Origin of the sequence: Halopseudomonas sp., assembly GCF_036961105.1 — a bacterium.
GTDB lineage: Bacteria > Pseudomonadota > Gammaproteobacteria > Pseudomonadales > Pseudomonadaceae > Halopseudomonas.
Genome location: NZ_JBALWW010000026.1, coordinates 1 through 46,153 on the forward strand (window position 1 = coordinate 1; position 46,153 = coordinate 46,153).

Sequence of the window (46,153 nt, forward strand, 5' to 3'; positions counted from 1 at the left end):
TTCCAGCTTCCAGCTTCCAGCTTCCAGCTTCCAGCTTCCAGCTTCCAGCTTCCAGCTTCCAGCTTCCAGCTTCCAGCTTCCAGCTTCCAGCAATATAGGTCGCTGGGGGCTAGCGCGCTTTCTTTATTCTGCTCTATGATCTGAGCGCCCAACGCAGAAGTGCGATAAGGCAAGGAACGCCGCCAAGAAGGCGGTTTGCAGGTACATGGAGACATAAAAAGATGTTCAAAAGAGCGCTGTTCACCGCCACACTATTCAGTCTGGCATCTATTTCTGCCGTTACACAGGCTCAAGAAACCAAGCCCTATTTGTTTGCTAGTTTGGGTCAATCCGATGCAGATGTGCCCAAAAGCGACTTTGATGATTTTTGGGGGGTTGTTCCGGGTGTGAGCACTTCGCTCGACACCGAAGATACCGCCTGGAGAATTGGCGGCGGGTTGGAGCTTAATCAGTACGTCGCGTTTGAGTTTGAATACATCGACCTGGGTGAGGCTGCTTATCGGGCTACCAATGGCTTTGCCAGTGCACGCACCGATCTCGCTACGGATGGGTATGGCATGAATGCCGTGTTCAGTTTGCCGCTGGAAAGCTTCAGTCTGTTCGCCAAGGCTGGCTACCATCGGCTGGAAACTGAGGGGGAATTCAGTTCCACTTTCATGGCCGCGGAAAGTGAGACGGTAGAGGAGTGGGTCTTATCCTGGGGAATAGGCGCGGGTTATGACTTGACTGAAAACGTCACCATCGTTGCTGAATTTGAACGCTTCCAAGACGTTGCAGACTATTACGATGTCGACCTGATGTCTGCTGGGCTGCGCTATAGCTTTTGATTCTTTTGAGCATGCTGCATCGTTGAAAAGGGGGGGCTATATGCCTCCCTTTTTAGTTTAAGCGCCACATCGGGTTCATCGGGCGTTCAGTAGTCGTTCTAACGCCTCATGGATCGTCTGAGTATCTTTTGTGTTACGTCCCGGCCCTCCGGCGCAGTGCCCCCATTCGGACTCAAGCAAGGTGAAGTTGGCGTTGGATATCTGGTTAGCCTCCCACTCAGCATCCGCTTTGGTGAAGTAGAGGTCAGTACTGCCAGGCATGATCAGGCAGCGGGCCTGGATTGCGCCAAGAGCGGCGCCCATGTCTCCGTTGAATACTGGATTGCAGCTGATGTTGGCTGTTTGCCAGGTGTGCAGCATAGATAACAGGTCGTTGGCATCCTGCTGCAGGTGATCCTCTTCCCAAAAGCGCAGTAGCTCTTCAATGGATTGATGGCCGAGCTGCCGATAGGTTTCGTTGCGGAAAAACGCCTGGCTATACGCCCAGCCGGCATAGACGCGAGCAAAAGCCTTTAGGCCTGCGGCAGGAGGTGTGGTGTAGTTGCCTTCGTTCCAGACCGGGTCGCAGGTGAGCGCGGCTTTCACTCCTTCGAGAAACACTTGATTATGCGGCCAACAGCGTGCTGTGGCACAAATGCTGGCGGCCGCATGGACTTGCTGTGGATAGAGAGCTGCCCATTGTAACGCCTGCATGCCGCCCATTGACCAGCCGGCCACGAGCGCGATGGCCGCATCGGAAAAATGTGTTTGCACCAGTTGGTGCTGCAGCCGCACGTTGTCGTACAGGCTTATTTTGGGAAAGCGTGCGTTTCGCTGATCTGGATGTGCGTTGCTCGGTGAGCTCGACCGGCCATTGCCCAGAAGATTTGGTATCAGGATGCAATAGCGCTCTGGGTCGAGGGCGCTCGCCGCACCAATCAGGGGCAGATTGCCCTCATGTGTGCCACCGTAGTACGTCGGGAGCAGTACCAGGTTGTCTTTGTCTGGATTCAGTCGGCCTACCTGGACGTAGCTTAGCCGAGCGTCAAGCAGCGTTTCGCCGCTTTGCAGGCCGAAGTCGCCGGCCTGGTACGTCTTTGCAACTCGCTGAGTTTCATACATAAATTCGTGATCTGCCTGTCCGGTTTGGTTCTGCCAACGGGTATTAGTGTAAAGATGCTTCAGTGTATACATGCATGCTGGCATGTATGTTGAATGAAAGATTCGTACCAGTTACCGCAGCGGGTGCGGTCAGAATCAACGGAGTATCAGCATGAGTGAGCACGCCACAACCGAGCAACTTAAACAGCGATTGCAGGACCAGGGCGTCAAGTACGCGCTGGGCGGTTATGTAGACTTGCACGGCATCATCAAGGGCAAGTTTGTACCGCTGGAACACCTCGGCCGCATGATCAAGGGCTCGGAGCTCTACACGGGCGCTGCGCTGGATGGCGTGCCGCAGGACATCAGCGACAACGAAGTGGCGACCATGCCCGACGCGGCGACCGCCACCGTATGCCCGTGGAACCCGGAGCTGGCCTGGTTCGCCAGTGATCTGTATCTGGACGGTGCGCCTTTTGAGGCCTGCTCGCGCAATATTCTCAAGCGGCAGGTTAGCCTTGCAGCGGATCTGGGGCTGACCTTCAACCTGGGCATCGAGACCGAGTTCTTTCTGTTCAAGGACAGCGAAGACGGTTCTTTCGAGCCCATCAGCGGCCGCGATACCTTGGCCAAGCCCTGCTATGACCCGCGCGGATTGATGGACAACATGCCCATCATCGGAGAGCTGGTCGAAGCAATGAACGCTATGGGGTGGGATGTTTACTCCTTCGACCATGAAGATGCCAACGGACAGTTTGAAACCGATTTCACCTATACCGACGCGCTGGGTATGGCTGACCGGCTGGTGTTCTTCCGCCTGATGGCCAACGAGATCGCCCGCAAGCACGGCGCTTTTGCCAGCTTCATGCCCAAGCCTTCCGCCACGCGCACCGGCAGTGGTGCGCACTACAACATGTCATTGGCTGATCGGGAAACTGGAAAAAATCTTTTCGACGTGGCCAACGGCAGTGACCCGCACGGTTGTGGTGTGACCGAGATGGCTTACCACTTCATTGCCGGCATCATGAAGCACGCCAAGGCAATCAGTGCGGTCATTGCGCCAACGGTCAACAGCTACAAGCGTCTGGTGCGCAAGGGCAGCATGTCGGGCTCGACCTGGGCGCCGGTGTTCGTCTGCTATGGCAACAACAACCGCACCAACATGCTGCGTATCCCATCCCAGGGCGCGCGGGTCGAATGCCGTGCGGCGGACATCGCCTGTAACCCCTATCTTGGCGCAGCCATGATGCTGGCTGCTGGGTTGGAAGGCATTCGCGAGGGCATGGATCCGGGCGCACCGCACCGCGAGAACATGTACAACTACACCGACCAGCAGGTCCGCGATATGGATATAGAAATGCTGCCGCAAAACCTGGGTGAAGCCATCGACGCGTTCGAGGCGGATCCGCTATCCAAAGCGGTGTTCGGTGAGGCCATGTTCAGCAGCTTTGTTGCCTACAAGCGCCAGGAGTGGACCGAGTATCACACCCACGTCTCCGACTGGGAGCTCAAGCGCTATCTCAAGTTCTTCTGATCCGAGCGGGCCGCTGCTGGCGGCCCGGTTCTTGCTGTCTACCTGTAACAAGGTGATAACTAAAACCATCTGGAGTAGAACCATGAAAAAGTCCGTACCTTTTGCACGACGTTTCAAGCAGGTTGTATCCGGGGCACTGATCGCATTGGCGGCCACAACAGCGATGGTGCCGGCTGCCTCAGCGCAAGAGAAAGACAGTTTCAAACTGGCCTGGAGCATCTACGCCGGCTGGATTCCGTGGAAATACATTGACGAATCGGGCCTGATGAAAAAGTGGGCCGACAAGTACGGCATCGAAGTTGAGATCGTGCAGATCAATGATTATGTCGAATCCATCAATCAATACAGCGCCGGTCAGTTTGACGGCGTAGTCGCCACCAGCATGGACGCACTGTCGATTCCTGCCGCCGGGGGAGTGGATACCACGGCGCTGATTGTCGGCGACTATTCCAATGGCAACGATGGCATCGTGATGAAGGGCAGTAGTGATCTGAAAGACCTCAAGGGGCAGCAGGTCAATCTGGTTGAGCTTTCTGTTTCGCATTATCTGTTGGCCCGTGCGCTGGACTCGGTGGGTATGAGCGAGAGTGACGTCACTGTGGTCAATACCAGCGATGCTGATCTGGTGGCCGCTTTCAATACCCCGGATGTGAAGAACGTGGTGACCTGGAATCCGTTGCTGGATGAGATGCTCGGCATGCCGGGGGCCAACCGCGTGTTCGACTCCAGCCAGATTCCCGGTCACATCAAGGATCTGACCATCGTCAACACCCAGACCCTGAAAGACAATCCGGCACTGGGCAAAGCTCTGGTTGGCGCTTGGTTTGAACTGATGGCGGACATGGGCACCGACAGCGAAGCAGGGCAGAAGGCTCGCGCTGCTCTGGGTGAAGCCTCGGGTACTGACCAGGCAGGTTATGAAGCGCAGTTGGCAGGCATGAAAATGTTCTGGCAGCCCGCTGATGCGTTGACGTTCATTCGCAGTGCTGAGGCGGTGGAGGCGATGGACAGCGTGCGTCAGTTCTCCTTCGAGAAAGGGCTGCTGGGTGAAGGTGCCGACTCTGCCGATTTTGTCGGTATCAGCCTGCCGAACGACAAAACCCTTGGCGATACCGGTAATATCAAACTGCGTTTTGATACCGAGTACATGCAGATGGCAGCCGATGGCGCTCTCTGATCAGGCCTGACTGTTGCCGGCAGCCAGGTTGCCGGCAACACCTGTTGGAACACCCATGCGCAGAACCAAAGAAGACGCGGAAAAAACCCGCCTCAAGATTATTGAAGCCGCGCTGACGCTGTTCAGTCGCAACGGCTACTCCAATACCACATTAGCCATGATTGGCACCGAGGCCGGTTACAGTCGCGGGCCTATCTACTGGCACTTCAAGAACAAGGACGACCTGTTTCAAGCGGTACTGGCTTACTCGCAGGAGCCGCTGGAACAGTTGGTGGCGCAAGCGCGTGAAGCCGATCTACCGCCAGTGGCCACCATAGAGCGCTTTGTTGCGCGCTGGCTGGAGCTGCTGGTTGAGGATGCCTGGTTTCGGCGGTCGTTCGAAATCCTGTTGAACAAGACCGAGCTGACCGACGCGGTTGCAGCGACGCTCAAGCGTGAGCGCAAACTGACGCGCAGCATGATAGGCACCTTGCAGGAGCTGATAGTGGCGGCACAGGCCAACGACAGCGTGCCAAAGACGCAAGCGCCAGAGCAGTTGGCACTGTTGATCTACACCCAGCTGATGGGCGTGACCCAGAGCTGGCTGTTTGCACCGCGCTTGTTCAACCTTGGCAAGCAACGAGCATTCTTTACCGGACGGTTGATGATTTCATTACAGCAACCCTGATGCAAATAACCCGCCGAGTGGCGGGTTATCTATGCTGCCTAGCACGCCGTGGCGGCTTAATCCTTTATTGGCTCAATGATCGGGAAGCTGCCGGAAGGTACTTCCAGCATCTGCAGCAGCCCGAAGAAGGCTTGAGGCTCGCCCGATACCTTGATCTGGCCAGCTTTCACCGCATCCGGGAAGGTGGTGCGTTTCAGCAGGATTTGGTTCAGCGTTTCACGCGTCATTACAACGGTGGCTTGTGCTGCATCATCCTGGGTATTGGCGCGATGGGTCAGCGTTGAGTGCTCCAGATTCAGGCGGTAATTTTCCTTGGTGTCGGTTAACTGCCAGTTGATCACCAGATGTTTGCCAGCGGCTTTGTCGGCGTCCAGGCGCACTCCCATCAAATCAAAGAACATGCCGGTGTCCAGGGCCTGCAGTACGTCGGGCGAAAGTGAGCCGTCCGTGGGCTTGGTCGAGCCGTCGCGCAGCTCCATGGCACCGGTGAGATACGCGCCGCGCCAGGTGCCGGCCTCGGCCTGATAGCCCAGCTGTTCCAGGGCATCTGCGCCCAGCTCACGGGCTGCTTGATTGCCGGGTTCGGCAAAGACCACCTGACTCATTACCGAGGCTACCCAGCGGTATTCGCCGTTGGCGTAATCTTCACGCGCCTGCTCGATCACCTTGTCGGCACCACCCATGTATTCAACCGTTTTGGCTGCGTTCTGCTCGGGTGGCAGCGGGTTGAGGTTGGCCGGGTTGGCATCGTACCAGCCCATGTAGCGCTGATAGATGGCCTTGGCGTTGTGGCTCAGCGTGCCGTAGTAGCCACGGGCATACCACTGTTGATCCAGACTTTCGGGCAGTTTGAGCTGCTCGGCGATATCGCCCGGCAGGTAGCCCTTGTTGATCATGCGTACCGATTGATCATGCAAGTATTTGTACATGTCGCGTTGCACCGACAGAAACTGCTTGGTTTTGTCCTCGCCCCACACAGGCCAATGGTGCTGACCAATGAGTACGTCGGTGTCGTCACCGAAGCGCTCCAGTGCTACATCGATATAATGCGACCAGGCACTGGCGTCGCGCACCGCCGCGCCGCGGATGGTGTAGACGTTGTGCATGTGCTGGCTGGTGACTTCGCCGGTATCCAATACCTTGAACTTGGGGAAATACATCATCATTTCCGACTCGGCTTCGGTGCCGTGGGCCATCTGGAACTGCACTTCGATGCCATCGATGGTCAAGGTAGCGTTATCCGGCACGGTATCGGTGGGGGCAATCAGGGTGCGATCTCCCTTGGATAGCGCCTTGCCTAGGCCGGTGTCGACATGCCCGCGCTCGCCCGGTGGCAATGTGGCACCAAACTGGTAGGCAGCGCGGCGGCTCATCGCCGGGCCGGCGATCACGTTCTCGGATACCGCGTGCTCCATAAAGCCAGCCGGCGCGTAGACGTGCGCCTTGCCGGCCTTGACGTCTGCCTCGTCGAGCACGCCTTTCACTCCGCCCCAGTGGTCAACATGGTTGTGGGTGTACAGCACCGCAACAACAGGCTTCTCGGGACGGTTCTGGTAGTAAAGGTCGAGACCGGCCTTGGCGGTGGACGGAGACAGCAGGGGGTCGATGATGATCAGCCCGGTGTTCCCTTCAATGATGGTCATGTTGGCCAAATCCATACCGCGAATCTGATACATGCCATCGGTCACCTTGAACAGACCGTGGATGGCGTTGAGGCGCGCCTGACGCCAGAGGCTGGGGTTTACTGTGGCGGGGGCATCTTCCTTGTTGAGGAAGTCGTACTCGCTCATGTCCCAGGCAACCGAACCGTCTTCATTGGTGACCTTGCCGTCGGGCAGTTTGGCGACAAAACCGCGCTCGGCGTCGCTGAAGGCTTGCTTGTCGGCAAAGGGCAACTGCTGCAGCACCGCCTTGTTATGGGCGGCGGTTGTTTCGGTAGCGGGATTGGGGGCGGCGAAGCTGCTCAGGCTGATGCTGGCAGCCAGCGCGCTCAAACAGTGAACTAGGGTGCGTGATCGCATCGGGTGTCTCCCTGAAATTGGCTGGCGTCGATTGGACGACGCGCTTTTGTTGTAAGCGGACAATGGATGGCGCTGTATCAACTATAGGTAGAGGACGCGTGATATGGCTAATGCATTTTTATTGTTATTTTGATGCCTGTAGTGCATTGGCGCGGGCCTTGAAGTGAAATTGCAGCATTGCCGGTGTACCCTTGGCATCGTCGCGTGGCCGGCTGCGGGGGAATTTTTTATCGAAGCAGCGGCCTGGTTAAACTATAATCGCGCGCTTTTCCCACGCCCGATACCCCGGGCTTTTGCCAGCTGGAGGTCACGACCGAATTGATCAAGACGCCGTACTATCTCATCGACAAGAGCAAGTTGAAGCAGAACATGGAGAGGATCGCCTATGTGCGTGAACACTCCGGAGCCAAGGCCCTGCTGGCCCTCAAGTGTTTCGCCACCTGGTCCGTGTTCGACTTCATGAGTGAGTACATGGATGGCACCACTTCCTCTTCCCTGAACGAGGTCAAGTTGGGGCGCCTCAAGTTCGGCGGTGAAACCCACGCCTACAGCGTGGCATACGCCGACGACGAGATTGAGGAAGTCCTGCACAATTCGGACAAGATCATCTTCAACTCCATTAGCCAGCTGACGCGCTTCAGCGATGCCTCTGCGGGCACCGTGCGCGGCCTGCGGCTCAACCCCGGCGTCAGCAGTTCCGACTTTCTGATTGCGGACCCGTCGCGCCCCTTCAGCCGGCTTGGCGAGTGGGATGCGGCCAAGATCGAGGCCGTACTGCCGCTGATTTCCGGTTTCATGATCCACAACAACTGCGAGAACGGCGACTTTGCCTTGTTCGATCAAATGCTCGGTCAGATTGAAGAGCGCTTTGGTCACCTGCTGCAGCAGGTCGAGTGGGTCAGCCTGGGTGGCGGCATTCACTTTACCGGCGACGATTACCCGGTAGATAAGTTCTGCGCGCGACTCAAGGCTTTCTCCGAGAAGTATGGCGTGCAGGTATATCTGGAGCCAGGCGAAGCCGCCATCACGCTCAGCACCTCGCTGGAAGTGACGGTGCTCGATACGCTTTATAACGGCAAGCAGCTGGCGGTGGTCGACAGCTCGATCGAAGCGCACATGCTGGACCTGCTGATCTACCGTCAGGACGCCAAGATGGCACCCTGCGACGGCCCGCACCAGTACATGGTGTGCGGCAAATCCTGTCTCGCCGGCGATATCTTCGGCGAGTTCCAGTTTGATCGCGAGCTGAACGTTGGCGATCGCCTCTCCTTTATCGACGCGGCCGGTTACACCATGGTCAAGAAAAACTGGTTCAACGGCGTGAGCATGCCCGCCATTGCAATCAAGCAACTTGATGGTGAAGTGCAACTGGTCCGTGAGTTCGGTTTCCAGGATTACCTAGAAAGCCTCTCCTGAGGCCACAACCCCAGCCTTTATCCAAGGAGGCGTTGCGAGGAAGAGTGATGAAAAAGAACGTTCTGATTATTGGTGCCGGCGGCGTAGCCCAGGTGGTTGCGCACAAATGTGCGCAGCACAACGATGTGCTGGGCGATATTCATATTGCCTCACGGACCCTCGAAAAGTGCCAGGCACTGGTCGACAGCGTGCGCGAGAAGGGCAGCTTGAAAGCGGCCGGTGCGCTGCAGGCCCACGCGCTGGATGCGCTGGATGTGGAGGCCACCAAGGCGTTGATCGCCAAGACCCGGTCGCAAATGGTCATCAACGTAGGCTCCGCGTTCGTCAATATGTCGGTGCTGCAGGCGTGTATCGAAACCGGCGCTGCGTATCTGGATACCGCCATCCACGAAGATCCGGCCAAGATCTGCGAAACCCCGCCGTGGTATGCCAACTACGAGTGGAAGCGCCGTGAACTCTGCGAGCAGAACGGCATTACCGCCATTCTGGGGATCGGCTTTGACCCAGGTGTGGTCAACGCCTATGCCAGCATCGCGGTCAATGAATACTTCGACAGCGTGGACGCGATCGACATCATCGATATCAATGCCGGCAGCCACGGGAAGTACTTTGCCACCAACTTCGATCCGGAAATCAACTTCCGCGAGTTTACCGGTCAGGTCTGGTCCTGGCAGAACAGTCAGTGGACCAGCAACCAGATGTTCGAGGTCAAGCGCACCGACGATCTGCCGGTGGTCGGCATGCAGACCAGCTACATGACCGGCCACGATGAAGTGCACTCGCTGTCGCAGAATTTGAAGGTGCCGAATGTGCGCTTCTGGATGGGCTTTGGCGAGCATTACATCAACGTCTTTACCGTGTTGAAGAACCTGGGCCTGCTGTCCGAACAACCGGTCACCACCGCCGAAGGGCTGGAAGTAGTGCCGCTCAAGGTGGTGAAGGCCGTGCTGCCCGATCCTTCTTCGCTGGCCCCGGATTACAGCGGCAAGACCTGCATCGGTGATCTGGTCAAGGGCAAAAAGGACGGCAAGGACAAGGAAGTGTTCATCTACAACGTGGCCGATCATGCGGAGGCCTATGCCGAAGTGGGTAGCCAGGGCATCTCCTACACCGCCGGTGTACCGCCAGTCGCGGCAGCGATCCTGATCGCCAATGGCGTCTGGGATGTACAGAAGATGGTCAATGTGGAAGAGCTGGACGCCAAACCCTTCATCAACCTGCTGAACGACATGGGGCTGCCGACCCGCATCAAGGACGAGCAGGGCGACCGCGCACTGAGCTTCTGACAGCGGGTTCCAAGTGCGGTTAGCGGTAATAAAAAGGCCAGCTTCTCAGCTGGCCTTTTTAGTTTCGCGCTTCAGGGCGTGTCTGTTGGTTGCCCCCAGGGCGCAAGTAGTACTTTCAGCAGAGTACCGTCAGCATCCTTGGCGTAGCCCACCAGTTCACCCTCGCGTCCGGGTTCCTCTGAAAGCTCTGGCTCCTGCACTACGCGCTTGCCGGCTTCATCGATAGTCTCGATAAAGGCCTCGGGTGAGGCGCTGGCGATCTCCAGCTTCACTGGGTTGTCGGTGTAGTTGCGCGGCGTGCCGTTGGTCCAGTTCATCAGCACCAGCGCTGAACCGCCGTAGCCTTGCAGAATGTACTCGTTGTACTGGCCGGGAATGGGCAGAAACAGCGAGACCTTGAAGCCTAAGGTGTCGGCGTAGAAGGCTTTGGCGGCAGCAAGGTCACTGACGCCGATGCCGAAGGCGCCAAAGTAGGATTCTGTAGCGGCGCTGTCGCCGACGATCTCGATCAGGTTGTTATCCAGGTCGCGGCCAAAGCCGACTATCGCGTTGCCCAGCGCAGGGCCCTGGTCAACCGGCTCAACAAGTACCACGCCGCCGGCATCGCGAATGTCCTGCGCAAAGACATTGGCGTCTTTGGCGTAGAACACCAGCTTGCCCGGATTCTGCCGGTAGTTGCGGGTAACCCCATCGGTAAAGCCCATGAGGATCACTTGCGAGCCGCGGCCGTCAGCCGACTCCAGTACCACTTCGTCACGGTCGTCGCGGCTGCGACGCGCCACTTCGCGCATGCCCAGCCCGTCCTGATAGAAGGTCAGTGCCGCCTCCAGATCGCTGACGCCGATGGCAGCGCCGCTCAGGTACGCGCGGATCGATTGCCGAATTTCCAGCAGGGTGCCGTCGGCATCGCTGGCATAGCCTACCAGGGCGCTATTCAGGTCGCCCTCGGTTGAGGGCGCCGGGGGTTGGCTGACGCTCTCGCCGGCCTCGCTGATGGCATCACTCAGGCGTTGCGGTTGGGCGGCAGCCAGCTCCAGCTTCACTGGGTTGTCGGTGTAGTTGCGCGGCGTGGCGCTGGTCCAGTGCATCAGCACCAGGGCGGAGCTGCCGGGGACCGGCGAGGTGAGGATGTACTCATCGTACTGGCCGGGAATCTGCAGAAACTGGCTCTCTTCGAAGCCCAGCGTATCAACGTAGAAATCGCGCGCCGATTCCAGGTCGGAAACACCAATGCCGAATGCGCTGAAGTAGGAATCGGTAGCGTCGTCGCTGCCGGTGATTTCGATCAGGTTGTTGTCCTGGTCGCGACCAAAGCCCACCACAATGCCGCCAACACTAGCCTGTGGGGCTGGCGGTACGGTGATGCGTCCGCCAGCCAGGGCGAAACGCGCGGCAAAGGCGGCGGGGTCTTTTGCGTAGAACACCAGCTTGCCCGGGTTCTGCTGGGTGTTGCGGCCTACGCCGTCGGTGTAACTCATCAACACCACGTTGGAGCCGCGTTTGTCGGCAGACTCCAGCACCACCTCGATGCGGTCATCGCGGGTCAGACGGTCGATTTCACGCATGCCCAGGCCTTCGGTATAGACCTTGATAGCAGCCTCCAGATCAGCGACGCCGATGGCAGCCGCTCGCAGGTAGAGGGTGTTTTCGCGGGTCTCGGCGGCAGGCGGAGGTGGTGCAGGGGTATCGGATGAATCGCTACCGCCGCCGCTGCTCAAGCAGCCGGACAGCAGTAGTGCGAGTAGGCCAAGGCTGAGCCTTGCGCGACAGACAACTGATTTCATGGGGTTACCTTTTTATTGTCGTTATGGTGTTTGGGGAGATGCCATACAGCAATAATGAATGAATGTTCGTTCATTGTGCAAGGGGAATCATTTGCCGCCTGCCGCGTTGGACCTGAAGCAGGCCCGCCGCCCGTATTGGTTTCCGTTCAGGCGGATGAGGTATGATCCGGCAACGCCATTTTCGGCAAACCGGCCAGCAAAGGTAGTAGCGCCATGACGTCCCCCCTATCTGCAGTCCCCATGTCCGAGCGGTTGGCGGGTGTGGCCGATATCGAATGTGTTACCCCGGATCTGAACGGGGTGCCGCGTGGCAAGGTCATGACGGTGGAGGGTTTTCTCAGCGAACGGCGCTTGCAGCTGGCGCGCGGCGTGCTGCTGCAGTGCATCATGGGCGGCTATCCTGAAGCCGAGTTCTATGGTCACGACGATGGTGATCTGGTGCTTTCCCCCGACCCTGACCAAACACACGTGCTGCCCTGGCTGGACCAGACCCGCGCGCTGGCGATCTGCGAGGCTGTGGAGCTGGATGGACAGCTGTCGGGCCTCTCGACCCGAGCGTTGTTGCGCAAGGTGATTCACCAGTATGCCGAGCGCGGCTGGACGCCGGTGGTCGCCACCGAGCTGGAGTTCTTTCTGTTCGAGCCCAATCGCGACGATACCCAGGCGTTTCAGCCGCCGGTCGGGCTGGACGGCCGCCGCGAAGTGGGTGCTGGCGCCTTCAGCGTCAGTACCAGTAACGGTCTCAAACCCTTCTTCGACGAGATCAGCGCGGGCATGGCGGCCCTGGGCATCCCGCGTGACACCTTCATGCATGAGATGGGCGTCAGCCAGTTCGAGATCAACTTTGTGCATGGCGATCCGGTACTGATCGCCGACCAGACCTTTCTGTTCAAGCACATGCTGCACGAGGTGGCGCTCAAGCACGGTCTGATCGCCGTGTGCATGGCCAAGCCCCTGGCGCGCGTACCCGGCTGCTCGATGCACATTCACCAGAGCGTTGTGGATCAGGGCAGCGGGCAGAATATATTCACCGACGCGGCGACGCAGGCGCCCACCGCTGCCTTCGAGCATTTCATTGGCGGTCTGCAGCACTGCATGGCCGAGTTGACGCTGCTGATGGCACCCCATGTGAACTCCTATCAGCGTTTCTGCCACGCCTACGCCTCGCCCAACAACCTCTGCTGGTCGCACGATAACCGCGCCGCCGGGCTGCGTATTCCGGCCAGCGAGCCGGTCGCGCGCCGGGTGGAAAACCGCCTGCCGGGCGCCGATGCCAACCCCTATCTGGCCGTGGCGGCCTCGCTGGCGGCGGGATTGTACGGTATCGACAATCGCTGTGAGCCCGGCGCGCCGGTGCAGGGCCAGTTCAGCGCGCCGGATGAACTGGTGCTGCCGGGGACCCTGCACGACGCTATCCAGCGGTTGGACCGCAGCGCCATTGCCCGTGAATTGTTTGGCGCCGAGTTCATCGACGGTTACCTGGCCAGCAAGCGTATGGAGCTGGAGAGTTTCATGGACGAGATCACACCCTGGGAGCGGCGCTATCTGGGCAGTCAGGTATAAGCTGTAGCGGCGCGCCTGCGACTGGCTTTGTCGCAGGTCTGTGCCAGAATGCCCATCTTGTTTAACGCCCACGGAGCCTAAATGCAGCACGCCGACACCCTCTCGCCCGGCTTGATGATCATTCATGGCAACCGCCTGGAGACCCTGCGTCAGCTGGTGGTGGACTGGATGCGCACGCATCCGCTCGCGCCGCTGGAGAACGAGGTGATACTGGTGCAGAGCAACGGTATCGCGCAGTGGCTGCAAATGGCCCTGGCGGCAGACCCTGAGCAGGGCGGTAGCGGCATCGCCGCCGCATTGGATGTGCAGCTGCCGGCGCGCTTTCTGTGGGACAGCTACCGCGGTGTGCTAGGGCGAGAAACTGTGCCGGAGCAGTCGCCACTCGACAAGCAACCACTGCTTTGGCGGCTCATGCGCCTGTTGCCGGAGCTGCTGGGGCAGCCAGCTTTCGCGCCGCTGCAGCGCTTTCTTGCCGACGATAGCGACTGCCGCAAGCGCTACCAATTGGCCGAGCGCCTGGCCGATCTGTTCGACCAGTATCAGGTGTACCGCGCGGACTGGTTGAATGACTGGGCCGCTGGGCAGGATCGCATCGGCCTGGCACGGGAAGGCTATCGCCCACTGGCAGAGGAAGAGCTGTGGCAACCGGCGCTCTGGCGTGCGGTATTGGTCGATGTGGGTATCGAGCACTTGAGCGACAGCCGCGCCGGCATTCACCCGCGCTTTGTCGAGCACCTGCTGAACGCCGAGCAGCGCCCGGCGGCGCTGCCGCGTCGAGTCATCGTATTCGGTATTTCCTCTCTGCCGGCACAGACGCTGGAGGCGCTGGCAGTGATCGGACGATTCAGTCAGGTACTGTTGGGCGTACTCAACCCCTGCCAGTTTCACTGGGGCGATATCGTCGCCGATCAGGATCTGCTGCGGCACCAGTATCGCCGCCAGCAGCGCAAACCCGGTACGCCGGTTGCGCTGGATGACAGCAGCCTGCACCAGCACGCCCATCCGTTACTCGCGGCCTGGGGCAAGCAAGGGCGTGACTACATCAACCTGCTGGATCAGCACGACGAGCGCGCGGCCTATGAAGCGCGCTTTGCCGACCTCAACGGCGGCCGGGTGGATCTGTTTGAAGCACCGCCGGCGAGCAGCCTGCTGGCGCAGCTGCAGAGCGATATTCTCGAGCTGCGCCCGCTGGCGGAAACCCGCGAGCAATGGCCGCCGCTGCAGGCCGCAGAGGAGCACTCGCTATGCTTTCACATTGCCCACAGCCCGCAGCGCGAGGTTGAAATTCTGCATGACCAGTTGCTGGCCGCCTTTGCCAAGGATGCCACGCTGAAACCGCGCGACATTATCGTAATGGTGCCGGACGTGAATACCTATGCACCGCACATTCAGGCGGTGTTCGGGCAGTACAGTGCGGATGATCCGCGCGCCCTTCCCTATACCCTGGCCGATCAGGGCCAGCGCGGCCAGGAGCCGCTGCTGATTGCGCTGGAGCACCTGCTGCGCCTGCCCGATAGCCGGCTACCGGTGAGCGAAGTGTTTGATCTGCTCGATGTGCCCGCGCTGCGCAACCGTTTTGCGCTGAGTGAGGCGGAGCTGCCCACGCTGCACCGCTGGATAGAGGGTGCTGGGGTGCGCTGGGGGCTGGACCAGCAGCGGCGCGAGGCGCTGGGCCTGCCCGCTGGACTGGAGGCCAACAGCTGGCGCTTCGGCCTGCGCCGCATGTTGCTCGGCTATGCCGGGGGCAGCGCTGGCGCCTGGCAGGAAATAGAACCCTTTGATGAAATTGGTGGCCTGGATGCGGCGCTGATCGGCCCGCTCAGCCAACTGCTGCAGCAACTCGATCGCCACGAACAGCAGTTGCGTGAACCCGCCGCCCCCGCGGTCTGGGGTGAGCGTCTGCGTCAATTGCTGGCAGATTTTTTCAGCGCCGATACCGAGCGCGACCAGTTGCTGTTGGCGCAGCTGCAGGAGAGTCTGGCCAACTGGTTGGAGCTCTGTGACCGGGTCGCACTCGACACCCCCTTACCACTCAATGTGGTGGCCGAAGCCTGGCTGGACGGCGCCGGCCAGTCGCAGCTCAGCCAACGTTTTCTGGCCGGTGCGGTAAATGTGTGCACGCTGATGCCCATGCGCGCCATCCCGTTCCGGCATATCTGCCTGCTAGGTATGAACGATGGCGACTACCCGCGTGCGCAGCCGCCGCTCGACTTCGATCTGATGGGCCGCGACTATCGCCCCGGCGATCGCTCGCGCCGCGAAGACGACCGCTACCTGCTGCTTGAGGCGCTATTGTCGGCCCGCGATAGCCTCTATATCAGCTGGGTAGGGCGCAGCATTCGCGACAACAGCGCGCGACCGCCCTCGGTATTGATCGGCCAATTGCGTGACCACCTGGCGGCGGGATGGCAAATGGCCGATGGCCGTGACCTGTTGGCGGCGCTGACCACCGAGCACCCATTACAACCCTTCAGTCGCAGCTATTTTGATGCCGACTCGACGTTGTTCAGCTATGCCAGCGAATGGCGCGCATTGCACGACGCCACACAGTTTGCACAGCAGAACACACCGCTCGCGGCGCAGCCACTGGAGGCCCCCATAGAGCTGGCCGCGTTGCAGCGCTTTCTGCGCCACCCGGTTGAGCACTTCTTCAGTACCCGGCTGAAGGTCTGGCTACAGGAGCAACACAGCAGCGCCGAGGATGATGAACCCTTCGCGCTCGACGGCTTGCAGCGGCACCAGCTCAGCCAATGGTTGCTGGAGCGTGTGCAGCAGGCGCCGGTGGATGCCGACTGGGACGCACTGCTGATCCAAGAAGCCGCCCGCATGCAACAGCGCGGCGCGCTGCCGCTGGCCGGCTTCGGTGATCTGCTGCGCGAGCAATTGCTCGAGCCCCTGCAAGATCAGCTTCAGCGGTATCGCCAGCAGGCCCTGCTCTGGGATCAGGTGTTGGCTCACCCGCTGGCACTGGAGGCCAGCGCGCCCGGTATCGCCGTGGTCAGTTGGCTGGCGGGCGTACGGTCATCGACCGAGCTGGGCGGCCTGATGCGCCTGCAGTTGCTGACCGGCAACGCGCTGGATGCCAAGGGCAAGGCGCCGCGCTGGCGCAAGTTGCTCAACGAGCTCAGCCTGCATTTGCTGGCCGCCGCCAGCGGCCACCAACTGACCACCTGTCTGGTCACTGCCGATGCCAATATCCAGCTGTTGCCGCTGGAGCAATCGCGCGCCGTGGCCATCTTGCGCGATTGGTTGCTGGGCTGGCAGCAGGGGCTCTGCCGGCCGTTGCCGGTAGCCGTGGAGACCGCCTTTGCCTACCTGCTTGAAACCGATGAAGACAAGGCGCTGGACAAGGCTCGCAGCTGTTATGAAGGCTCAAGCTACTCACTCGGCGAGCGCGACAAGAGCGTGGCGCTGCAGCGCAGCTATCCCGACTTTGCCAGCCTGACCGAGAGCGAGGAGTTTGCCGGTTGGGCCGAGGCGCTGTATCAACCGCTATTGAACGCCTGTGTGGATGGCTGGCTGGAATTTCGCCCAGCCGGGGAGTTGGCGCAATGAATGCAATCACCCCGCAATTGCCCCTGGCGCTGCGCTGTCCGCTACGCGGCAGCCGGCTTATTGAAGCCAGTGCCGGGACTGGCAAGACCTTTACCATTTCGGCACTTTATCTGCGCCTGGTACTGGGGCACGGCGATGAGCACAGCGCCTTTGGCCGCGAACTGCTGCCGCCAGACATTCTTGTGGTCACCTTTACCGATGCCGCCACCCAGGAGCTGCGCGACCGCATCCGGGCACGTCTGGTGGAGGCAGCGCAGGCGTTTCGTGGCGAGCTGGCTGAGCCGGACCCGATTCTGGCGCAGCTGATTGCCGATACTGACGTGGCGCAGTGGCCGAGCTGTGCGCGCAAGCTGGATATTGCCGCGCAGTGGATGGACCAGGCGGCCGTCTCGACCATTCACAGCTGGTGTCAGCGCATGCTGCGCGAGCACGCCTTCGACAGCGGCAGTCTGTTCACCCAGACCCTGGAAACCGACCAGCGGGAACTGCTGGCTGAGGTAGCGCGCGATTACTGGCGGCTGCACTGCTATTACCTGCAAGCCGATGCGTTGCACTGGGTCGATAGCTGCTGGCAGCAGCCCGATGCGTTGTTGGCCAAGGTGCGGGTATTGCTCGACCAGCCCTTGCCGGCGGCAGATCAGGGTTTGCAGGCCCTGATCGACAGCGGCCTGCAACAGGCTGCCCAGCAACTGGCAGCGCTCAAGGCGCCCTGGCTTGGCTGGGTGAATGAGCTGGAGGCGCTGCTGGAGCAGGCGCGTGAGGCCAAGGCGTTCAACGGCACGAAAATGAACCGTGGTCATCTGGCGGGCTGGCTGGACAAGTTGCGCAGCTGGGCAGCTGATGACGATCAGCTCAAACTCGATATTGGCAAAGGCTTCGAACGGCTGACGCCGGACGGGCTTACCGAGATATGGAAAGCGGGCTCGCCACCCCAGCATCCGGCGCTGGATGCCATGGTTGGGCTGCCGACCGAACTCGCGGCCATTCGCGGGCCGGAGCAGGTGGCGCTGCGGCACGCCGCCCTCTGGATCAAACAGCGCTTTGAGTCTGAGAAGCGTCGCCGCGCGCAAATGGGCTTCGATGACATGCTCACCCGTCTGGACGCCGCGCTGCAGGGCGACAACGGCGAGCGCCTGGCGCAGGTAATTCGCCAGCAGTTTCCAGTCGCGATGATCGACGAGTTTCAGGATACCGATCCGCTGCAGTACCGGATTTTTGATCGTATCTACCGCGTGCAAAGCAACGACCAGGACAGTGCGCTACTGCTGATCGGCGACCCCAAGCAGGCGATCTACGCCTTTCGCGGTGCCGACATTTTCACCTACCTGAGTGCGCGCGCCGCCACCGTCGGCCGGCATGAAAACTTGGACACCAACTTCCGCTCCAGCGAAGCCATGGTCTCGGCGGTCAACCGGGTGTTTGAGCACGCCGAAGCGCAATTCCCGCGCGCGGCCTTTCTGTTTCGCCAGGGTGCTGATAATCCGCTGCCGTTTCTACCGGTGCGGGCGCGCGGGCGCAAGGAGGTCTGGAGCATGGCCGGCCAGCCCGCAGCGGCCCTGACTGCCTGGTACCTGCCCAGCGAGGTGCCGTTGAGTGGCGAGGTCTATCGTCAGCAAATGGCCGAGCGCTGTGCCAGTGCCATGACCGAGATACTGCTGGCCGGGCAGCGCGGCGATGCGGGCTTTGCGCATCCCGATCGCGGCCTGCAGCCGGTGCGCCCGGCCGACATGGCGGTGCTGGTGCGTACCGGGCGTGAGGCACAGGCCATTCGGCAGGCACTGGCTGCCCGTGGGGTGCGCAGTGTTTACCTGTCCGATAAGGACTCGGTGCTCAATACCCAGCAGGCGCAGGATCTGCTGCGCTGGTTGTGCGCCTGCGCCGAACCTGGCAATGACCGCCTGCTGCGCGCGGCCCTGGCCAGCACCACGCTGGGCCTGAGTTGGGCCGAGCTGGAGCTGCTCAATCAGGACGAGCGGCTGTGGGAGCAGCGCGTGGATCAGTTCCGCGACTTCCGCCGCCGGTGGCAGCGCCAGGGCGTGCTGCCAATGCTGCACCGTTTGCTGCACGACTTTCAGTTGCCCGCGCGCCTGCTGTTGCAGAGCGACGGCGAGCGCAGCCTCACCAATCTGCTGCACCTGGCCGAGTTGCTGCAACGCGCCGCGCGCGAGCTGGACGGCGAGCAGGCGCTGATTCGCCACCTGCGCGAGCTGATCCAGCAGGCGGGCGAGGGCGCCGGCGAGGACCAGGTATTACGCCTGGAAAGCGACGCCGAGCTGGTCAAGGTGGTGACCATCCACAAATCCAAGGGCCTCGAATACCCGCTGGTGTTTCTGCCCTTTATCAGTCACAGCCGGCCAGCGAAAAAGGGCGAGCCGGTGCGGGTGCACGATGGCGAACGCTCACGGCTGGAGCTGGAGCCGGATGAAGCGACGCTGCGACGCGCTGACCAGGAGCGCCTGGGTGAAGATCTGCGCCTGCTCTATGTGGCGCTGACCCGCGCCCGGCATGCCTGCTGGCTGGGGCTGGCGGACCTCAAGAGCGGTCAGAGCAAGGCCTCGGTACTGCACCATAGCGCCATCGCCTACCTGCTGGCCGGTGGTGAGCCCTTGCCGGCCAGTGAGGCTTTGGTCGGCTGGCTGCAGGCCTGGCAACCCGATGGTCAGGTGCTGAGCGTTGCGCCGGCGCCAGAAATCGCTCGCCAGTGCTATCAGCCGCTGCTGGCGCAGAGCGCCGAACTCAGTGCGCGTACGCCCACTCACAAACGTTTTGCGTCCTGGTGGATTGGCTCCTACAGCGCCCTGACCATCAGCAACGAGCAACCGGCGCTGCCGGTAGACAGTCCGCTGGCCGAGCGCATGACCGATGATGAGCGCCAGTCGCGGTTTGTACCGCTGCGCAAGGGCGAGTTGCACTCTATTCATCGCTTCCCGCGCGGCCCGCAACCGGGCACCTTCATTCACGGTCTGCTGGAGTTGGCCGCGGCGGAGGGCTTTGCCGCCTTGGCCGAGCCGGCGCAGGCACTGGATTGGCTTTATCCGCGCTGTCAGCGTCGTGGCTGGGGGGATTGGGCGCCCTGTCTGAGCGAATGGCTGAGCAGCTTGCTGCGTCGCCCTGGGCTGGTGCCAGAGACCGAGCTGACCATGGCTGCGCTGCAGCGCGGGCAGTATCAGAGCGAGATGGAGTTCATGTTCAGCGCGGCCCACGTGGATGTGCAGCAGATTGATCAACTGGTCTGCGCGCATACGCTGCATGGCGTCGCGCGAGCACCTTTGCAACGGGACCGACTGAACGGCCTGTTCAAGGGATTTATCGATCTGGTGTTCGAGCATGACGGGCGTTACTACGTGTTGGATTACAAGTCCAACTGGCTGGGACAGGGGCCGGCGGATTACAGCGACGCGGCCATGACCACGGCGATGGCGGAGCACCGCTACGACCTGCAATACGTGTTTTATATTCTGGCGCTGCACCGCCAACTGCGCGCTCGCCTGCCGGATTACGACTACGACCGGCACATAGGCGGCGCGCTCTACTGGTTTGTGCGGGGGATAGAATCAAGCACTGGCGGGCTCTGGCAGGATCGCCCACCACGCCAATTGATAGAAACGCTGGACCGACTGTTCGCCGGCCAGCCGCTAACGGAGGTCAGCGCATGATCGAAGATCAGCTCGACCTGCTCGGCGAGCCCGCTGCCGAGCCGATCAAAGACACTGGCGGCGAGATTGTTACTGACATTGCCACTGATCCCTTGAGTGACAGCAGCGCGCTGCTGGAGCTGCTCGGGCAATGGCAGGCCAACGGCTGGCTGCGCGCGCTGGACATCGCACTGGCCCAGTTTCTGCTGGAGCAGGTGTCCGATACCCCGGCGGGCGTGCTGCTGGCCGCCGCGCTGGTCAGCCATCAGCTTGGCCACGGCCATGTTTGTCTGGATTTGCCGGCCACCTTGCAGGCGCCGGACTTCGCGCTGTCGCTGCCGCCGGAAGGGGAGAGTGCCGGCAGCACCCTGCTGCCATCGCAACTGCTGGCGGGTATGAGCTTTGAGCAGTGGCAGGCAGAGCTGGCGCAGAGCGGCGTGGTGGATGCCCAAGGCAGCGCACAGAGCGGAAGCCGGCCGCTGGTCTTGATTGGCCAACGGCTGTACCTGCGCCGCTATTGGCAATACGAGCGCCAGGTCGTGGCCGGCCTGCGCGAGCGCTTGCAGCCCATGTCGGTGGCGGACGATCTGCCCGCCCGCTTGCAGGCGTTGTTTGCCGATAGTCAGCAGCAACCCGATTGGCAGCGCATTGCCTGCGCGCTGGCCGCGCGCGGGCGCTTCAGCATCATTACCGGCGGCCCCGGCACGGGCAAAACCACTACGGTGGTGCGGTTGCTGGCGCTGTTGCAGGCGCCGGCGGTCGAGCAGGGCCAGCCGCTGCGTATCCGCCTGGCGGCGCCCACCGGCAAGGCGGCCGCGCGCTTGACTGAATCCATCGGTAAACAGGTTGGCCGCCTGCCGGTCGACCCGTCGGTGCGCGATGCGATCCCGACCGAGGTAGGCACCCTGCACCGGCTGCTCGGCAGTCTGCCGGATAGCCGGCACTTCCGACATCATGCAGGCAACCCGCTGGCGCTGGATGTGCTGGTGGTGGATGAAGCCTCGATGATTGATCTGGAGATGATGGCCTGCGTGCTGGCAGCGTTGCCGCCGGGTGCGCGACTGATTCTGCTGGGCGACAAGGACCAGTTGGCCTCGGTCGAGGCCGGTGCGGTGTTGGGCGATCTTTGCCGTGACGCGGATGCCGGGTATTACAGCGAGCAAACCCGCGACTGGCTGGAGCAGGTCAGTGGCCAGTCGTTGGCACAAGCTGCCTTGCAGACCGGTGATGCGCAGCGGCACGCGCTGGCCCAACAGACCGCCATGCTGCGACACTCCCACCGCTTTGGCGCTAATAGCGGCATTGGCGAGCTGGCCCGTGCTGTTAACCGCTGCGCTGCCGAGCCGGCTCGAGAACTGCTCAGCCGTGGTGTTTTCGCGGATATTCGCAGTCAGCGCCTCAGCGGCCCATCTGATCCGGCCTTCGCCGTATTGGTGCTGGGCAGTGAAGATGGGCTGCCCGGTTACGCTGCCTATCTGCAGGTGCTGGCGCAGCAGCGGCCTGATTCCGAGGTGCCCGCCGCGGACCCGCAGTGGCAGGCCTGGGCGCGCGCCGTGCTGCAAAGCTTCGAACGCTTCCAGTTGCTGTGCGCTGTACGTAGAGGTGACTGGGGCGTGGAAGGTGTGAATCAACGAGTCGCGGCGCTACTGCAGCGGCGTGGCCTGCTACGCAGCGAGCAGCTCTGGTATGAGGGTCGCCCGGTGCTGGTGACGCGCAACGATTACAGCCTGGGGTTGATGAACGGCGATATTGGCATCGCCCTGCGTATTCGTGAACCGGCGCTGGTGCCGGGCCAGGCCGAGACCGAAGCCTTGCGAGTGGCCTTTGCGCGCAACGATGGCAGTGGCAGCATGCGCTTTGTGCTGCCCAGCCGCCTACCGGAAGTGGAGACGGTATTTGCCATGACGGTGCACAAGAGCCAGGGCTCGGAGTTCGAGCACGCCGCGCTGGTGTTGCCCGAGGCGCGCAACCCGGTGCTAACCAAGGAGTTGGTCTACACCGCAATCACCCGCGCGAGCCGACATTTCACCTTGCTGGAAAGCCGCCCCGGGGTATTCGAGGCGGCGGTACAAACGCCGGTGCGGCGCATCAGTGGGTTGGATCTCAGTCCAGACGCCTGCTGATGCGGTTGATTACATGCCGTTCATGAAGTCCGGCGGTGGCGAGCGATGCTTCTCGTGCAGCTCGCGCATCGCGCCGGCATAGTCCAACAGCAGTTGCAGGGACCAGTCGGCGCGGGCGCGGATGCGGCGATCATCCTCACCACCTTCACTGTCACCCATCACCGATTCCACATGGCGCACGATCAGATGCTCCGGCAGATAGCAAAGCCGGCAGTTCTTGTAGCTGGAGCTGCGCATCTCGGCAATCGGGTAGGCGCCGCCCTGACCGCCGGATACGGCCACCAGTAGCCCTGGCTTGTGCGCGAGCTCACGGCGGCCGGCGTAAAGAAACAGGTTCTTCAGCGCCGGGCAGGCCATGCCGTGCCACTCGGGTGTAATCACCACCACCGCCTGCGACGCGCGCAGCTTTTCCGCCATGCCGGGCCAGGGATTGTTGTCTGCTTCCGCGGGCCATAGCGGCAGTGGCTCGGCGGCTAGATCGATGATGTCGCTCTCGGCTCCCAAGGCTTGCAGGCGCGCAGCCAGGTAGTGGGCGACCTTGCTGCTCTGGGCGTCCGGGCGGTTGGAACCGGCGATCAGGGTGATGCGTAAACTCATGAAGAAGCCTCTGTGGTTTGCGCGACAGGCTTTTTACGGCGCGCCGGCTTGCGGACCAGCGGCCAGAACAGCTCCTGCTGCCAGCTCGCCGGGCGGATATTTTCGATGCCGTACTCGGTGGGGCGCCGACGGGTGATCTTGGCGGTGCCGAAGAGTATGTCCCAGAAGAATAACAGGTTACCGAAGTTGCCCTTGTAGTTGGTCACGCCGTCATCGGCATTCAGGCCGTGGTGTGCCGAATGGGTGGCCGGTGTGGAGATGGTGCGCTCGACCAGCCACATCAAAGGGTGCAGCGCCTTGATCTTGTACAGTTTGGCATCCCAGGGCACGCTGCTGTGGGCCCCGAAAATCACGCTCAGCTTGATGATCAGATAGACGAAATACACATGCGCCAAGCCCATGTAAATCAGCATGCCGGACAGCCAGATACCGGGCATCAGCAGGTAATAGAAACTGTTGTTGCGATACACGATGCGGATACTCATGTACTTGGCCGAGTGGTGCGCACGGTGCAGGTCATACAGCCATGGCACGCGGTGTGCCAGACGATGCCACCAGTACTGGGTCATGTCATCGAGCAGCAGAAACAGGGCGAAGCCCGCAATCCAGGGTATGCCCGCCAGGCTGTCTTTCCACTGTGGCAGAAAATGGCTAAGCAGTGCGGCGGATGCAAAGGTGATGGCGGGCACGGTCACGCCCAGCAGCAGCGTGGAGCCGATGGTTTCCAGCAGGGCGTCACGGCGCTCGCCCTTGGGCTGAAAGAAGCGACCGAGCACCAGCTCCAGGGCGATGAAGCCAAAGAAGATGGCGGCGACCACTATGGTGGGGTTCAGGTTTGTTATTGTTGTTTCCATTGCTAACCTCGTTGAGCAGTAACGGTGAGTCAGGAGATAACAATGAAAAGCCAAATCGGATTGCGCCAACATGCTCGGTGAGGACAAAAAAGCCGTCGAAGCGGCCAAAATACCAGCGCAACGTTATCACCACGGGCCGCTCGGTCAGGTACTGCAACGCTTTCTTGATCATCATGCTGCGGCTCAGGAAGATTTCAGCCTGATCGAGCTGGAACAGCTCTGGCAGCGCGCAGCGCAGCTTGATCCAGCCATAGGTCTGCATCTGTTTTCGCATTTCAGTCGTCAGGACTGGCACGTGCTGGCCTATATGGGTTTTTTTGCGGCGAATGTGGGTCAGTCGCTGGATTGCTGGATTCGTTATGCCGGTCTGGCATCGGCCATGGATTCGGTGAGTTACGTTTTTGACGGCGAGCTGGTCGGGGTAGAAATCAGTGTCGAGGTGCCGGCCAGCCTCGAGCGCTATCTGGTGGAGCACTACATGACGATGGCGATGACCCAGCTAGGTGCCGCATCCGGCGAAGCGTTAAAACCTGTGCGCGCCTATTTTCGGCACGCGCGCCCCGATTACTGGCTGGAGTATCAACCCCTGTTTGGCGAGCAGTTGGGCTTTGCGGCCGCGGGCAATCAGCTCTGGTTTGACCAGGACACCCTGGCTGTGCCCATGCTGGGTCGTAACCAGGCGTTGTTCGACATAGTCTGCAGTGAACTGGATCGGCGCCTGGCCCAGCAGCGACGCTTTGGCGGTGTGGCGGGCAGGCTGGCGGAGTTGGCGCGTCAGCAGTTTCTGCAGGGGCACACGCCAACCCTTGAATGGGCCTCCGACCATCTGCATCAAACACCACGCACCCTGCGTCGTCGTTTGCAGGAGCAGGGTCTGACTTTTCGTCAGTTACTGGACACAGTGCGCGCCGAACTGGATGGCTATCTGGAAATGCAGGGCCTGACCCGCGCGCAGATCGCCGAGCAACTAGGCTACAGCGATACAGCGGCTTACTTGCATGCGCGCAAGCGTTGGGCGGTCGAGCTCTAGCGCAACAGTCTGCTTAGGAGCTGTTGGGTGTTTTACCTGTACTTGCGTTCGCCGACGATGGCACAAGCGTGTGGTGCCGATGTGGTAGCGCTGCTGTCACAAGATGGAGGCATGAACTTCGCGCCGATATGAATGGAGTGTTGGCGGCTTTGAGGGCAGATGGCTACGCACGAGGATCGCAAGGACTTCTTCCTACCTCAGCCGAAATAGTCCTGCATCCAGTCAAACAGCGTAGCGCTGCTCATCTCCGCCAGCGGCATTTGCTTGAATTCACCGCCCACTTCCTCTTCCCGTGTCACTAACTGGTAGAGCACCATGCCTGGCTGCTGGTCGTGCAGGATCAGGGTGATGCGGCGCTGGGTGCGCAAACAGTCGAGGGTGATCAGGTCGGCGGGGATGCCGGCATCACGCATGCTCTGACGCACTTCCACCACCGGGTTGATGTGCTGATGCGCCGCTTGAATCTGCGCATGGGCATCGCTGACCAGGTCGGAAAGGGTTTTCAACGGGTCGGTGGGCATGGGCTACTCCGGGGTGAACTGATTGGCAGGCAATGACAAGTACGTCAACGACACAGGTGTTTTCAGGGTTGCGTACCGCCGCCGCTCGGCAGGCACGCTGGCGGAGTTTGGATGCACGCACGGAGTGAGGCAAGTCCGCCAGGTGCTTATGAACATAAGCGCGTCAAGACCAGGGTTTCTGATGCTCTACTACCCCATCTCCCGCGCCGCCGTCACCAGGGCCTGAAACAGCCGCCGCTGGCGGCGCATGAACAGCAGAAACTCCGGATGCCACTGCACGCCCATGACGAAGCGTCGGCCGGGTGCTTCTATCGCCTGGGCAATGTTGTCCAGATCGCGTGCGCTGATCACCAGGCCATCACCTACCTGGTCAATCGCCTGGTTGTGCAGACTGTTGATCTTGCCGCGTTCAACGCCCAGCAGACGCGCGAGATGGCTGTCGGGCGCCAGGCACAGGGTTTTCAAGGGGAGCAGGGTGCGCCGGTTGGAGGTCAGCTTGCGGCGTGATTTCAGGTCCTGGAACAGGTTGCCGCCGCAGCGCACATTGAGCAGCTGGGCGCCGCGGCAGATGCCCAGCAGTGGCAATTCGCGCGCCAGGGCGGCGTCGATGATGCTGGCTTCCAGTTTGTCGCGCTCGGCGTCGTACTTGGGGTGTACTTCGGGTTCGGCGGCATAGAGCACGGGGTCTATGTCGTGGCCGCCGGTAACCACCACACCCTGATATTGCTGTTCTCGCGTTTCATCGCCGGGGCGCAGCTGCAATGGTACTCCGCCGTAGAAGCGTACTGCCTGGGCAACCAGAAAACGCGGTCCGATGGCGCCCTTGGTCGGACCGGTAATGGCAATAACCGGCTTGCTCATGAAATGTCCGGCAACCAGTTGCGCTCCAGCCGTTCCGGCCAGCTCTCCAGCAATCGTCCCAGCCCCTGCGCCAGGTAACCCTGGTAGGCGCTGCAGCAGCCTTGCAGGCGGTCCTGATCGGTGGCCAGTTTTTCGACCTCCAACCAGTCGTTCCAGGCCGGCGTCAGATCCCATCCGGGCTGATCTATCAGGCAGTCGGGCAAACGGTAATGAAAGGTGGGTCTGGCCTTGATCAGTTCATCCTGGGTATGCGCCAGCACGCGATCCTCGTCGAGATGACGAAACAGCGGCAGCATGTCGAGTGCGCGGTTGCGAGTGGGATTGTGCTGCAGATAATCTTCGATCAGGGTGGGCAGGTCGGGCCAGTAATCCGGCGCGGTGACCTTGCGTACATAGGCGCTGGGGAAGGGGTCGACGTAGGTGGTAAGACGCCGCGCGAAGTTGATCCTGGCACGCTGATGTATCCACTCATACAGACAGAGAAAGGCCTTGAGGTAGGCTGCCAGGGTGCGCGCATCAGTGGCCGGCACTTCGGGATTGAACTGCATGCCGAAGGCATTGGTCAGGCGGTCGGCAGTGCCCTTGGCGCCAGCGTCGCGCAGCAGGGCGATCAGCTCGTTGACTATCCCCAGCCGATCCAGGGGCAGCGGCGGGCTGACCAGCTCGTAGGGCACCAGTGATTCGGCAACCCAGACAATGGCGTCTTCCGCTGAACTCAGCAGCTCGGCAGAGGCAGGATCATCCGGCCGCTCGGCACGGCCCATTTTTTTCAGCAGGCTGGAGTCCAGCTCAATGATCCAGTCACCGGCGGGGTCGCCCTTGAGCGTGCGTTCGTAGCGGCTGGGCTGCTCCACCCTGAAGCCACAATGCTCGGCCACCAGGCTGGTGATGCGCTCCAGATCCAGGCCGTTCATTTCCAATTCGACGCCTACGCGTCGCTGCGCACCCTCGCTGGTTTGGGTCAGCGGGGGAAGGGCAAGCGCCCTGGAGTCGGGTGGCATTGGGTATTTCTCCGCTTCAATGTTTATGTCGACAGCCTAACATGCGGCCGGCAGGCTGATGAGAAATTGGCGGTATCGTCCCTACTGCCTTGGGCATCGCTGCGCGTAGCTTGTTCATTCTCTGTTTGGCAGGCCCCTTCCAACTGCCCCGAGGCGGGCGCTCAGTGTTTTATCCATCTCACTGGAGGCATGCGCGCCAAAGCCCAAGGACGGCAGCTGCAAGCGCGGCGACTTGGTGTAGAATCCAGTCAAGCATCTTTTTTACCCTTTCGCCTTTACCCATTTTTTACAGGTAGCTTATGAGCAAATTGTCCGAATTTCGTGCGGCCGAGCGTCAGCTTGCCCAGCAATTGGCGCAGTTGGAAAATCTGAAACAGGATGCAGGTTTAAAGGAAGAGCTGGCCTTCAACGATGAGTTGAAGGCGCTGATGAAGGAATACGCATTCAATGCCCGCCAGGTGCTGGAGATTCTCGACTCACAACCGCGCTGAAGGAGCTCCGGAAACATTGCCGGAAATTCTCCGTACAGGGATAAAAAATACAAGGGAGTCGCATGTCCGATAAAGCCGGCGATAGCGCCCGCGCTACCGAGGCGCCAGGCAAGCGCGCGTTGATGGAAGCCGCAGTGCGCCTGGCCGCCAACAGTCGTTGCATTACCAGCCTGGGTTTGCGTGAGTTGGCCCGCGAAGCCGGTCTCAATCCCAATACTTTTTATCGACATTTCCGCAGCATGGAAGATCTTGGCCTGCAGCTGTTGCGCCAGAGTAATCACCAGTTGCGCGGGCCGCTGCGTGCGCTACGCCGGCAAGCGGCGCAGCAGAGCATAGCCAGCCGAGACCTGGATCCGGAGCAGGAAGAAAAACTGCGCGGGCGACGTGTGTCACAGCAGACCATCAGGTTGTACTTCGATTATGTATTGGAGCACCGCGACCGCGTGGTGATTGCGGTACGTGAGCTGCATGGCCCTTCCGAACTGCTGCGCGCCGAGCTGCGCCAGCAAATGAACGAGTTTGCCGAGGATATGGCTGCCGATATCCAGACTCTAGGCCTGGCGCCAGCCAATATCAGCACGCAGCGGATCCAGACCATTGCCACCTTGCTGAGCCGCAACCTGTTTTATCTGTCGCTCGACTATATCGCCGAGCCGGAGCGCCGTGACGCTATCCTGGAGTTGGCCCACGAGCAGATACTGATGCTTTTTACCGGTGCCTACCTGTTGCAGGAAATGGCCGACAGAGAAGCGCACTGATCGCTTGTCTTTGACTGTTCGCGGCTGCGCAAAGGTGTCGCGATTTCCTTAATGGCGTGTCAGTCGCTATCATTGTGGCAGCACTAGCCTGTATGAGACCGCAGACTGTCCTAATCCGCATGGCGGAAAGCGCTGTTATGGCAATACCCGTTTCACACATCATTGGCCCTTTTGCGGGCTGTCAATTATTGCTGGCGTTTCGCCCTGGCGTAGCGACCGGCAACTCTTTGCGGTTGTTTTTTGACCGCGTCATTTGCACATCGGAGCACTTCAAATGGCAACAGAACCATTGAATGATCACGACCCGCTAAAGGAGCTGGCCCAGCACGACGGCATACCCGCTCCCACCGGCGATGCCAACCTGATCGACACGGACTACGTCATAGGCCAGGACAACTTTTCCGGGAATTTCTTTTTCAACGTGGATATCCACGGCAAGGTCTTCACCATTTCTTCGCTCGCCGTGGTGCTTTTCGTCGTGTTGACGTTGGCGCTGCAAAGCGAAGTGGTGCCCATGTTCACCGAGCTGCGCAACTGGCTGACCGGTCACCTGGCGTGGTTCTTCATCGGCGCAGCCAACATTTTCGTGTTGCTTTGTCTGTTCCTGATTGTCTCGCCGCTGGGCAAGGTGCGACTCGGTGGTATGGACGCCAAGCCGGATTACAACTATCTGGGCTGGTTCTCGATGCTGTTTGCTGCCGGCATGGGTATCGGGTTGATGTTCTATGGCGTCTCCGAGCCGATGTCGCACTTCGCCTCATCGCTGGGCGGGGTGACCCTTGGTGAAGATGGCTTGCGCACCGACTGGGCGCCTTTGGGCGGCGCAGTGGGCGATGCCGACGCGGCGGCGCGTCTGGGCATGGCCGCCACCATTTTCCATTGGGGCCTGCATCCCTGGGCGATTTACGCCGTAGTGGCGCTGGCGCTGGCGCTGTTTTCCTTCAACAAGGGGCTGCCGCTGACCATTCGCTCGATCTTCTACCCGATCCTGGGTGAGCGAGTGTGGGGCTGGCCAGGGCACATCATCGACACGCTGGCGGTATTTGCCACCCTGTTTGGTCTGGCTACTTCACTGGGCTTTGGTGCAGAGCAGGCCACTGCTGGTCTGCATTATCTGTTCGGCTTCAGCACGGGCAACGTCACCAAGGTACTGCTGATTACCGGCATTACCGGGCTGGCATTGCTCTCGGTAGTGGCGGGCCTGGACAAGGGCGTCAAGCGTCTGTCCGAGCTGAACATGGTGTTGGCGATAGTGCTGCTGGGCTTCATCATCATCGTCGGCCCGACCCTGGCCATCGCCACAGGGTTCTTCGACAACCTCTTGGCCTACGCCACCCATCTGCCGGCGCTGTCCAACCCGATTGGCCGTGAAGACGCCAACTTCACCCAGGGCTGGACTGCCTTCTACTGGGCTTGGTGGATCAGCTGGTCACCCTTTGTCGGCATGTTTATCGCGCGCGTCAGCCGTGGTCGTACCGTGCGCGAGTTTCTGATCGCCGTGCTGCTGGTGCCATCGCTGGTCTCGGTACTATGGATGACTGCTTTCGGCGGTACTGCCATCGGTCAATTTGTCACTGAAGGCTTTACGGGGGTGCAGGACGCTGCGCTGGAGCTGAAACTCTTCGTCATGCTCGGTGAACTGCCGCTGACCGCGATCACCTCGTTCGTCGGTATCGTGCTGGTAATCGTCTTCTTCGTCACTTCCTCTGACTCCGGCTCGCTGGTGATCGACACTATTACCGCCGGCGGCAAGGTCAACGCACCTGTACCGCAGCGCGTGTTCTGGGTCATCAGTGAAGGGGTGGTAGCCATCGCGCTCTTGCTGGGCGGCGGACTTGCCGCGCTACAGGCGATGTCGGTATCTACTGGCCTGCCCTTTACCATAGTGCTGTTGGTGGGCTGTATTGCCATCGTCAAAGGTTTGATGAGCGAACCGCGCAAGTAAATAGGCTGTATCGCTGAAACAAGCCGGGCCTTTGGGTCCGGCTTTTTTTTGCTGACTCGCTTGGGCCAAACGCTTGTAGCAATCGATTGCAGCTGAAAACGGGAGGCTTTGGCATCGGGCTTTCATTTCCGGTTATGCTCATTGCTTTGGCAAGGTAGGATAGCGCGACCTCGCCGCGTACCTATGGGTGTTTCGCCTCGCCATGGTGCGAGCGAGAGCGGCAACTCACTGAAATGGTGCAGAAGTGGCAAAAGTAGACATGCGAACCGAGCGCTCCAAGCAGAGCCGCCAAGAAATCATGCGCAAGATCATGGATGCGGCGGTGACCGAGTTCAGCCAGCATGGTTTTCAGGGCGCCTCAACCCAGGCGATCGCCGAACGGGCCCAGCTCAAGAAGTCACAACTGCACTATTACATCGAGGATAAGGAAGCGCTCTATTCCCAGGTATTGGGCAAGGTGCTCGAGAGCTGGCGGAGTTTTTTTATCCTGGATGCGGATTCTGCGTCATCCTCGCCGCGTGCGGCGCTGAGCGAGTTCGTTCGCGTGAAACTCGCTTATGCCCTGGAGCATCCCCAGCTGTCGCGCATCTTCACCATGGAGGTGCTGAGTGGCGGGGCGCGTCTGGAGGCCTATTGGCCGGGCTCGATCGAAGCCACCCTTGCCAAGGTCGCCGTCATAGATGGCTGGGTCGAGCAGGGAGCCTTGCGCAAACTCGACGGCCGTCTATTGATCATGCACATCTGGGCGCTCACCCAGTATTACTCCGATTACACCCTGCAAGCCGAACTACTGCTGGAGTCTTCGCTCACCGAGCCACAGGTGCGCCAGAAGATCGAGCAGGAGCTGATCGACTTCGTTCTTTTGGGCGCCGGTCTCAGCGCCGACTGATCCGTCCGAGCAGAAACCAAACCGGCATCAGGTCGTAGAAAAGACCGGCTGGCATGCGTTATGCATTTAGTTTGACCAAGTGTACAGTCTATTTGGTCAAACTATGTTTAGCGCTGAATTCTTCCCCGTACTTATTGTTGCCTGCGACATGCTTACGCCCCTGGTAATGCGGCTGCGGCTGCAGCGCGCCGATGGCGCCGCACTGCCTGCCTTCGGTGCCGGTGCGCACGTGCAGGTGCAGATCAATGGGCATGGCCGGCGCGCCTATTCGTTGTGCAGCAACCCCGCCGAGCTTGGCCATTACGAGGTTGCGGTAAAGCTTGAGCGCAATGGAAGAGGTGGCTCGCGTGCCTTGCACGCAATGGCGCGGCCGGGTCTGGAACTGATGATCAGTCGACCAGCCAACCTCTTCGCATTGGACGATGACGCGCCTCATCATCTGCTGGTGGGCGGCGGCGTGGGGCTGACGCCGCTGATTGCCATGGCGTACCAGCTCAGCGCCCGCAGCCAACCCTTCACCTTTATGGTGACCGTTCCGAACGACAGGGCCTGGCCCTTCGAGGAGTTGCTCGCCAGCTCCGGGTGGCCCGTTCAGGTAGTTCATTCCCCACGGGACAAGCTCGACCTGGCGACGCACTTGGCAGCGCTGCCGGCCAGTACCCATGTCTACTGCTGCGGCCCCGAGGGACTGATGGCGCGTGTGCGCGAGCAATGTGTCCGTTTGCCTGCAGATCAGTGGCACGAGGAAGCGTTCTCCGGAACCGAAGCAGTGGCGCAAACCGGCTTCGAGCTCTACCTGAGCGAGAGCGGAAGGCGCCTTGAGGTACCGGCCGGCGGCTCCATTATTGCGGCCCTGCGCATGGCTGGAGTGCAGGTGGAAACCGCCTGTGAACAAGGCATTTGCGGTAGCTGTGTGGTGCCCTGGCGCGACGGCGAGCCCGTGCATGCCGATCAATGTCTGGACGAGGAAGACCGCCGTGAGTACCTGGCGATCTGCTGCGGCGGTTGCCGCTCGGCGCGTCTGACCCTGGCGCTTTGAATGTCTGCGCATCCGCCATGCAGGCGGTTGCGCTTCTGATACCTGACTGTATGGAGCAAACGATGGCAACCGATGCAACCAATGGCGCTCCGCTGGCGCGTTACGCCGCCAGCAAGCGGATAGGGGATTTTATCTTTCTCTCCGGTGTGATCGCTGTGGACCCGGCGCGACGCCTGATAGTGCGTGGCTTTGAGGATATTCCGCACGAGGTGGCACAGAGCCTGGGCCAGACCGGTGAGTTCTCCAGCGATATCAAGCAGGGGCCCATTCTGGCGCAAAGTTGGTATGTCCTCGATGCCATTCGCCAGATCATCGAGTGTGAAGGCGGGCAGATGAGCGATGTATTCAAGCTGGTGCAGTACTTCCGCAACCTGGACCACTTCCCTAGTTTCAGCAAAGTACGCAGGACCTTTTTCCCCGATGAACCGCCGGTCTCAACTGTCGTCGAGGTCAGCGCCATGCTGCCCAGCGACGACATTCTGATTGAAGTGGAAGCCACCGCCTACCTGCCGCTATGCGGCAACAAGGAGTAACCATGCTGCACGGATATACCCCGCCCGAACGTTTTTTGCCCTACCTGAGCTGGACCGATGTCGATGCGCTGGAAGACAAGGCCAACACCGTCATAGTGCTGCCAGTGGGCGCCATCGAACAACACGGACCGCATATGCCCTGTGGCGTGGACGCCATTATCGCGGCGGGCGTGGTCGGCCATGCCATGGCGCGGCTGCCGGCAGAAGTGCCCGCCTATGCACTTGCTCCCATTACCTATGGCAAGTCGGATGAGCACCTGCACTTTCCCGGCACCATGACGCTGACCGGCGAGATTCTGCTGCACACCATTCAGGAGATTGGAGAATCGGTTTACCGCGCCGGCTTTCGCAAGCTGATCATGGTCAATGCGCATGGCGGCCAACCGCAACCGCTGGAGATGGCGGCGCGCGAACTGCGCCTGCGTCATGGCGACTTCATGATCATTGCCCGTTCAGCCTGGAGTGTGCGGGTTGATACCAGCTTCATGTCCGAGCAGGAGCGGGAGTTGGCGATGCATGCAGGCCACGGCGAAACCGCCGTGCTGATGCAGCTGGCGCCGGAAACCCTGCACATGGACCGCGCCGAAGCGCATTACCCGCCACCCTTTCCGTGCCCGACCTTGTCCAGCACCCGTCCTGCTGCGGCCTGGACCGCCCGTGACTTTGGACCCAGCGGAGTGATCGGTGATCCCACCGGTGCCACCCCCGAGCAGGGCGCGCAGCTGCTGGAGCAACTCAGCAGCCAGTGGGCGCAGGCGATTGCGGAGGTACATCAGGCGCGCTGGATCGAGCGTCAGGAGATGACCTGGGGACGCGGTCAGTTCAGCGGCCACATCGAATCACGCAGCTAAATAGCGGCAACTTCATAGTCGAACCAACCCGGAGATAGTCATGCAGGCAACACGCAAGGAACGTACTGCTGTACAACGCAGCTTGGCAAAACGCGTATCACCTCTGGTCGCGCTGCTGGCTGCCGTCGGTGGCGCCAGTGCACAGGCAACCACCCCCATCACCTTTATCACCAACTGGTATGCGCAGGCCGAACATGGCGGCTTTTATCAGGCGCAAGCCGAAGGCCTGTACGCCGAGAAGGGGCTGGATGTGACCATCCGCATGGGTGGCCCGCAGGTCAACTCGGCGCAGTTGCTGGCCGCCGGCAAGGCGCAGTGCATCATCCGCGACGACATCGGGACCATGATGGCTCGCCAGCAGGGCATCCCGCTAACCATGGTCGCCAGCAGTTTTCAGTACGACCCGACGGTGATTATCACGCACGCCGATGTGGATTCGCTCGCCGACCTCAAAGGCCGTTCGGTGTTGATCTCATCGAGCGCGCACTCCTCCTGGTGGCCATGGGCGAAGAGCCAATACGGCTTTACCGATGCAATGAGCCGGCCTTACACATTCAATATCTCGCCCTTCGTAGCCGATGACTCCCTGGCGCAGCAGGGCTACATGAGCTCCGAGCCGTTCGCCCTGAAAAGCAGCGGCATCACGTACAAGGTGTTTTCGCTCGGTCAGGAGGGTTATCCCCCCTACGGCAATTCGATTGCCTGCAGTGATGAGCTGATTGCCGAGCACCCGGAGCAAGTGCAGGCCTTTATCGACGCCTCCCGTCAGGGCTGGAAGAACTACCTGATCGATCCCTCCGCTGGGAACGCGGTGATTCAGCAGGAAAATGCCGATATGAGTACCGAGCAGCTTGCCTTCGCGCTGGAGAAACTGCGCGACAGCGGTATGGTTGCAGGTGGCGATGCGGCAGAGCTGGGCATTGGCGTGATCACCGATGCGCGCATGCAGGCCACCTGGGACATGGTAGTGAAGAATGAGCTGGTGGATCCTGCCAAGGTGTCGCTCAAGGATGTGTATACCACCAAGTTCGTGACCAGAAATCCGGTCATGCCCTGAACAAGCGTGCCGGCCCGAGCCTCGCCGGGCCGGATTTTCTTGCATGGCAGCATGCGGTTTAACCATGGTAAATGAACGATGACTTCTCTTCACATACTGAACGCGCTACAGGCGCAACTGCCTGAGCTTGAGTGGATTACCTCCAGGGTGCACGTCAAGCGCCTGTCCCGAGACTTTTACTGGTTCAGCCCGCTGCTGGCGCCGCAACTGGTCGACAAGCACGCCGACCTGGTGGTGCGCCCGCGTAACGAGGCCGAGTTGACCGCGCTGGTCAGCGCCTGTGTTGGCCTGGCTGTGCCCATGACGGTGCGTGGCGGTGGCACCGGCAATTATGGTCAGGCGGTCCCGCTGGCAGGCGGTGTGGTGATCGACATGACCGCCTGCGCGACATTCGAATGGATCTGCGATGGCCTGGTTCGGGTTCAGGCCGGGATGAAAATCGGTGAGCTGGAAGAGCGCGTTCGCGAGCGCCGCTGGGAGCTGCGTTGCATGCCGTCCACCTATCGCGCAGCGAGTATCGGCGGCTTGTTCGCTGGCGGCTTTGGCGGTATCGGCTCTATCAATTACGGTCCGGTTTCCGCGCCCGGTACGGTCCAGGCCATCCGTATTCTCACTGTCGAGCAGAGCCCGCGCGTGTTGGAGTTGCGCGGCGAGGCGCTGGCGACCTACCACCACACCTATGGCACCAACGGCATCCTGCTGGATCTGGAGCTGGCGTTGGCGCCGGCACGTGACTGGGACGAATACCTGTTTGACTTCGCCAGCATCGAATCGGCCTACGACTTCTGTCGCGAGTTGCTGGATGCGGCAGGGATCGAAAAACGTGAACTGTCACTCTACGACAGCCAGGCCGCGTCCTATTTCCGTGATCTCCCCTTTACCCAGCCGGCTGGCCATTTTCTGGTGCTGGCGCTGGTCGCCCCGCATAACCGCCAACCCCTGGCGCAATTGCGCGCGGCGCACGGCGCAGAGCAGTTGTGGATGCAAACCTTCGCCGAGTCGCAGGTATCGGGGGTGACGCTGATGGAATACTGCTGGAATCATTCCACGTTGCAGGCGCTCAAGCACGACAAGGGCGTTACCAATCTGCAGACCAACTACGACAGCGCTCGCGTGCTGCAACAGCTTGCTGAACTGCAGGCGCAGGTCGGTGACGAAGTACTGATTCATCTGGAGTTCATTCGACTGGCCGGCTCACAACCGATGATCACCGGACTGCCACTGGTGCGCTACTCAAGCGAGGCGCGACTGCTCGAGCTGATGGCGCTGCATGAATCGCTGGGTATCAAAATCAACAATAGCCATACCTACATGCTGGAAGACGGCAAACACGGCGGCCAATTGAGCCCGGAGATCATCGCCAGCAAAGCGGCCAACGATCCGCACGGGCTGTTGAACCCCGGCAAGATACGCGCGCTGATCGACTAAACCAAAGGAACTTCAACTCCACAGCTTGCTGACCGCGGTAGCGGGTGGATAGTGCGTCAACGCCTGCGCTTGCAACAATTCGGCGGTGGCCAGGGCGTCGGTCAACGCATGGTGCGCCTGGTACAGCGGCAGGTTGTAGCGCAGGCGGCTGTCGGCCAGGCGAATGGATTGCTGCCGTTTGCCGAACAGGCGCTGAAACCAATTGGGCTCGTTGGCGCCGCGGTGCAGTCGGGCTTCGAGCTCCATGGTGTCTATCACCGGAAAATGCAGCCCTTCACCGAGGTAAAGGCGGCAAGCCTGGTCGAGAAAGCCGCGCTCGATGGCGCGGTAATGCACCACCACCAGCTTGCCTGCCAGCGTCTGCAGTACCTCTTCCAGAACGCTTGCCATGCGCGGAGCCTGGCTGACATCGGAATGGGTAATGCGATGAAAGGTGATGGACTCTTCGCTCAGCTCACCCACCGGCCGGACCACCTGGTAGAGCGCGTCGCGGCAGCGTATGCGTTGCAGGCTGAACGGCAGCAGCCCCAGGCTGACGATGGCGTCGCGCCGCGGATCGAGGCCGGTGGTTTCGATATCCAGTGCGATCAGCGGCGCCTCCGCCAGCGCGCAGTCAGCGGCAACGCAGCCGGCCTGATAAAAACGCTGCAATATCGGATGCTTGGCCTGATCGGCAAGTCTCGCCATCTGCGCTGGCCAGTCGGGCGATGCCATTGGTGGCTGCGGCGCGCCTGGGTTGAAGCGGATCATAGCGGGCGCGTAACCGGCAGGTGCGGGTAGCGAAAGCGCAGGAATTTCTGCGCGTTGCTCAAGACCTGAAAGGCATCCTTCAGCGCGTGACGTTCGGCGGAAGAAATATTCTCCGGTTCCACATCATTGTCCGGCTCCTGCGATTCTTCAATGGCCAGTGCCTGGTGGCGAATACGCACCAGCGACAGAAACTCCAGGGCGTAGCGCAGGCGCTCAAGCGCCTCGGGAGGCATGAGTTTGGTAGCGGCAATGGCGTCGAGTCGCTCGAAGGAGTTCTGCGCGCGCGAGCCGCAGGCAAGGGCATGCGCGCGGATCAGGTCGGTCAGTGGCGCGGTGCCGCGCCGCTTGAGGTTGATCACGTTCTTGTGCTCGCCGTCCTTTTCCATCACGAAGGTGCGGAAGAAGCCCAGCGGCGGTGTGCGGTTCAGGGCATTGCGAGCCAGGGCGCCAAGAAAGGCTTCGCTGCGGCTGGCCTGCTCGGCCAGCAGCTCCTGCAGCTCTTCTACCAGTGCCGATTCGCCATAGACACTGTCCAGATCAAAGAAAATACAGCTGTTGAGCAACGCCTCGGGCTTGGGGTTCTTGATCCAGTCGCGGAAATACCCACGCCAGACTTTGAGCGGTTGCCGCCACTTGGGGTTGGTGGCCATGATGCCGCCCTTGCAATAGGTATAGCCGCAGGCAGCCAGGCCATCGCTGACAAAGGTGGCGAGTTTCAGAAAGTAATCGTCATGCAGTGCCGGGTCGAAGCTGTCATCGAGTACCAGTGCGTTGTCCTGATCGGTCACCACCAGTTGCTCATCCCGCGCCATCGAACCCAGCGCCATGAAGGAGTAGGGCACCGGTGGCGGCCCCAACTGGTCCTCTGCCAGCTCCAGCAGGCGTTGGGTAAAGCTGCGGCCGACACCCGACATGGCGCTGCCGATCATGTGTGCGCTGGCCTCGTCGCGCGCCATGCGCACGAAGGTGGCGCGCACGTCGGGCAGCAAGCTTTGCAGTTCTTCTACCGACTGCTTGTTGTAGATGCTGCTGACCAGATACAGGCTGCTTTGCGATTCGTACTTGATGATGTCACTGAGATTGATCAGGCCGATCGGCCGGCGGCGCTGCACCACGGGCAAATGATGAATATTGTTGCGCAGCATGCAGAGCATGGCTTCGAACACGGTGTCATCACCCTGCACCGTGATCGGGTTGGGCGACATGATGTCGGCCACGGGCGTCTCCAGCGGCAAGCCTTCGGCCAGCACGCGCGTACGGAAGTCGCGGTCGGTCATGATGCCGACCATGACCGCATGCTGCGGCTCGGCCACCGGCACCCGCTGCGGATCGGGCCAGACTATTTGCGGGTCCACCACTACCAGCGACGACACGCTCTGCTCGGTCATCACCCGCGCGGCCTGCTGCACGCTGGTATTCAGGCTGACGGTCACCGGCAGCCGCGAGATCAGCTTGCGCACCTTGATTTTCATCAACTCGCTGGCGCGGCCGTTGTCCACCGCCGCCTTGAGGCGTGACTGGCCTTCGGCCTCGACAAAGTCGGCAAAGGTCTCATGTTGTTCACAGAGCTGATCGAACAGCACGCCGGGAATGTAGTAGAGCAGGGTGTCTTCGATGGCGCGCGCCGGAAAGCGCACCCGGTTGTGCCGCAGCAGGCCGAAGTGGCCGAAGATGCCGCCCTCGGTCAGACGGTTATAGAGGTCACCATTGCGGCGAAAGATATCCACCGCACCGCTGCGCACATAGTGCAGCTCGTGAATCTCCTGATTGAAGGCGAGGATGTCGGTGCCGGCCTTGAAGTAGGCAATTTCCACCTGCCGGGCGATGTCGTTGAGCACCTCTTCGGGCAGCTCATCGAAGGGCGGAAAGCGGCTCAGGTGGTCGCGTATTTCAATCAGCTCAATCTGCATGGCGTGTCTGCCTGGGTTGGCGGGTATGAGTCAGTGTGTATAGCTCAGGGCGTATAGCTCAGAGTGTAAAGGCTATAAGCGCCCCGGTCAGGTTTGCACTGTGATTTGCTGTTGCAGCAAGGCCAGCTCACCGCGCAGGTAGTCCCGAAATACGCGCACGCGTGCAGGGGCTTCAGCGCCACCCAGGCTGATGGCATAGAGGGTGCCACGGTTGATGTGCCAATCCGGCAGAACCGGCTGCAGCAAACCGCTGGCGAGGCTGCCTGCCGCGACCAGGTCGGGCAGCGCCCCTATTCCGGCGCCTGCCAGCAGCAGCCGATGGGTGCTGGCGTAGTCGCTGGTGCGCACGCTGGGATTGACCAACAGCTCGCTGTTACGCCCCCGCGAGTCGGTCAGCTGCAAGCTGTTGGTCGCCGACAGCTCGCGGCATCCGACCAGCGAATGCAGCGGCAGCTGGGGCGGGTTCTGCGGTGTGCCGTCTGCGACCAGGTAGCTCGGCGCAGCATACAGGCGCAGGGCGAAGGCGCTGAGAGTGGAGGCGCGGTAATTCATGCTCGGCAGATTGCCGGGGGTGGCGCGCAGTGCCAGATCGATGCGGTTGGCGGCCAGATCCAGGGTGCTGTCAGTCAGCAGGAGTTCCACGCTGATCTGCGGGTGCATGGCACGAAAGCGCACCAGAACCGGTGGCAGTATCTCCATGCCCATATCCATGGGCGCGGTGATGCGCAAATGACCACGCGGCACGGAGCCCGACTGGCGTGCATCGTTGGCGGCCTCGGACAGCAGGGAAAGCGCGTCGCGCGCTTTCAGATAAAAAGCCGTGCCCTCTTCGGTCGCGCTGACCGCACGCGGAGTGCGGGCCAGCAGGGCAGCGCCCAAACGCGCTTCCAGGCGGGAAATACGCCGGCTGATGCCGCCCTTGGTTTCCGCCAGCTGGCGTGCTGCTGCCGAGATGCTGCCAAATTCGATAACCGCACAGAACGCCTGCAGATCTTCCAAGGCACCGCCTAAGGTTTCCGATTCATCAACCATGAGTTCCATTCCTGCTGTCTTATGCATATATGGAAACGATTATAGGATGTCTTCCAGCAACACAGACAACCTATTTTTCGGCCTGAGGGCCCAGGAGATTTGCCATGAACAGCACTACCAATACCCAGGCACCCATCACGGTCACTCCCGGGCCAGCCTTTCTGGCGCGGCTGGCGCCCCTGGGCTATCCCTTGATCCGTATTACTGCTGGTTTGATGTTGATGCCGCACGGCGCGCAAAAACTCTTTGGCTGGTTCGGCGGCTATGGCTTGCAGGGTACCGGTCAGTTCTTTGGTGAGACGCTGGGAATGCATCCGGGCGTGCTCTTTGCGCTCCTGACCGGGCTGATCGAATTCTTCGGCGGGCTGGCGCTGGTATTGGGCTTGTTGACCCGTCCTGCAGCGCTGGCGATTACCGTTTTTCTGGGTATTGCGATCACGGTGCACCTGGGCAACGGTTTCTTCTGGACGGATGGCGGCTTTGAGTACCCACTATTGTGGGCGCTGACTGCCTTCGCCATTTTGCTGCGCGGCGGTGATCGCTTCTCGCTGGATGCGCGCCTGCGTCTGCCGTTCTAAACCGCCATCAAGGAGTCGAGTATGTCTACTGCCGTTATGCCCACGCTGTTTCTGCCACACGGCGCCGGCCCCTGCTTCTTCATGGAGTGGGAGCCGGCCGACACCTGGCAGCCGATGCAGCGCTGGCTCACGGGATTGCTACCGGCCCTGGGCGTTTCGCCCAGGGCCCTCCTGGTGATCTCCGCCCACTGGGAAGAGTCGGCGTTTACCCTCAACAGCCAGGCAACTCCTGCTCTGCTTTACGACTACTACGGTTTTCCCGCCCACACCTATCAACTCCAATGGCCCGCCCCTGGCGCGCCCACCTTGGCTACCCAGGTGGAGCAGCTGATCTGCAAGGCCGGCTTTGCCACTGCCCAGGAACCCGCGCGCGGTTTGGATCACGGCGTCTTCATCCCGCTCAAGCTGGTGGTGCCCGAGGCCAATATTTCCGTGTTGCAGCTGTCGTTGCGAGCCGATATGGACCCGGCGGCGCACCTTGCGCTGGGCCAAGCGCTGGCGCCACTGCGTGAGCAGGGCGTGCTGATCATCGGCAGCGGCATGAGCTTTCACAACATCCCGCTGATGCGCGCCAGTCTGGCAACGCCAGCCCCGGCAGCCACAGCTTTTGATGACTGGCTGGCGGAGGTGGTTACTCTGCCCGAAGCGCAGCGCACCCAGGCTCTGACCCATTGGTTGCAGGCTCCCGGCGCACGGCTGGCGCATCCGGATGCCGAGCATCTGTTGCCGCTGCATGTGGTGGCGGGTGCGGCGGGCAGCGATCGCGGTTACAGAGCGTTTCACACGGTGGCGATGGGGGTGCCGTTGGCGGGGTATGTGTTTGGTGGGTCGAAATAAATCTTGGTGGGTGGGTTGTAATGAAATGGTTCATTGTCGCTTAGAATCAAAGGGCACTATCGAGCTGCCAGCGCTTGAACCCACTTCTCCAGCTAACTATCTTCGCCAGATGCACCGAGCACTAAAAGCTGCCGTGCGCTCAGCGCTGTGTTCTCCAGTGAAAGAGGCTTGAAATAGGGCGTAGCAGGGCTTGGGGTACAAGTTGGAGTCTGGCGAGAATGACAGTCTAACTGATGCCGGGCTGGCTGCTGCTTTGGTGGCGCGGTGAGCGTGGTCGCTGCGCAAATGGATGGGGAGTGCAGGCGGCCAGAGAGAATGGCCACCTGCGGTCTAGCTTAAAAGATCAGACGTAAGCTTGTTGGCCAAAACCGCGCGGCAGGCGCTGCGGCCCGTTGATTTGCGTCAAGCGTTGGCTCCAGCTGGTACGCCAGCTATTGCTATCGTGCCCGGCAGCGGCGTGACGCGCCTTGCGTCGTGCGGCGTTGCGCTGATCGCGCCGCGCCTGTTTGTAGGCATCAGTGTTGCGGCAGTTGCGGCACTTGACCTTGTTGAGAGTCTTGCTGCTGGTCAGATCGCCCTCGCGGCCACAGGCAAGGTGACCGTCGTGCATGAAATGCGTAACCATCGGGAATCTCCTTATTATCCACTGCGAAGCCAGCAGCGCCTTGCCGTCAGGTACGGCGTCGTCCGCTGCCTCAGAATTTGGACCTCGCCGGCGGTCTTAGGTTCGCGAGCCAGCGCCACCTCTGGCGTTGCTGCAATAAATCAGGCCAGGAGCAGGCGCAAAAAAGCCGGCCCGATGGGCCGGCTGCTGACAAGGCAGAGCCCTCCGCGCCAGCGGCTGCTCACTGCGCTGCGGTTTTGCTCTCCTGGTAGTATCCCACGGCAACCAGGTAGTCACCGACCTTGCGGATCAGCGTCTGTTTTTCCTCATCCTTGCCGGTGACGGGGTTGGGCCAGGTATAGCTCACTGAGGTTTCGCCGGCTTCGGCCGCATCCAGCAGCTTCTGACCCACGCGCATGCCGTCACGGTTTTTCATGTCCGGGAAATGGATGCCGAGCAAGCGACGGTTGTAGCCGTGCGCGACCATGCTCTGGGTGTCGAGATCGGCGACAAATACGTAGAGATCGTCGCGGTTGAACTCTGGATCAAGCTGGTTGATACGCGCGATGGTGCCTTGCGGGTCGGCCTGTATCGCCTGTGCTGCATCTTCCAGCAACTGCTGCGCAGCGTCCGGGCTGGAGCGCTGTACGAAGTAACCTACGGCAAAGGATTTGTCATCGTAGAGCTGGTAGTAAACGCGCTTGCGTTCCACTTTGCCGTCCTGCCAGTTTTTCCAGCGGTATTCATCGCTATGGATGGTGTCGGAGTCCGGTTGCTGCAACGCGGCGGCCAGGTGCTGTTTCAATTCGTCATCCAGCAGCGGTGATACATCGCGGCCAATCAGCGCGGCCGATGGCCCGCCCGCCGCCAGCATGTGCCCCTGGCGGTCCAGTACGTAAACATACAGGTCACCGTCGGTGAACTCGCCCTGGCGGCTGAATTTGGCGAAAGCGGCATCGCCTTCCTCTTTGTACAGATCTACCGCCGTGCGCAGCAGCGCGGCAGCGCGGGCCGCTTCTTCTTCGTAGCCGGCCGGCACGGTGGCGGGCGCCGGGGTCTGGGCCAAGGCGACAGCCGCCCAGTTGAGCAGCAAGGAGTACAGCATGAAACGGACAAACATCTTCATCAAGACTTCCTCTTCTGGTTGTGACGACAGCGATAAGGCGGCGCCGGTGACAGGAGTATAGCGGATGAGTCTGCCGGTACTTGCTGCGACCCGCTGTCGCCGATGGGTAATAGCTAGCAATAGCGGCAAGATCGCATGGACGTATGGAACGACAGCGCCGAGTGGATCCTGGTGCCCGAGATCGCCAAACCCTGAGCTTCAGCGTCGCGCCAGCGGCGTGCTGAGGTTTGCGGGTTGCTCGCCGGGTTGTTCGCCAAAGGCGCTGGGCGTTAGCCCCATATGCCGGCGAAAGGCAGCGATAAAGGCCGAGGTGGAATCGTAGCCGCAGGCCAGCGCCACGTCGGTCACCCGCTCACCCTGTTGCAGCAGCGGCAGGGCACTGAGCAGACGCAGGCGCTGGCGCCAGGCACGGAAGCTCAGCCCAGTATGCTGCACGAACAGGCGGGTCAAGGTTTTCTCCGACAGCTGTAGCTGCTGTGCCCAGTCGCTCAGCGTATCGGGCAGGTCTGGGCTTAGATACAGCGCCTCGCATAAGGGTTGCAGGCGCGGCTCCGCTGGCCAGGGCAGAAACAGCCCGGTATCGGCAGCGGCCTGCAGTTGGTCGAGCAGTACCGCCACCAGACGACCATCGGCGCTGTGCTCGTCGTACTCGGCGGGCAGGCTGCCGAAGTGGTTGATCAGTTCACGGGTCAGCGGGTTGATCTCCAGTACCTTGCAGTGCTCCGCCACCCAGGGAATGGCGCTGCGCTCGATATACAGACTGCGCATTTCGGTGGCCGGCGAGCTGATGACCGCGTGGGGCAAGTCAGGTGGTACCAGGATCGCCCGCAGCGGCGGGGCCAGAAAGCGGCCGCGTGCCGTGTGCACGGAAAGCACGCCGCGAATGGCGTAGGACAGTTGCGCCCAGGGGTGGCTGTGCCACTCGGTCGCGGAGCTGCGCGGCAGCGACTCGACACGTGCGTAAAGTGGGCGGGGCAGGCCGCTAAGCGCGGGTACGCTGCGGTGGATGGGTGAAGTCTGTCCGTTTCTCGACATTGTGTGGTTAGATCGCGTTAGTCGGTCGTTGTGGCAAACAGTAAACTGCGCGCTTGCCAGTGACAAGCACGCAGTAAAAAGCATCCCCTGATAAATAGAGAGCAGAGCATGGCCAGACCGCGTTTCCTTCCCGATAACATGACCCTTTGTCTGATCGCCGTGGTGATTGCCGCCAGCCTCTTCCCGGTCAGCGGCCAGGCGGCGGTAGCCTTCGACGGGCTGACCAATGCGGCCATTGCACTGCTGTTTTTCATGCACGGCGCCAAGCTGTCACGCGAGGCGATCATTTCCGGGATGACGCACTGGCGCCTGCACCTGCTGGTGTTTGCCTGCACCTTTATCCTGTTCCCCTTGCTGGGGCTGGCGCTGAAACCCGTGCTGGTGCCACTGGTGGGGCCGGATCTGTACCTGGGCATCCTGTTCCTTTGCGCGCTGCCCGCCACAGTGCAATCCGCTATTGCTTTCACCTCGCTGGCGCGCGGCAATGTTGCGGCGGCGGTATGCAGTGCGGCGACCTCCAGCCTGCTGGGCATCTTTGTTACCCCGCTGTTGGTGCTGCTGATGATAGGCGCACAGGCGGGCGAGTCGAACACCCTGGATGCCATCGGCAAGATCGTGTTGCAACTGCTGGTGCCCTTTATTGCCGGTCAGATTGCGCGGCGCTGGATTGGTGACTGGGTGACTCGCAACAAGGGTTGGCTCAAGTCGGTGGACCAGGGCTCGATTCTGCTGGTGGTGTTTGGCGCCTTCAGTCACGCCGTGGTGGAGGGCATCTGGCAGCAGGTCCCGCTGTTCCAGCTGGCCGGTCTGGTGGTGGCTTGCTGTTTTTTGCTGGCGCTGGTGCTCTTTATCGTCAGCTTCATCGCGCGCCGCGCCGGCTTCAATACCGAAGACCGCATCACCATCCTGTTTGCCGGCTCGAAGAAAAGCCTCGCCACCGGCGTACCCATGGCGCAGGTACTCTTCGCCGGCGGCGCCATCGGCGCGCTGATCCTGCCACTGATGCTGTTTCACCAGATTCAGTTGATGGTGTGTGCGGTGCTGGCGGAGCGGTATGCGCGGCGGCCGGAGGAGCACCCGCTGCAAGCGGCGGGCTAGAAGCTTCAAGCCGCAAGCCTCAAGCTGCAAGCTTAAACCTGGGCCCTGGGTAAGTAGTTTGGTGCTTCGGGTTTTCTGGAAGCCGTCGAGCAGGTGCTCGCCGGCTTCTGGAGGGAGTGTTAGCCGACCGGCTGGCCTTCTCTGGGAAGCTCGAACCAGCTCGTACAAATCCAGGCCAAGCCGGGTGCACTAGCGTCCATTGGAGCACCAGACTCTATTCTTCCAGCTTCCAGCTTCCAGCTTCCAGCTTCCAGCTTCCAGCTTCCAGCTTCCAGCCCGACGCAGAGCTAGAATCTTGGCTTGCCGCTTGCCGCTTGCCGCTTGCCGCTTGCCGCTTATAGCTGCTCTTCAGCTGACCACCCGATAACAAGGCACATACGCCGCGCCACCTGGCAGCTTCATCCGATGCTGGCTGACAAAGGCCTGCAGCAGTCGGTCCAGTGGCTGCATCACTTCGGCATCGCCGTGGATTTCGTAGGGGCCGAACTCTTCGATGCGGCGGATGCCCTTGTCCTTCACGTTGCCCGCGACGATGCCGGAGAAGGCGCGGCGCAGGTTGGCGGCCAGTTCGTGTGGCGGCAGGCTGCGGCTGAGTTGCAGACTGGCCATGTTCTCGTGGGTCGGATCGAAGGGGCGCTGGAAGCTTTCCTCGATGCGCAG

General features: G+C 61.0%; 38 protein-coding genes. 23 read left to right on the forward strand and 15 right to left on the reverse strand.

Annotated features, from left to right (window positions below; all coding sequences use genetic code 11):
- The first annotated feature begins 221 nt into the window (after positions 1-221).
- On the forward strand, positions 222-827 hold the full coding sequence (locus tag V7756_RS17285; protein ID WP_335611443.1) for a porin family protein: 606 nt from the start codon (positions 222-224) through the stop codon (positions 825-827).
- Between the two features lie 75 nt (positions 828-902).
- Here V7756_RS17285 and V7756_RS17290 read toward each other — a convergent pair whose 3' ends face one another.
- The gene (locus tag V7756_RS17290) at positions 903-2,000 is read right to left on the reverse strand and encodes an alpha/beta fold hydrolase (protein WP_442909022.1); all 1,098 of its coding nucleotides are present in this window, start codon (positions 1,998-2,000) and stop codon (positions 903-905) included.
- Positions 2,001-2,079: 79 nt separating this feature from the next.
- Here V7756_RS17290 and glnT point away from each other — a divergent pair, with 79 nt between their 5' ends.
- The 3 genes from glnT (at position 2,080) to V7756_RS17305 (ending at position 5,285) form a co-directional block, all read left to right on the forward strand.
- A complete protein-coding gene (gene glnT, locus V7756_RS17295) occupies positions 2,080-3,441 on the forward strand; it encodes a type III glutamate--ammonia ligase (RefSeq protein WP_335611444.1) in 1,362 nt (453 codons plus the stop codon).
- Positions 3,442-3,604: 163 nt separating this feature from the next.
- Positions 3,605-4,618, forward strand: a complete 1,014-nt coding sequence (locus V7756_RS17300) for a putative urea ABC transporter substrate-binding protein (RefSeq protein WP_335611480.1) — start codon at positions 3,605-3,607, stop codon at positions 4,616-4,618.
- Between the two features lie 55 nt (positions 4,619-4,673).
- The gene (locus V7756_RS17305) at positions 4,674-5,285 is read left to right on the forward strand and encodes a TetR family transcriptional regulator (RefSeq protein WP_335611445.1); all 612 of its coding nucleotides are present in this window, start codon (positions 4,674-4,676) and stop codon (positions 5,283-5,285) included.
- A gap of 56 nt (positions 5,286-5,341) precedes the next feature.
- On the opposite strand, the gene V7756_RS17310 is transcribed toward V7756_RS17305, so the two are convergent.
- Positions 5,342-7,306 carry an alkyl/aryl-sulfatase gene (locus V7756_RS17310; protein WP_335611446.1) on the reverse strand — a complete coding sequence of 655 codons (1,965 nt, stop codon included), beginning with the start codon at positions 7,304-7,306 and terminating at the stop codon, positions 5,342-5,344.
- A gap of 318 nt (positions 7,307-7,624) precedes the next feature.
- On the opposite strand from V7756_RS17310, the gene V7756_RS17315 reads away from it, so the two are divergent.
- Positions 7,625-8,722, forward strand: a complete 1,098-nt coding sequence (locus V7756_RS17315; RefSeq protein WP_335611447.1) for a carboxynorspermidine decarboxylase — start codon at positions 7,625-7,627, stop codon at positions 8,720-8,722.
- A gap of 47 nt (positions 8,723-8,769) precedes the next feature.
- Complete coding sequence (locus tag V7756_RS17320) at positions 8,770-10,008, forward strand: saccharopine dehydrogenase family protein (protein ID WP_335611448.1); 1,239 nt, start codon at positions 8,770-8,772, stop codon at positions 10,006-10,008.
- 71 nt (positions 10,009-10,079) lie between these two features.
- Here V7756_RS17320 and V7756_RS17325 read toward each other — a convergent pair whose 3' ends face one another.
- On the reverse strand, positions 10,080-11,792 hold the full coding sequence (locus tag V7756_RS17325) for a VOC family protein (protein ID WP_335611449.1): 1,713 nt from the start codon (positions 11,790-11,792) through the stop codon (positions 10,080-10,082).
- Positions 11,793-12,005: 213 nt separating this feature from the next.
- Here V7756_RS17325 and V7756_RS17330 point away from each other — a divergent pair, with 213 nt between their 5' ends.
- The 4 genes from V7756_RS17330 to recD all read left to right on the forward strand — a co-directional run bounded on the left by V7756_RS17330 (position 12,006) and on the right by recD (position 22,668).
- Positions 12,006-13,355, forward strand: a complete 1,350-nt coding sequence (locus V7756_RS17330) for a glutamine synthetase family protein (RefSeq protein ID WP_335611450.1) — start codon at positions 12,006-12,008, stop codon at positions 13,353-13,355.
- Positions 13,356-13,436: 81 nt separating this feature from the next.
- Positions 13,437-16,910: an exodeoxyribonuclease V subunit gamma gene (gene recC, locus V7756_RS17335; protein WP_335611451.1), complete on the forward strand. Its 3,474-nt coding sequence runs from the start codon at positions 13,437-13,439 to the stop codon at positions 16,908-16,910.
- Positions 16,907-20,566 carry an exodeoxyribonuclease V subunit beta gene (gene recB, locus V7756_RS17340; protein ID WP_335611452.1) on the forward strand — a complete coding sequence of 1,220 codons (3,660 nt, stop codon included), beginning with the start codon at positions 16,907-16,909 and terminating at the stop codon, positions 20,564-20,566. Before recC ends, recB begins: the two co-directional genes overlap by 4 nt.
- Positions 20,563-22,668 carry an exodeoxyribonuclease V subunit alpha gene (recD, locus tag V7756_RS17345; RefSeq protein WP_335611453.1) on the forward strand — a complete coding sequence of 702 codons (2,106 nt, stop codon included), beginning with the start codon at positions 20,563-20,565 and terminating at the stop codon, positions 22,666-22,668. The genes recB and recD overlap by 4 nt, the downstream gene beginning before the upstream one ends.
- A gap of 9 nt (positions 22,669-22,677) precedes the next feature.
- Here recD and V7756_RS17350 read toward each other — a convergent pair whose 3' ends face one another.
- Both V7756_RS17350 and V7756_RS17355 read right to left on the reverse strand, forming a co-directional pair.
- A complete protein-coding gene (locus V7756_RS17350; RefSeq protein WP_335611454.1) occupies positions 22,678-23,265 on the reverse strand; it encodes an NADPH-dependent FMN reductase in 588 nt (195 codons plus the stop codon).
- Entirely contained in the window at positions 23,262-24,119 is an 858-nt protein-coding gene (locus tag V7756_RS17355) for a sterol desaturase family protein (protein WP_335611455.1), read from the reverse strand. Before V7756_RS17355 ends, V7756_RS17350 begins: the two co-directional genes overlap by 4 nt.
- Before the next feature lie 70 nt (positions 24,120-24,189).
- Here V7756_RS17355 and V7756_RS17360 point away from each other — a divergent pair, with 70 nt between their 5' ends.
- Entirely contained in the window at positions 24,190-25,149 is a 960-nt protein-coding gene (locus V7756_RS17360) for an AraC family transcriptional regulator ligand-binding domain-containing protein (protein ID WP_335611456.1), read from the forward strand.
- A gap of 197 nt (positions 25,150-25,346) precedes the next feature.
- Here the strand turns inward: V7756_RS17360 and V7756_RS17365 are convergent, their stop codons facing one another.
- The 3 genes from V7756_RS17365 to V7756_RS17375 form a co-directional block, all read right to left on the reverse strand.
- The gene (locus V7756_RS17365) at positions 25,347-25,670 is read right to left on the reverse strand and encodes a hypothetical protein (RefSeq protein ID WP_335611457.1); all 324 of its coding nucleotides are present in this window, start codon (positions 25,668-25,670) and stop codon (positions 25,347-25,349) included.
- Positions 25,671-25,859: 189 nt separating this feature from the next.
- Positions 25,860-26,531, reverse strand: coding sequence for a gamma-glutamyl-gamma-aminobutyrate hydrolase family protein (locus V7756_RS17370; RefSeq protein WP_335611458.1), 672 nt, complete (start codon positions 26,529-26,531; stop codon positions 25,860-25,862).
- The gene (locus V7756_RS17375; protein WP_335611459.1) at positions 26,528-27,532 is read right to left on the reverse strand and encodes an amidoligase family protein; all 1,005 of its coding nucleotides are present in this window, start codon (positions 27,530-27,532) and stop codon (positions 26,528-26,530) included. The genes V7756_RS17370 and V7756_RS17375 overlap by 4 nt, the downstream gene beginning before the upstream one ends.
- A gap of 299 nt (positions 27,533-27,831) precedes the next feature.
- Between V7756_RS17375 and V7756_RS17380 the strand changes: the two genes are divergently transcribed.
- From V7756_RS17380 to V7756_RS17420, 9 genes are all read left to right on the forward strand, one after another.
- The gene (locus V7756_RS17380) at positions 27,832-28,023 is read left to right on the forward strand and encodes a hypothetical protein (RefSeq protein ID WP_335611460.1); all 192 of its coding nucleotides are present in this window, start codon (positions 27,832-27,834) and stop codon (positions 28,021-28,023) included.
- Positions 28,024-28,085: 62 nt separating this feature from the next.
- A complete protein-coding gene (locus V7756_RS17385; RefSeq protein ID WP_335611461.1) occupies positions 28,086-28,781 on the forward strand; it encodes a TetR/AcrR family transcriptional regulator in 696 nt (231 codons plus the stop codon).
- Between the two features lie 274 nt (positions 28,782-29,055).
- Positions 29,056-30,726 (forward strand): BCCT family transporter, encoded by a 1,671-nt coding sequence (locus V7756_RS17390; RefSeq protein ID WP_335611462.1) that lies wholly within the window; start codon positions 29,056-29,058, stop codon positions 30,724-30,726.
- Positions 30,727-30,970: 244 nt separating this feature from the next.
- Complete coding sequence (locus V7756_RS17395) at positions 30,971-31,615, forward strand: TetR family transcriptional regulator C-terminal domain-containing protein (RefSeq protein ID WP_335611463.1); 645 nt, start codon at positions 30,971-30,973, stop codon at positions 31,613-31,615.
- A gap of 103 nt (positions 31,616-31,718) precedes the next feature.
- Positions 31,719-32,654 carry a PDR/VanB family oxidoreductase gene (locus tag V7756_RS17400; protein ID WP_335611464.1) on the forward strand — a complete coding sequence of 312 codons (936 nt, stop codon included), beginning with the start codon at positions 31,719-31,721 and terminating at the stop codon, positions 32,652-32,654.
- A gap of 62 nt (positions 32,655-32,716) precedes the next feature.
- Positions 32,717-33,187, forward strand: a complete 471-nt coding sequence (locus V7756_RS17405; protein WP_335611465.1) for a RidA family protein — start codon at positions 32,717-32,719, stop codon at positions 33,185-33,187.
- 2 nt (positions 33,188-33,189) lie between these two features.
- Entirely contained in the window at positions 33,190-34,038 is an 849-nt protein-coding gene (locus V7756_RS17410) for a creatininase family protein (protein ID WP_335611466.1), read from the forward strand.
- Positions 34,039-34,078: 40 nt separating this feature from the next.
- Positions 34,079-35,095: an ABC transporter substrate-binding protein gene (locus V7756_RS17415; protein ID WP_335611467.1), complete on the forward strand. Its 1,017-nt coding sequence runs from the start codon at positions 34,079-34,081 to the stop codon at positions 35,093-35,095.
- Between the two features lie 78 nt (positions 35,096-35,173).
- Complete coding sequence (locus tag V7756_RS17420) at positions 35,174-36,523, forward strand: FAD-binding oxidoreductase (RefSeq protein WP_335611468.1); 1,350 nt, start codon at positions 35,174-35,176, stop codon at positions 36,521-36,523.
- A gap of 12 nt (positions 36,524-36,535) precedes the next feature.
- Here the strand turns inward: V7756_RS17420 and V7756_RS17425 are convergent, their stop codons facing one another.
- The 3 genes from V7756_RS17425 to V7756_RS17435 all read right to left on the reverse strand — a co-directional run bounded on the left by V7756_RS17425 (position 36,536) and on the right by V7756_RS17435 (position 40,215).
- Entirely contained in the window at positions 36,536-37,237 is a 702-nt protein-coding gene (locus V7756_RS17425; protein ID WP_335611469.1) for a 3'-5' exonuclease, read from the reverse strand.
- 32 nt (positions 37,238-37,269) lie between these two features.
- The gene (locus tag V7756_RS17430; protein ID WP_335611470.1) at positions 37,270-39,183 is read right to left on the reverse strand and encodes a DUF294 nucleotidyltransferase-like domain-containing protein; all 1,914 of its coding nucleotides are present in this window, start codon (positions 39,181-39,183) and stop codon (positions 37,270-37,272) included.
- 87 nt (positions 39,184-39,270) lie between these two features.
- A complete protein-coding gene (locus tag V7756_RS17435; RefSeq protein ID WP_335611471.1) occupies positions 39,271-40,215 on the reverse strand; it encodes a LysR family transcriptional regulator in 945 nt (314 codons plus the stop codon).
- A 104-nt stretch (positions 40,216-40,319) separates the two neighbouring features.
- Between V7756_RS17435 and V7756_RS17440 the strand changes: the two genes are divergently transcribed.
- Positions 40,320-40,793, forward strand: coding sequence for a DoxX family protein (locus V7756_RS17440; RefSeq protein WP_335611472.1), 474 nt, complete (start codon positions 40,320-40,322; stop codon positions 40,791-40,793).
- 21 nt (positions 40,794-40,814) lie between these two features.
- Positions 40,815-41,630, forward strand: a complete 816-nt coding sequence (locus V7756_RS17445; RefSeq protein ID WP_335611473.1) for a DODA-type extradiol aromatic ring-opening family dioxygenase — start codon at positions 40,815-40,817, stop codon at positions 41,628-41,630.
- A 343-nt stretch (positions 41,631-41,973) separates the two neighbouring features.
- Here V7756_RS17445 and V7756_RS17450 read toward each other — a convergent pair whose 3' ends face one another.
- The 3 genes from V7756_RS17450 to V7756_RS17460 form a co-directional block, all read right to left on the reverse strand.
- Entirely contained in the window at positions 41,974-42,255 is a 282-nt protein-coding gene (locus V7756_RS17450) for a hypothetical protein (RefSeq protein WP_335611474.1), read from the reverse strand.
- Positions 42,256-42,475: 220 nt separating this feature from the next.
- Positions 42,476-43,360, reverse strand: coding sequence for a cache domain-containing protein (locus V7756_RS17455; protein WP_335611475.1), 885 nt, complete (start codon positions 43,358-43,360; stop codon positions 42,476-42,478).
- Positions 43,361-43,558: 198 nt separating this feature from the next.
- Entirely contained in the window at positions 43,559-44,395 is an 837-nt protein-coding gene (locus V7756_RS17460; RefSeq protein ID WP_335611476.1) for an AraC family transcriptional regulator, read from the reverse strand.
- A gap of 108 nt (positions 44,396-44,503) precedes the next feature.
- Here V7756_RS17460 and V7756_RS17465 point away from each other — a divergent pair, with 108 nt between their 5' ends.
- Positions 44,504-45,493 carry a bile acid:sodium symporter family protein gene (locus V7756_RS17465; protein WP_335611477.1) on the forward strand — a complete coding sequence of 330 codons (990 nt, stop codon included), beginning with the start codon at positions 44,504-44,506 and terminating at the stop codon, positions 45,491-45,493.
- Between the two features lie 348 nt (positions 45,494-45,841).
- Here the strand turns inward: V7756_RS17465 and V7756_RS17470 are convergent.
- On the reverse strand, positions 45,842-46,153 hold a 312-nt coding region (locus V7756_RS17470), incomplete at its 5' end, for a pyrimidine/purine nucleotide monophosphate nucleosidase domain-containing protein (RefSeq protein WP_335611478.1).

Excerpts from the sequence above, each read along its gene's own strand:
- V7756_RS17285 (WP_335611443.1), top strand. The coding sequence starts at position 222 with ATGTTCAAAAGAGCGCTGTTCACCGCCACACTATTCAGTCTGGCATCT.
- V7756_RS17290 (WP_442909022.1), bottom strand. The coding sequence starts at position 2,000 with ATGTATACACTGAAGCATCTTTACACTAATACCCGTTGGCAGAACCAA.
- glnT (WP_335611444.1), top strand. The coding sequence starts at position 2,080 with ATGAGTGAGCACGCCACAACCGAGCAACTTAAACAGCGATTGCAGGAC.
- V7756_RS17300 (WP_335611480.1), top strand. The coding sequence starts at position 3,605 with ATGGTGCCGGCTGCCTCAGCGCAAGAGAAAGACAGTTTCAAACTGGCC.
- V7756_RS17305 (WP_335611445.1), top strand. The coding sequence starts at position 4,674 with ATGCGCAGAACCAAAGAAGACGCGGAAAAAACCCGCCTCAAGATTATT.
- V7756_RS17310 (WP_335611446.1), bottom strand. The coding sequence starts at position 7,306 with ATGCGATCACGCACCCTAGTTCACTGTTTGAGCGCGCTGGCTGCCAGC.
- V7756_RS17320 (WP_335611448.1), top strand. The coding sequence starts at position 8,770 with ATGAAAAAGAACGTTCTGATTATTGGTGCCGGCGGCGTAGCCCAGGTG.
- V7756_RS17325 (WP_335611449.1), bottom strand. The coding sequence starts at position 11,792 with ATGAAATCAGTTGTCTGTCGCGCAAGGCTCAGCCTTGGCCTACTCGCA.
- V7756_RS17330 (WP_335611450.1), top strand. The coding sequence starts at position 12,006 with ATGACGTCCCCCCTATCTGCAGTCCCCATGTCCGAGCGGTTGGCGGGT.
- recC (WP_335611451.1), top strand. The coding sequence starts at position 13,437 with ATGCAGCACGCCGACACCCTCTCGCCCGGCTTGATGATCATTCATGGC.
- recB (WP_335611452.1), top strand. The coding sequence starts at position 16,907 with ATGAATGCAATCACCCCGCAATTGCCCCTGGCGCTGCGCTGTCCGCTA.
- recD (WP_335611453.1), top strand. The coding sequence starts at position 20,563 with ATGATCGAAGATCAGCTCGACCTGCTCGGCGAGCCCGCTGCCGAGCCG.
- V7756_RS17350 (WP_335611454.1), bottom strand. The coding sequence starts at position 23,265 with ATGAGTTTACGCATCACCCTGATCGCCGGTTCCAACCGCCCGGACGCC.
- V7756_RS17355 (WP_335611455.1), bottom strand. The coding sequence starts at position 24,119 with ATGGAAACAACAATAACAAACCTGAACCCCACCATAGTGGTCGCCGCC.
- V7756_RS17360 (WP_335611456.1), top strand. The coding sequence starts at position 24,190 with ATGCTCGGTGAGGACAAAAAAGCCGTCGAAGCGGCCAAAATACCAGCG.
- V7756_RS17365 (WP_335611457.1), bottom strand. The coding sequence starts at position 25,670 with ATGCCCACCGACCCGTTGAAAACCCTTTCCGACCTGGTCAGCGATGCC.
- V7756_RS17370 (WP_335611458.1), bottom strand. The coding sequence starts at position 26,531 with ATGAGCAAGCCGGTTATTGCCATTACCGGTCCGACCAAGGGCGCCATC.
- V7756_RS17375 (WP_335611459.1), bottom strand. The coding sequence starts at position 27,532 with ATGCCACCCGACTCCAGGGCGCTTGCCCTTCCCCCGCTGACCCAAACC.
- V7756_RS17380 (WP_335611460.1), top strand. The coding sequence starts at position 27,832 with ATGAGCAAATTGTCCGAATTTCGTGCGGCCGAGCGTCAGCTTGCCCAG.
- V7756_RS17385 (WP_335611461.1), top strand. The coding sequence starts at position 28,086 with ATGTCCGATAAAGCCGGCGATAGCGCCCGCGCTACCGAGGCGCCAGGC.
- V7756_RS17390 (WP_335611462.1), top strand. The coding sequence starts at position 29,056 with ATGGCAACAGAACCATTGAATGATCACGACCCGCTAAAGGAGCTGGCC.
- V7756_RS17400 (WP_335611464.1), top strand. The coding sequence starts at position 31,719 with ATGTTTAGCGCTGAATTCTTCCCCGTACTTATTGTTGCCTGCGACATG.
- V7756_RS17405 (WP_335611465.1), top strand. The coding sequence starts at position 32,717 with ATGGCAACCGATGCAACCAATGGCGCTCCGCTGGCGCGTTACGCCGCC.
- V7756_RS17410 (WP_335611466.1), top strand. The coding sequence starts at position 33,190 with ATGCTGCACGGATATACCCCGCCCGAACGTTTTTTGCCCTACCTGAGC.
- V7756_RS17415 (WP_335611467.1), top strand. The coding sequence starts at position 34,079 with ATGCAGGCAACACGCAAGGAACGTACTGCTGTACAACGCAGCTTGGCA.
- V7756_RS17420 (WP_335611468.1), top strand. The coding sequence starts at position 35,174 with ATGACTTCTCTTCACATACTGAACGCGCTACAGGCGCAACTGCCTGAG.
- V7756_RS17425 (WP_335611469.1), bottom strand. The coding sequence starts at position 37,237 with ATGGCATCGCCCGACTGGCCAGCGCAGATGGCGAGACTTGCCGATCAG.
- V7756_RS17430 (WP_335611470.1), bottom strand. The coding sequence starts at position 39,183 with ATGCAGATTGAGCTGATTGAAATACGCGACCACCTGAGCCGCTTTCCG.
- V7756_RS17435 (WP_335611471.1), bottom strand. The coding sequence starts at position 40,215 with ATGGTTGATGAATCGGAAACCTTAGGCGGTGCCTTGGAAGATCTGCAG.
- V7756_RS17440 (WP_335611472.1), top strand. The coding sequence starts at position 40,320 with ATGAACAGCACTACCAATACCCAGGCACCCATCACGGTCACTCCCGGG.
- V7756_RS17445 (WP_335611473.1), top strand. The coding sequence starts at position 40,815 with ATGTCTACTGCCGTTATGCCCACGCTGTTTCTGCCACACGGCGCCGGC.
- V7756_RS17450 (WP_335611474.1), bottom strand. The coding sequence starts at position 42,255 with ATGGTTACGCATTTCATGCACGACGGTCACCTTGCCTGTGGCCGCGAG.
- V7756_RS17455 (WP_335611475.1), bottom strand. The coding sequence starts at position 43,360 with ATGAAGATGTTTGTCCGTTTCATGCTGTACTCCTTGCTGCTCAACTGG.
- V7756_RS17460 (WP_335611476.1), bottom strand. The coding sequence starts at position 44,395 with ATGTCGAGAAACGGACAGACTTCACCCATCCACCGCAGCGTACCCGCG.
- V7756_RS17465 (WP_335611477.1), top strand. The coding sequence starts at position 44,504 with ATGGCCAGACCGCGTTTCCTTCCCGATAACATGACCCTTTGTCTGATC.